At 32.1% G+C, this 54,986-nt stretch carries 57 protein-coding genes, 1 pseudogene and 1 riboswitch; of the genes and pseudogenes, 10 read left to right on the top strand and 48 right to left on the bottom strand.

What is annotated here, in order from left to right:
- Positions 1–289 precede the first annotated feature (289 nt).
- A pseudogene (locus I6U48_RS30455) lies at positions 290–379 on the bottom strand (ATP-binding cassette domain-containing protein); the annotation flags it as partial.
- A gap of 115 nt (positions 380–494) precedes the next feature.
- Positions 495–3,107 (bottom strand): phosphoenolpyruvate synthase, encoded by a 2,613-nt coding sequence (gene ppsA, locus I6U48_RS07585; protein ID WP_218319811.1) that lies wholly within the window; start codon positions 3,105–3,107, stop codon positions 495–497.
- A gap of 182 nt (positions 3,108–3,289) precedes the next feature.
- Between ppsA and I6U48_RS07580 the strand changes: the two genes are divergently transcribed.
- Positions 3,290–4,471, top strand: coding sequence for a GGDEF domain-containing protein (locus tag I6U48_RS07580; RefSeq protein WP_218319810.1), 1,182 nt, complete (start codon positions 3,290–3,292; stop codon positions 4,469–4,471).
- 253 nt (positions 4,472–4,724) lie between these two features.
- Here the strand turns inward: I6U48_RS07580 and I6U48_RS07575 are convergent, their stop codons facing one another.
- From I6U48_RS07575 to I6U48_RS07525, 10 genes are all read right to left on the bottom strand, one after another.
- Positions 4,725–5,087 (bottom strand): alpha/beta fold hydrolase, encoded by a 363-nt coding sequence (locus I6U48_RS07575; RefSeq protein ID WP_246615234.1) that lies wholly within the window; start codon positions 5,085–5,087, stop codon positions 4,725–4,727.
- Complete coding sequence (locus tag I6U48_RS07570; protein WP_218319809.1) at positions 5,062–5,421, bottom strand: DUF4180 domain-containing protein; 360 nt, start codon at positions 5,419–5,421, stop codon at positions 5,062–5,064. The genes I6U48_RS07575 and I6U48_RS07570 overlap by 26 nt, the downstream gene beginning before the upstream one ends.
- A gap of 5 nt (positions 5,422–5,426) precedes the next feature.
- The gene (locus I6U48_RS07565; RefSeq protein WP_218319808.1) at positions 5,427–5,918 is read right to left on the bottom strand and encodes a helix-turn-helix domain-containing protein; all 492 of its coding nucleotides are present in this window, start codon (positions 5,916–5,918) and stop codon (positions 5,427–5,429) included.
- Between the two features lie 739 nt (positions 5,919–6,657).
- The gene (locus I6U48_RS07555) at positions 6,658–7,047 is read right to left on the bottom strand and encodes a DUF3887 domain-containing protein (RefSeq protein ID WP_312890921.1); all 390 of its coding nucleotides are present in this window, start codon (positions 7,045–7,047) and stop codon (positions 6,658–6,660) included.
- Positions 7,031–7,825, bottom strand: a complete 795-nt coding sequence (locus I6U48_RS07550; protein WP_218319807.1) for a YhfC family intramembrane metalloprotease — start codon at positions 7,823–7,825, stop codon at positions 7,031–7,033. The genes I6U48_RS07555 and I6U48_RS07550 overlap by 17 nt, the downstream gene beginning before the upstream one ends.
- Before the next feature lie 28 nt (positions 7,826–7,853).
- Positions 7,854–9,161 (bottom strand): sensor histidine kinase, encoded by a 1,308-nt coding sequence (locus I6U48_RS07545; RefSeq protein ID WP_218319806.1) that lies wholly within the window; start codon positions 9,159–9,161, stop codon positions 7,854–7,856.
- A gap of 12 nt (positions 9,162–9,173) precedes the next feature.
- Complete coding sequence (locus tag I6U48_RS07540; protein ID WP_218319805.1) at positions 9,174–9,884, bottom strand: LytR/AlgR family response regulator transcription factor; 711 nt, start codon at positions 9,882–9,884, stop codon at positions 9,174–9,176.
- A 192-nt stretch (positions 9,885–10,076) separates the two neighbouring features.
- Positions 10,077–10,502, bottom strand: coding sequence for an EamA family transporter (locus I6U48_RS07535; protein ID WP_218319804.1), 426 nt, complete (start codon positions 10,500–10,502; stop codon positions 10,077–10,079).
- Positions 10,503–10,646: 144 nt separating this feature from the next.
- On the bottom strand, positions 10,647–11,396 hold the full coding sequence (locus I6U48_RS07530) for a GNAT family N-acetyltransferase (protein WP_218319803.1): 750 nt from the start codon (positions 11,394–11,396) through the stop codon (positions 10,647–10,649).
- Positions 11,397–11,487: 91 nt separating this feature from the next.
- Positions 11,488–12,915, bottom strand: a complete 1,428-nt coding sequence (locus I6U48_RS07525; protein ID WP_218319802.1) for a sigma-54 interaction domain-containing protein — start codon at positions 12,913–12,915, stop codon at positions 11,488–11,490.
- Positions 12,916–13,185: 270 nt separating this feature from the next.
- Here I6U48_RS07525 and I6U48_RS07520 point away from each other — a divergent pair, with 270 nt between their 5' ends.
- Together I6U48_RS07520 and I6U48_RS07515 are read left to right on the top strand one after the other, a co-directional pair.
- Positions 13,186–14,001: a DAPG hydrolase family protein gene (locus I6U48_RS07520; protein WP_218319801.1), complete on the top strand. Its 816-nt coding sequence runs from the start codon at positions 13,186–13,188 to the stop codon at positions 13,999–14,001.
- A gap of 110 nt (positions 14,002–14,111) precedes the next feature.
- Complete coding sequence (locus I6U48_RS07515; protein ID WP_218319800.1) at positions 14,112–14,420, top strand: hypothetical protein; 309 nt, start codon at positions 14,112–14,114, stop codon at positions 14,418–14,420.
- Between the two features lie 288 nt (positions 14,421–14,708).
- Here I6U48_RS07515 and I6U48_RS07510 read toward each other — a convergent pair whose 3' ends face one another.
- From I6U48_RS07510 to I6U48_RS07470, 9 genes are all read right to left on the bottom strand, one after another.
- Positions 14,709–15,131, bottom strand: a complete 423-nt coding sequence (locus I6U48_RS07510) for a VOC family protein (protein WP_218319799.1) — start codon at positions 15,129–15,131, stop codon at positions 14,709–14,711.
- A gap of 53 nt (positions 15,132–15,184) precedes the next feature.
- Positions 15,185–15,442: a TfoX/Sxy family protein gene (locus tag I6U48_RS07505; RefSeq protein ID WP_218319798.1), complete on the bottom strand. Its 258-nt coding sequence runs from the start codon at positions 15,440–15,442 to the stop codon at positions 15,185–15,187.
- Positions 15,443–15,506: 64 nt separating this feature from the next.
- Complete coding sequence (locus tag I6U48_RS07500) at positions 15,507–15,704, bottom strand: VOC family protein (protein ID WP_246615233.1); 198 nt, start codon at positions 15,702–15,704, stop codon at positions 15,507–15,509.
- A gap of 234 nt (positions 15,705–15,938) precedes the next feature.
- Positions 15,939–16,400: a GNAT family N-acetyltransferase gene (locus I6U48_RS07495; protein ID WP_218319797.1), complete on the bottom strand. Its 462-nt coding sequence runs from the start codon at positions 16,398–16,400 to the stop codon at positions 15,939–15,941.
- 83 nt (positions 16,401–16,483) lie between these two features.
- Positions 16,484–16,747 carry a DUF3781 domain-containing protein gene (locus I6U48_RS07490; RefSeq protein WP_446681750.1) on the bottom strand — a complete coding sequence of 88 codons (264 nt, stop codon included), beginning with the start codon at positions 16,745–16,747 and terminating at the stop codon, positions 16,484–16,486.
- Between the two features lie 15 nt (positions 16,748–16,762).
- Positions 16,763–17,488, bottom strand: a complete 726-nt coding sequence (locus tag I6U48_RS07485; protein WP_218319796.1) for a DUF429 domain-containing protein — start codon at positions 17,486–17,488, stop codon at positions 16,763–16,765.
- Positions 17,485–17,844, bottom strand: a complete 360-nt coding sequence (locus tag I6U48_RS07480; protein WP_218319795.1) for a hypothetical protein — start codon at positions 17,842–17,844, stop codon at positions 17,485–17,487. Before I6U48_RS07480 ends, I6U48_RS07485 begins: the two co-directional genes overlap by 4 nt.
- A gap of 168 nt (positions 17,845–18,012) precedes the next feature.
- Positions 18,013–18,480: a hypothetical protein gene (locus I6U48_RS07475; RefSeq protein ID WP_218319794.1), complete on the bottom strand. Its 468-nt coding sequence runs from the start codon at positions 18,478–18,480 to the stop codon at positions 18,013–18,015.
- A 176-nt stretch (positions 18,481–18,656) separates the two neighbouring features.
- Positions 18,657–19,598: a helix-turn-helix transcriptional regulator gene (locus I6U48_RS07470; protein WP_218319793.1), complete on the bottom strand. Its 942-nt coding sequence runs from the start codon at positions 19,596–19,598 to the stop codon at positions 18,657–18,659.
- A gap of 105 nt (positions 19,599–19,703) precedes the next feature.
- On the opposite strand from I6U48_RS07470, the gene I6U48_RS07465 reads away from it, so the two are divergent.
- Positions 19,704–20,126, top strand: coding sequence for a pyridoxamine 5'-phosphate oxidase family protein (locus tag I6U48_RS07465; RefSeq protein WP_218319792.1), 423 nt, complete (start codon positions 19,704–19,706; stop codon positions 20,124–20,126).
- 388 nt (positions 20,127–20,514) lie between these two features.
- Here the strand turns inward: I6U48_RS07465 and I6U48_RS07460 are convergent, their stop codons facing one another.
- The 16 genes from I6U48_RS07460 to I6U48_RS07380 form a co-directional block, all read right to left on the bottom strand.
- Positions 20,515–21,549, bottom strand: a complete 1,035-nt coding sequence (locus I6U48_RS07460) for a S66 family peptidase (RefSeq protein ID WP_218319791.1) — start codon at positions 21,547–21,549, stop codon at positions 20,515–20,517.
- On the bottom strand, positions 21,515–21,943 hold the full coding sequence (locus tag I6U48_RS07455; RefSeq protein ID WP_218319790.1) for a 2-thiouracil desulfurase family protein: 429 nt from the start codon (positions 21,941–21,943) through the stop codon (positions 21,515–21,517). Before I6U48_RS07455 ends, I6U48_RS07460 begins: the two co-directional genes overlap by 35 nt.
- Positions 21,944–22,095: 152 nt before the next feature.
- Positions 22,096–22,464 carry a hypothetical protein gene (locus I6U48_RS07450; RefSeq protein ID WP_218319789.1) on the bottom strand — a complete coding sequence of 123 codons (369 nt, stop codon included), beginning with the start codon at positions 22,462–22,464 and terminating at the stop codon, positions 22,096–22,098.
- Between the two features lie 144 nt (positions 22,465–22,608).
- On the bottom strand, positions 22,609–22,842 hold the full coding sequence (locus I6U48_RS07445; RefSeq protein WP_218319788.1) for a DUF3781 domain-containing protein: 234 nt from the start codon (positions 22,840–22,842) through the stop codon (positions 22,609–22,611).
- A gap of 564 nt (positions 22,843–23,406) precedes the next feature.
- Positions 23,407–23,820, bottom strand: a complete 414-nt coding sequence (locus I6U48_RS07440; protein ID WP_218319813.1) for a GNAT family N-acetyltransferase — start codon at positions 23,818–23,820, stop codon at positions 23,407–23,409.
- A gap of 480 nt (positions 23,821–24,300) precedes the next feature.
- Positions 24,301–24,486, bottom strand: a complete 186-nt coding sequence (locus I6U48_RS07430; RefSeq protein ID WP_218319787.1) for a DUF4177 domain-containing protein — start codon at positions 24,484–24,486, stop codon at positions 24,301–24,303.
- A 45-nt stretch (positions 24,487–24,531) separates the two neighbouring features.
- Positions 24,532–25,692, bottom strand: a complete 1,161-nt coding sequence (locus I6U48_RS07425) for a nitrogenase component 1 (RefSeq protein WP_218319786.1) — start codon at positions 25,690–25,692, stop codon at positions 24,532–24,534.
- A complete protein-coding gene (locus I6U48_RS07420; RefSeq protein WP_218319785.1) occupies positions 25,689–27,017 on the bottom strand; it encodes a nitrogenase component 1 in 1,329 nt (442 codons plus the stop codon). Before I6U48_RS07420 ends, I6U48_RS07425 begins: the two co-directional genes overlap by 4 nt.
- A complete protein-coding gene (locus I6U48_RS07415; RefSeq protein WP_218319784.1) occupies positions 27,008–27,778 on the bottom strand; it encodes a nucleotide-binding protein in 771 nt (256 codons plus the stop codon). Before I6U48_RS07415 ends, I6U48_RS07420 begins: the two co-directional genes overlap by 10 nt.
- Before the next feature lie 691 nt (positions 27,779–28,469).
- Positions 28,470–29,474, bottom strand: coding sequence for a hydrogenase expression/formation protein HypE (gene hypE / locus I6U48_RS07410; protein ID WP_218319783.1), 1,005 nt, complete (start codon positions 29,472–29,474; stop codon positions 28,470–28,472).
- A complete protein-coding gene (hypD, locus tag I6U48_RS07405; RefSeq protein WP_218319782.1) occupies positions 29,467–30,525 on the bottom strand; it encodes a hydrogenase formation protein HypD in 1,059 nt (352 codons plus the stop codon). The genes hypE and hypD overlap by 8 nt, the downstream gene beginning before the upstream one ends.
- Positions 30,525–30,731 carry a HypC/HybG/HupF family hydrogenase formation chaperone gene (locus I6U48_RS07400; protein WP_218319781.1) on the bottom strand — a complete coding sequence of 69 codons (207 nt, stop codon included), beginning with the start codon at positions 30,729–30,731 and terminating at the stop codon, positions 30,525–30,527. The genes hypD and I6U48_RS07400 overlap by 1 nt, the downstream gene beginning before the upstream one ends.
- A gap of 2 nt (positions 30,732–30,733) precedes the next feature.
- On the bottom strand, positions 30,734–33,088 hold the full coding sequence (gene hypF / locus I6U48_RS07395) for a carbamoyltransferase HypF (RefSeq protein ID WP_218319780.1): 2,355 nt from the start codon (positions 33,086–33,088) through the stop codon (positions 30,734–30,736).
- A gap of 8 nt (positions 33,089–33,096) precedes the next feature.
- On the bottom strand, positions 33,097–34,149 hold the full coding sequence (locus tag I6U48_RS07390) for a nitrogenase component 1 (RefSeq protein WP_218319779.1): 1,053 nt from the start codon (positions 34,147–34,149) through the stop codon (positions 33,097–33,099).
- Complete coding sequence (locus I6U48_RS07385; protein ID WP_218319778.1) at positions 34,150–35,451, bottom strand: nitrogenase component 1; 1,302 nt, start codon at positions 35,449–35,451, stop codon at positions 34,150–34,152.
- Positions 35,448–36,209: a nucleotide-binding protein gene (locus I6U48_RS07380; protein WP_218319777.1), complete on the bottom strand. Its 762-nt coding sequence runs from the start codon at positions 36,207–36,209 to the stop codon at positions 35,448–35,450. The genes I6U48_RS07385 and I6U48_RS07380 overlap by 4 nt, the downstream gene beginning before the upstream one ends.
- 484 nt (positions 36,210–36,693) lie before the next feature.
- Here I6U48_RS07380 and I6U48_RS07375 point away from each other — a divergent pair, with 484 nt between their 5' ends.
- From I6U48_RS07375 to I6U48_RS07365, 3 genes are all read left to right on the top strand, one after another.
- Entirely contained in the window at positions 36,694–36,894 is a 201-nt protein-coding gene (locus I6U48_RS07375) for a hypothetical protein (protein WP_218319776.1), read from the top strand.
- Between the two features lie 94 nt (positions 36,895–36,988).
- Positions 36,989–37,249, top strand: a complete 261-nt coding sequence (locus I6U48_RS07370) for a spore coat protein (protein WP_218319775.1) — start codon at positions 36,989–36,991, stop codon at positions 37,247–37,249.
- A 310-nt stretch (positions 37,250–37,559) separates the two neighbouring features.
- A complete protein-coding gene (locus I6U48_RS07365; RefSeq protein ID WP_218319774.1) occupies positions 37,560–38,021 on the top strand; it encodes a hypothetical protein in 462 nt (153 codons plus the stop codon).
- Between the two features lie 133 nt (positions 38,022–38,154).
- Here the strand turns inward: I6U48_RS07365 and I6U48_RS07360 are convergent, their stop codons facing one another.
- The gene (locus I6U48_RS07360) at positions 38,155–40,197 is read right to left on the bottom strand and encodes a leucine-rich repeat domain-containing protein (RefSeq protein WP_218319773.1); all 2,043 of its coding nucleotides are present in this window, start codon (positions 40,195–40,197) and stop codon (positions 38,155–38,157) included.
- Between the two features lie 154 nt (positions 40,198–40,351).
- Entirely contained in the window at positions 40,352–41,434 is a 1,083-nt protein-coding gene (locus tag I6U48_RS07355) for a serine hydrolase domain-containing protein (RefSeq protein ID WP_218319772.1), read from the bottom strand.
- Positions 41,435–41,730: 296 nt separating this feature from the next.
- Between I6U48_RS07355 and I6U48_RS07350 the strand changes: the two genes are divergently transcribed.
- Together I6U48_RS07350 and I6U48_RS07345 are read left to right on the top strand one after the other, a co-directional pair.
- Positions 41,731–42,429, top strand: coding sequence for an ABC transporter ATP-binding protein (locus I6U48_RS07350; protein ID WP_218319771.1), 699 nt, complete (start codon positions 41,731–41,733; stop codon positions 42,427–42,429).
- Positions 42,429–44,672: an ABC transporter permease gene (locus tag I6U48_RS07345; protein WP_218319770.1), complete on the top strand. Its 2,244-nt coding sequence runs from the start codon at positions 42,429–42,431 to the stop codon at positions 44,670–44,672. Before I6U48_RS07350 ends, I6U48_RS07345 begins: the two co-directional genes overlap by 1 nt.
- A 200-nt stretch (positions 44,673–44,872) precedes the next feature.
- Here I6U48_RS07345 and I6U48_RS07340 read toward each other — a convergent pair whose 3' ends face one another.
- From I6U48_RS07340 to I6U48_RS07325, 4 genes are all read right to left on the bottom strand, one after another.
- Positions 44,873–45,358, bottom strand: coding sequence for a QueT transporter family protein (locus tag I6U48_RS07340; protein ID WP_218319769.1), 486 nt, complete (start codon positions 45,356–45,358; stop codon positions 44,873–44,875).
- 297 nt (positions 45,359–45,655) lie between these two features.
- Positions 45,656–46,018 (bottom strand): P-II family nitrogen regulator, encoded by a 363-nt coding sequence (locus I6U48_RS07335; RefSeq protein ID WP_218319768.1) that lies wholly within the window; start codon positions 46,016–46,018, stop codon positions 45,656–45,658.
- 126 nt (positions 46,019–46,144) lie between these two features.
- Positions 46,145–47,851: a methyl-accepting chemotaxis protein gene (locus tag I6U48_RS07330; protein WP_218319767.1), complete on the bottom strand. Its 1,707-nt coding sequence runs from the start codon at positions 47,849–47,851 to the stop codon at positions 46,145–46,147.
- Positions 47,852–47,872: 21 nt separating this feature from the next.
- On the bottom strand, positions 47,873–48,892 hold the full coding sequence (locus I6U48_RS07325; RefSeq protein ID WP_218319766.1) for a galactose ABC transporter substrate-binding protein: 1,020 nt from the start codon (positions 48,890–48,892) through the stop codon (positions 47,873–47,875).
- A 112-nt stretch (positions 48,893–49,004) separates the two neighbouring features.
- Positions 49,005–49,088: riboswitch (cyclic di-GMP riboswitch) on the bottom strand.
- Between the two features lie 279 nt (positions 49,089–49,367).
- On the opposite strand from I6U48_RS07325, the gene I6U48_RS07320 reads away from it, so the two are divergent.
- Positions 49,368–50,255, top strand: coding sequence for a ParA family protein (locus I6U48_RS07320; protein ID WP_218319765.1), 888 nt, complete (start codon positions 49,368–49,370; stop codon positions 50,253–50,255).
- Between the two features lie 87 nt (positions 50,256–50,342).
- On the opposite strand, the gene I6U48_RS07315 is transcribed toward I6U48_RS07320, so the two are convergent.
- The 5 genes from I6U48_RS07315 to I6U48_RS07295 all read right to left on the bottom strand — a co-directional run bounded on the left by I6U48_RS07315 (position 50,343) and on the right by I6U48_RS07295 (position 54,590).
- Positions 50,343–51,191 carry a GNAT family N-acetyltransferase gene (locus I6U48_RS07315; RefSeq protein WP_218319764.1) on the bottom strand — a complete coding sequence of 283 codons (849 nt, stop codon included), beginning with the start codon at positions 51,189–51,191 and terminating at the stop codon, positions 50,343–50,345.
- 12 nt (positions 51,192–51,203) lie between these two features.
- Positions 51,204–51,806 (bottom strand): TetR/AcrR family transcriptional regulator, encoded by a 603-nt coding sequence (locus tag I6U48_RS07310; RefSeq protein ID WP_218319763.1) that lies wholly within the window; start codon positions 51,804–51,806, stop codon positions 51,204–51,206.
- 109 nt (positions 51,807–51,915) lie between these two features.
- Positions 51,916–52,734 carry a TIM barrel protein gene (locus I6U48_RS07305; RefSeq protein WP_218319762.1) on the bottom strand — a complete coding sequence of 273 codons (819 nt, stop codon included), beginning with the start codon at positions 52,732–52,734 and terminating at the stop codon, positions 51,916–51,918.
- A 28-nt stretch (positions 52,735–52,762) separates the two neighbouring features.
- On the bottom strand, positions 52,763–53,977 hold the full coding sequence (locus I6U48_RS07300; RefSeq protein ID WP_218319761.1) for an LL-diaminopimelate aminotransferase: 1,215 nt from the start codon (positions 53,975–53,977) through the stop codon (positions 52,763–52,765).
- A gap of 151 nt (positions 53,978–54,128) precedes the next feature.
- The gene (locus I6U48_RS07295) at positions 54,129–54,590 is read right to left on the bottom strand and encodes a peptidylprolyl isomerase (protein WP_246615235.1); all 462 of its coding nucleotides are present in this window, start codon (positions 54,588–54,590) and stop codon (positions 54,129–54,131) included.
- Between the last annotated feature and the right edge of the window lie 396 nt (positions 54,591–54,986).

The following is a 54,986-nucleotide window of genomic DNA, read 5'->3' as shown; positions in this document are numbered from 1 at the left end:
TAGATAACCACCCCAGACACTTAACTTATACTCAGGGATATATTTACATTCTGGAAGACACATTTAAATACTTTTGCTACAAGTCTTAGCTTTTTTAAAAATATGGGCTTTAGACTTGTCAAAAGTATTTATCGTGTTGGAAGAATGTAAATATATCCGGTCGCATAAGTTAAGTGTCGGACGTGGATGTCTATATTAATTCAATTATAATAATTAGTGTACTACTAGTTAAAAAATTCGAACCAAAAATACCAAAGAACAAGTACAAAACGCCTAAAGCCACTAATTCAATAACCTTTTGCTGATTACCTCCAGATAAATTTTTGACAAGTTGGTTATGCGTTGGAGTTTTGATCTTTAACTCCTTAATATATTTTTGTGTATCCTTAACACATTTGTTATCCATCACATATGAAAAGGCACCCCTTATTGGGAAGCCTTTCTAGCTTTCATCTTTTATTTAATTCCCCAGGAGAAAGACAACATCTTCCCCATTATAGGATTTCTACATACCCTTCTGTTCCATTCACGCGAATACGCTGCCCATCTTTTATCAGTCTGGTAGCATTTTCTACTCCAACAACTGCTGGTAAGCCATATTCACGTGCGATAACTACTCCATGGGTCATCAGTCCACCAACTTCGGTGACTAGGCCCTTTATAGATACAAACAACGGTGTCCAGCTAGGGTCAGTAAAAGAGGTGACTAATATATCTCCATTTTCTAGATCAGCATCTTCCATGTTTAAGATGACACGCGCACGCCCCTCTATAACTCCAGAAGAAACAGGAAAACCTGCAATAGCGCCCGCTGGAAAATTTTCTCGTTTGTACTCACCGGAGAGTGTTTCACCATCAGAAGTGATAACCCGTGGGAGAGTTAGTTTTTCATATAATTTATGCTCATCTTTTCGTTTATTGATGATGTGGTAATCCAGTTTTTTTGTGTGCACAACTTCCCGAAGTTCTTCAAAAGTTAGATAGTAAATATCTTCTTTTTCATGAATAACACCTTCTTGCACCAGTCGTTCGGCTTCCTTCATCAAAGCCTGCTTATAAACAAAGTAGCGATTAACCATTCCGTATTTTGGATATTCACGATAACCTATAAAATTCCGGATCAGGTCAATCATTCGTTTTGTCTCTTTGGCCTTTTGTTCTCCATCCGGCAATTGCTTCAGCCTTTCTAATAACTCTTGTTCTTTTTTCAAAGCTTCCTGTTTCCCTTGCTCAAATTTCCTATTTCCAGCATTAGGCTCAAAGTTTTTTATATTATTGAGAATCATGGGAACAAGTGTAATTGGTTTTTCGCTTAAGCGGGTTCTAGTTATATCGATTTCTCCGCTGCATCTCATTCCGTATTTGCTCAAATAAGACAAGATTGCATTCCTAGTCTCCTGTCCACCATCAATTTTAACTATTTTCTCCAAAAAGTTATCATCTTTTACATGTTGTAAATAATCAATTATTTCTGGATAAGGACGAATCACATCTGCAACATCCAATAGCTCTAGACCCATTTTCGAAGTAATATTGTTTGGTACAGATTGAGAAAGCGTGTCTGCTACGTTTTTTTCACCTAACCACTCCATCATTTTTTCATTGATCCAATGTGAAGCATTTATAGCAGCCATAAATACAGCTGTACTTTGTGGGTCAAATAAAATCTTCTTTAACTCATTTATATCTTTTAGAATAAAATCAATTAAATCTAATCCTGATTTGGTTTGTATTTTTTGTTTTAACTCTTCTATCGATGTTTGGCTCTTCTTAATTAAATCAGAAACGATTGATGGATTACTTTCGATTTGTGCTTGAGTATCCGTAGGTGGTACACTTTTATTAACATTACCAAAACTCTTCTCTTTCTTATCATTTGGTAAACACTTTATGAAATCTCGCTCTATTATGGTCATAAGTGCATCTTTCATGAGAGGATCGTGTTGCCCCATGTTATTTAATAACATTTTTCTGCTATCAGGTGAAGCCAGCATTTGTGCCACATCAACAAACAATCTTCCCCCAGCTTTAAACCTGTGTCCAAAAGATATTAACTCCATTAAAGACATTCCTAGTGGTTTCAAGGGGTCTGTCATCATTTGTTGATGACCCACGGATAAATAGACGTGATTTTCTTCATCCTTCGCTTCTGGGATTGGGTATAAAGTAGTGATTGGACGACTCTGGACAATATAAAATGTATCTTGAGCCAAACACCATTCTATGTCCTGAGGACAGCCGAAATGCTCTTCGACCTTTCTGCCCATGAGCGTAAGGCTCAAAATCTGCTCATCTGTCAGTGCTTGCCTATTCTGCATCTCAGGCTCAATCTCCTGTTGTTTCGTACCACCTTTCTTTAAGGCATAAATAGCTAGCTTCTTGGTGGATATCTTCTTGCCTATCGCCTTGCCGCTCTGCACTTTATAGATATCAGCATTCACAAAGCCAGAGACCAGGGCCTCACCAAGGCCGAAGCTGGCATCAATGGATAACACCTTTCTATTAGAAGTTACAGGATCGGCAGTAAACAAAACCCCTGCCACCTCTGGGAACACCATCTTCTGAACAACCACAGACAGGTGTACTTTACGGTGATCGAAGCCATTTTGAAGGCGGTAAGTTACTGCCCTTTCGGTAAATAGCGATGCCCAGCACTTGCTGATATGCTTTAGGATTGCCTCCCTTCCGATAACGTTCAAATACGTATCCTGCTGGCCTGCAAAGGAGGCTGTTGGTAAATCCTCTGCAGTCGCGCTGGAACGCACGGCATAGCCATCTTTTTCACCAAACTTTGTGAGAAAAGTGGCTATCTCTTCTGCTATATCCTTAGAAATAGCTATTCTTTCAATGACTATGCGAACTTTCTTGCTAACTTCACCAATTTTTTCTCTATCTTCTACTCTAAGATGCGATAACTCATCTAATAAACCATTAAGCTCCTCATTATTTTCAGTTATCTTTTTATAGGCTTCTGTGGTAACACAAAAGCCTTCTGGTACTAGGATTTTTTCGATCTTGGATAATTCGCCTAGGTTGGCGCCTTTACCTCCAACCATGGAAAGCTTTGTTTTGTCAATTTCCTGAAAGCTAAGCACATATGAGTTCATACATATTCTCCTTCCTCCTTTTAGTCGGAACCGGTTGTAGTTTAACCTCTTTTTTAGATATGGGTGAAACACATTCTCTATGAAGTGACATCTGTTCCTATAATACACATAATAAGCGCAAATTATAAGCCTGTTATTTAAAAATTTCATATGATATAATAAAAGTGGGAGGAGTAGATACGATGTTTACTTATAGAATATCCTCGTTTTTCACAATCCTTTTTTTCGTTTTAACAGCTCACAGCCTGCTTACAAGAAAAAAAACAATAAGATTCTGTATAGTTGCTTTTATATTAAATACATTATTTATTTTTTTAAATGGTATTTATTTGACAGGATATACAGATAACGAGGGAATCGTAAAGGTTATTCTGTATTTTATCTCCTTTTTTTACATAGTATATCTAAACTTAGTTTTTGAAGAGTCCCTGTCAAAAAAAGTATTTACTTTCTTTAGTATTTGGCTGTTCTCTACAATTGCACTTTTTATTGCTACACCATTCGCAGAATTAGTTTCAGGTATTGATGATATTAATTATACTCAAAACCTTATATATATTTTCAGAAATTTTATTAATATTTTATTCTTATTAGCTGCTTATTTTGGGATAGGTAAACATTACAAAGCAATTCTTAACTTAGTGTCTGATAAAACCATAAGGTATATGTCTTTATACCCAGTTATTGCCTTTTTATTGTTAATTACTAACTTTACGACACCCACACACATTGCACATTTAAGAAATTTTAATTCTATATATGATATGATATTGTTTTTATCATTCATAATCGTGGGATATGTACTTGTATTTGTAGGAATATTTTCAGCATCTCAAATAGTTTCCATGCAATGCAACATGGAGAGGTTAGAGTTGATTTCAAAAACGGATTCATTAACTGGGCTATACAACCGGAGATATATTATGGAAAAACTTGAAAATGAGCTTATAAATTATAAAAAAACTAAAAACAAATTTTCAATTATCATTGCAGATATAGATTATTTTAAAAAGATAAATGATAACTTCGGACATGACTGCGGAGATCAAGTGCTGAAAGTAGTATCCCAAAACTTACGAGATGCGGTTCAAGAACGAGGTTTTGTATCCAGGTGGGGAGGAGAGGAATTTCTTATCTTGCTTCCAGAAACAGAAATCGTGAATGCCAGCATACTGGCGGATAAAATCAGGAAAATTATTGAAGAAGAAATTATTGAGTATAATGGAATTCAAGTATCACTTACATTGTCCTTTGGGGTAACCGCTAATGAAGATTATGAAATGATTGATGATACAATAAAAAAAGCAGACGATGCATTATATAAAGGAAAAGGTCAAGGAAGGAACTGTGTTGTTTCATCATAATTTTTCAATTTACAAACTGTGGTGATTTTACAGGATCTCTTACAACTTATCATTAAGGATATAGTCATTAACCTAGACAGAGCAATCAACAATGTTAATCTCAAGTTCGATGAAGAAATACAAGAACACTTCTTTAGAAGCGAAAATGAAGAATCCTCACCTGTTGAAGGCTCTTCATTCACTTAAAAGAAAAACAAAAGAGATTCTCCGTAACGGGTATAACGTAAACTTTTGTTTTTATAATTCAATATCACTAACTATTAAAATTTAACCACGCTATTATTTTATTTACATCACTAACATTAGAATGACCAGCTTCAGCTATAATATTTATTTCTGCATGTGGAAGTAACCCTCCTAAACGTCTTGCAGTCTTATCTGAATAGAGCATTATATCTTTTGCTCCTACAAATAGTACAGTTGGCATGGTTAATAATTTTAATTCATTATCAGAAAATATAGGAATTGTCTCTCGCCTATAATTAAAGCTCTTTCCTATAAGCTTCTGATATTTTAACATTTCTTCTGGTATAGGCTGATTCCCATTAACTTTGTAATATAACTTATCTATACCTTTCTCCTTAGTGTCATCAATTTGAAATCCAAGCTTCAGCATCCTGAATATTCTTAAATGTTCTGAAATGATTTCCTTTGTTAGCTTCCATAATCATTTCTTTAAATCTATCATTAAGCTTTTCGACCTCTTCAATAATAACAGCAACTTTTACGTGGTAGTTTATAAATTTTTGCAATGCAATACCTGCGAGTCCAGTTTTAAGATTAAAAAAATCTTCAGATAATACATTAGAACGCAGTATTATTTTATAAACGTCATTTTCCATACATATAGATATGCAATCCACCACATCTTGCTCTGAAGAAAGTTTCTTAAAATCAGAAGCAAATTCAATATATTTATTGTTATTTTTATCTACTACTCTGTAATTCAAAGTATTCACTCTCCTTTAGTTTGTTCCACAAGCATAGAAATTGAACTTAGCATCTCTTCAATAAAGCTTATATTTCCCCATAATAAAACTCTTAATCTATTTACCTTTTCATCATATTTCATATTAATTGTGGATTTTCCTATTTTAGAATCTTTACAATTCATTAGTGCTATAAGAGTATTTGATATTCTAAAATATTCTTCCTTATCTACATCATTAATATCCACAACAGTAGACACATTTACCTTTTGCTTTATATTATCTTTTACTTCTCCATTAGTAACAAAATCAATATTTGACTCTTCACTAATCTTTTCATCACTTATATTAACATTGTTTTTTTCCATAAAAATACTTAAATCATGACCTGAAATTCTCCATTGCTTTCCGACTTTACTTGCTGCAAGCTTACCTTCTGTTATAAACTTTCTAATAGTTTTGTGATGCAGACCTAATATTTCTGCAATTTTATCTATTGTATAAAATTGATTCTCCATAAAAAATCTATCCCTTCAAAATTAATCTATGATCAAATTATAATAACATTTTTTGCAATCGTCAAGCATTTTATTGTATTTTATTTAACTTTATTGTACTTTATTATACTTTAGTGTGGTTATCTTTTTATATATTCTGAAGTATATTACCATTTGCAAAACATATTTATATCCTTATTATAAACAAAAATGGGGCTGTCGCAATAAGATATCCAAACCAGGCACTTAACTCATACGCAGGGAGATATTTATATTCTGCAAGTCACATTAAATACTTTTGCTATAAGTCTTAGCACAGTATTTTAGAAAATCTTAGAATTATTTATATGTTTGAGGTACGAGTTTATAAATGATTCTTAGATTTTCTAAACACTGTGCTTTAGACTTATCAAAAGTATTTATTGTGATGGAAGAATGTAAATATCTCCCGGAGTATGAGTTAAGTGCCTGCCTTAGATGTTATTGCGACAGCCCCTTTCAATATTACAATATATATTTATTCAATAACATGTTCAAAGCATGGATTACCATACCGTCCTGTTCTCAAACACGACAATAATAATGGTAATCATTAATTTTATAATGGTATATCCTTAAATGTAGTTTCTTTAATAGAATGCTTTATCCACGGTCCTTGATTTAATTGTCCAGCTATCCTTAATTCCTCTTCTGCTACTTCTTTATTTGGAAACATTTCATATTCCTCCAACATCTCAAATATATCAAAGCATTTATAGGTCTATTTCATATAAATGCCAACTAACTCCATGTTTTTGTTAAAGGATAATGTAAATTGAACCTTACCCTTTTCATATTTAGCTATTGATATGACTACCACATAATCTTTTTCCTCTTGAAAAACTATCTTGGATATAGAGTCGTACTTTCCTAAGTTTTTGAAATTAGAGCATACTTCCTTTAATTTACTTGCAGGTAAGTCCTTCTTTAAGTCTTTATTTAGTTTGGCTACAACATCATCATATTTTTCATTGTTTAAATCATTTATAATCTCCTCTGAAGCAGCCTTTAACTTATCCTCGCTATAAGCACTGCTTAATTTTTTAGCACCACAGCCTCCAAGCATGGTAATACATAAAATTATTAATAAAACTTTATATAATCTCTTCACCTTTATCTACCTCTCCTTTAAATTGTCTTTTTATTTTTATTGAGAAAATTAATAGCACTGCAGCATAGATTCCACACAAAAGCTCAACTAAATATACACTAAAACCTAAATTCATAAAAATAGCAAGACTAGAATCTATAGCTCCATGAATTAGTATGGCTAAACCTAGATAACGCTTCTTTCCCTTGTTAATTCCATATAGAATCAATAAGGTTAGTCCAATATGAAGAAGGATGGCAAATATTCTTTCAATACCCCCAAATAATACATTCATGCTGTTTGTTGTTTCAAATAATGCTCTAACACGTTCCTCGCTGAGGCCATATTTACTACTATCATAACTTCCTTTATTAAGAGAAATTAATATAAGTAAATTTTGTACACTAGAAGCACCTGATATAATCATAGCTTCTATGCCGCCATGTCCCATTCCAAAAGAAAGTCCATCAAACCAACTTCTATTTTTCTTAAGAGCTAATTTAAAACCTAAGAATCTTCCCACTTCTTCAAATAAACCAGCGGTAGCACCTAAAAATATACAGTAGCTTATGGGGTGTAATACTGTCATGATGCTGTACCATTCCATCTTAGGTAATATATATTGAATAATTGGCAGCCTCAAAAATACTTGAGATATTAAAAATACCAAAACACCTATAAAAAATGATTTTATTCCTCTTTTTTTAGCTGCTATAAGGTAAATAAGATACCCTATTGGTATTCCAAAACATATAATGATATTTATAATAAAACATATTGTTAATGACGAGAATCTCATAATATCATCTCCTCGTAAAAAATTTCAGCTAATTACTCGGAATAACTATATTAACTTTAAAGTTTTTTTCATCATAGTCTATTCTCATGGTTCCTTCATATTTCTCTAATGCCATTCTTACATTTTGTAAACCTAAACCTTTATGATTTTTTTTCGTTGATTTAAAAGTATAATCACCTTTTACAGGTGGTTTATTAATAGAATTAGTTATATTTATTACAATAAAATCATTAAAGCTATCAACTTTTAACAGCGTATTTTTCTCTTCAGCTGCAGCTTTTGCCCCTTCTATGGCATTATCTAGAAGATTTGAAAATATAGTAGTTAAATCTATATCCTTAATAAAGTCCAGATCTACATCTCCTATTTTGCAATTTAGTTCTACCTCAAAACTCTCAGCTCTCTGCACTTTGTCATTAATTATTATGTTTAATACTTTATTGCTTGTATAACATTTATGAATAAATTTATCAAACATTTTATACATATCCTCTGTGTATCTTTGAGCTTTTTCATTTTCTTGAAGCTGATATAAATGCTCTATAGTTTGCAAATGATTTTTCATATCGTGGATAATTTTTCTTGAATTCTTATATTTACTTTCTAAAGAAGTATAATATTCATACTGAATTTTAGCTTGCTGTTCATAAAGCTGCAGCTCACTTTTCAGTTCATTATTTTTAGATATTGACCCAAAAATATTGGTAATGAATATATTTAAAACAATAATTGAAACAACATTTGCTAACAATAAGATTATGTCTTCCATAGATAAATACACCTGAATATACATCATTAATGTAGTAATATAAAAAATACTAAATACAGGCAGTACTAAAAAATTCAAATATTGCATGGGAGTTATTCTCTCAATTTTTTTCTTTTTATAGAATATTATAAATAATCTTGAAGCACTAAGATTTGCAAATTGCATTACTGTTGAAACTGTTAAAATCAATATATCAGTGTTATAAAAATTAATATTAAACTTCAAACAAATAAATTGAAATAAGGAAGCCACTATTATCTGAAAAACAGCTAAAAATACAATGTACATACTATAATAAAAAATGTAAATTTTCTTATTGTTATAAAGAAAATATCCAACTGCAGAGGTTGCAGCTAAAGTTATAAATAAATTTAAAAGTTCACCGCAGAACATCTTGGATAAAAAAATTATGAAAGTAAACCCTATATATCCTATTACATAAAAATATTTTTTATAATATAGGGTTCTTCCAAGCCTACTCATAAAATCAAAAATTATATAAGTAGAAAATAGCCCTAATAGAAAGGTTATTATCTGCACTAAAATTGCAATTGAATTGTTAACCATAAAAGCCCCACCTTACATATTTTTTATATGATTTTCTAAAAACATATTAAATTTATCTCTAAATTCTGCTGACTTCTTTTGAGAAAGAGGTATAACAGCGCCATCCATCATAAAAATGTCATATCCCTTTATGGATTTTACATAAAACAGGTTTATAGTAAAACTCTTATGGGGCATTAGAAAATCATATTTATTCATATTATTTGCAATGGTGGTTATGTTTTCCTTTAAGGTATAAACCTTATCTAATGTTTTAAGCTTAACTCTACGATTTGCATACTCAAAATAATATATATCCTTAGGAGCTAATCGGACAACTCCCTCTGCTGTTATAAATTCTATTAATTCCTTTTCTTCTTCCTCTTTAGAATAGATTATAGCCTCATTTAGTTGGGTATAAATTTGCTCTTTTTTAATAGGCTTGTTCAAATATCCAAAAGCATGAACCTCAAAAGCCAAATTTACATAATCGTTAAAGCTTGTAATATAAATTATTTTTACAGTCTTATCATAGCTTCTTATTCTTTTTGCAGTTTCAATTCCATCTATTCCTGTCATATCAATATCTAAAAATATTACATGAAAATTCTTTCTTTCGCTTAGTAATTCTTCCCCACAGCTATAGGTACTTATTGCACACCTGCCTCCTTCATAATCATCTATATACTTTTCAATTTGATTTATAATATTTTTATCATCATCACATATTGCAATATTAATCATATATTCTCTCCACTAGCGATTTATTTTCCTTTTCCTAGGTTAATTTCATTATATAAGCTGGTAAATTTTATTACAATATATCTTGCATAATGTACAGTTTTTAGTGCTTGAAAGACTGTTTTTATGATCCTACTATTAAAATTCTAGAAGAGAGGCAAAGAAAAACTTATGTAGTTGATTATGATTTTTCAACTACTTAGTTACTAATAATAGACCAACGGCACATAAAACCATTCCCAAAATCTGATGGAAAGAAATATTCTCCTTATATATAAAGACACCAACAATCAACAAAACGCAGGCCAAGCTTATATTTGCTACAAGTGAACCTGTGCTAACATTCCAACCAACTCTGTAAATGTAAATATACCCAAATTCAAGTGCAACGATTGATAAACCCAAAACTACAGCAGTCCAATTTGATTTTTGAATTTCAGTAATTACATTTTTGTTCTCACTTGTAATAAAAAATAATAGTATAGACAATAAAGCAGCAGTAAAATAGGTTATAGAAAGTGATGCTAAAGGATGTACTTCACTAGGCGTTAATTTTGCACTGATATTATATATAGTGTTTGCTGCTACGACAATAATAATAGGCCAAAATAAATTAATCATAATATACCTCCTAAAATAAAAAAAAACCACAAACAAAAACCTTTGTCTGCGGTAGGTGTTCACCCAAACTACTTAATATTTTTTAGTTTAACATATCATGTTTTTTTAAATTTGCCAAATTAATCAAATTGTAATTTATCATAATCATATTTTCTTCCTAGAGTATAACTCCACCCACACTGGTATAAATCCTGATTTAATGGCAACACCTTGAGAATATATATTAGATTCAATAGTACTATAAAATGGAACTTTTCCTCTCTCAATAATTTCATTCTTTAATAAAGAAACTAAATTTGTGGCTATCCCTTTTCCACGGTAACCTTCCATAACGTTAATACCAATCTGCCACATATCTTTACCATCACAGCTTGCCCCTGCCATACCAATAATCTCATCTCCATTTAAAGCAGCAATAGCTAAAACATCTGGATAATTATCATTAAAAGCAAAAGCTTCATCAAATCTATCATCGTCTTTAAATTGAATAATATCATCCTGCTCATACCATCTAACATCTGTGATAGGCTCTACCTCTTCTAAAGTTGCTAATGGTAAATAAAAATGATGAATATCAGCTACCTCATGTCCAAAATCTTGAAGTATTTTGTCTATATTCCTAAGTACAGGAAATAGAAATAACCAATTAGCATCATAATCCTTTAATTTTTCTTCAAACCAAGGCATAATTTCTGGTGTAGTAGAAACCACAGCTCTTCTTCCAAAACAGAGAATCTTAAGTAAACAACCATCATTATTGTATAGTCTTCTTCCTATTTTATATTGTTTCTCAACCACAGTGCTTTCATTTTTCTCTAGATCTTCAATCTCACAGCTAAAATCTAAAGATAGTTGTTTTTTTGCAATATTTAATATCTCATTTTTAGTAAACATAAATTCTCCCCCCTATTTGTATCGTGTTTTCCAAACAATATATACTCACTAAATTAATTTAATCTGTTCAATATTTTATTATTACTTTGATCTAATTTTCTCTTACTTTCACAGCTTTATCTAGGGTTATACCATATCTTTTTATCTTATTATAAAGTGTAGATCTGCAAATCTTAAGTTCTTTAGCAGCACTAGAAATATTATAGCTGCAGTTTTCCAATGTATTTATGATTAGTTGCTTTTCATGAGCTTCAAATGAACTTCCTATTGCCATTTGATTCAATTTATTCTGCGGAAATGTACTGTCAGAATTATGATGATAAAGATTCAGATCTGGCTCAATGATTCTCAATATGTTATCTGGACTTACTTGCTTATTATTATAATTTACACTAAGACGATTAACTACATTTCGTAACTCACGTACATTTCCTGGCCAGTTATATTGATATAATGTTTCTAAGGACTCATCTGAAAAACTTATGTTTAGCTGACCTTTGTCAATAAAATGCTTAACCAGAATAGGTATGTCTTCTTTTCGAGCACGTAAAGGTGGTACTTTAATTTCTATTGTGTTTAGCCTATAATACAAATCTTGTCGAAATTTACCTTGACCGCAGAGTTCCTTAAGATTTCGATTAGTTGAAGCAATTATTCTAGCGTTTAATGGTAGCAGCTTATTACCTCCAATTCTCTCATATTCCTTCTCTTCTAATACTCTAAGCAATTTGCTCTGTAATCGCAAATTCATATCACCAATTTCATCTAAAAGCACAGTTCCGCCTGCAGCTAGTTCAAATTTTCCTTTCTTGGCAGCTACCGCACCAGTAAAAGCTCCTTTTTCATATCCGAACAACTCAGACTCCAGTAAATCATCTGGAATAGCTGTGCAGTTTATTTTTACAAAAGGGGTAACAGCTTTCATATTTTCTGAATGAAAGCCACTAGCTAAAATCTCTTTTCCTGTGCCTGTTTCACCAATTATTAAAACTGGATAAAGTGTTTTAGAAGCCATTCTGCATTCCTCCAACATATTTTTAACAACAGAGCTTTTGCCAATATAGTCATTAAAAGTATAGTTAGAATCTACTCTAGCTAGCACATCATATATATCTTTAAATTGGGATTCAGTAGATTTTGTCATATTAGCTAATATATTTTTTAAATTATTAAGATTTCTAAAAAGAACTACTCCAATTACTCCTATAACTTTACCATCTGAAATAATAGGAAATAGATTCGTCATACACTTCCTTCCATTAATAACAACCATAACTCCTGTTTGATGTTTACCAGTGTTTAAGACACTTTCAAATGGTGATTTAGCATCAATACAGCTATAATGCTGCCCTATAACTTCTTCCCTTTTTAAATTAGTGAGTTCTAAGGACCCTCTACTGCAATGAATAAAATGTCCGTTCTCATCAATAATAACGGCAGCATCAAAGGCAGTATCTAACAATTTATCTAATATGCCGTTGCGAGTATTAATCTCCTCTAAAGTAAAGTCAAAATACATTGCATATCCCTCCTTATTCTATAAGTTTATGTTTTAAATCTTTTAACGTCAATAAAAATGTATAAGCTTTTACACATTAGATTATACACTTGTATAAAATATAGACATCATTAGGCTTATTATGTTTAAAAAGCAACAAGATATAACCAAGCTTTGACAACGTTTTCTTAATTGGCATAGTTTTTGCTATTCTAAATATTTATATAAATGCCTCGTAATATATTAAATTTGAGGTCATTTACATAAATAAAATAACGGGAGGAAAGAAAAATGATAAAAAAAGTTCCAGTAAGAAACATTGATCGGGAGAAAAGCTACTTTAAGTATTATCTGCAGGACTGTGCTTTAGGTTCAAAAGAAAAGTATGACCTAATCACTACGAATCCTTACGATAATGCTGCAGCACTACGTATTCATGACAGAAATGATTTATTCAACCCTGGTGATTTGCCTGGAGAGTTTGGATGGTGGTTACTAGAAGATGGTACAGCATTAATAGCCAATCGCACATTTTTTCCTAATGTAGATGGGGAAATGTTTGATTGGTGGTTTGCTTGGCACCCACTTGATCGTCTTCGTTATGCAATCTGGGATAACGAAGATCATTACGATGTATATTTAGAAGATCCAACTCATTCAAGAGATATGAGCTTATCTATGCAGCAACGCCACTGGGATAGTGTGCATAATATCTGGGAAGATATTGGTACCGGTAATATTGATTTGCTTAGTATCAACTTTAAAAAACCCTCTGATCTTGGCTACGATATGAGTAAGATTGGTACAAAAGCATGTAATTCACTTATCTGTGCAAATGTACAAGTTATTGGAAGTGGAGATATGCCCGATGTACCTGTAGTTATGACACACTTTTTACGCCCTGTAGAAGGAGGCTCTGAACTACGTTCACGTTTTTGGTTTGGGTGGCAAATTATTGATGGCAAGCCAGTTAAGTGTATTCCAGATGGATTTAAGATTCCTGCCCTTGGACCAGTTTGTCTATTAAACCACAATGTTAAGGAATTTTCAAATCTAGCTAGCATTCTTCCTAATGTATATAAGGAAGAAAAGGATAACTGGTTCTAATAGTATTGTTTTTCTCCTTAGGAGGAAACTGCAAGATACTGCCAGCTATGTTTTTAAGTTTCCTATGCGGTGCTTTATGGGGATTAGTATTCTTTTATTTCGCAGGATTGATGTCTAGTTACCCTATTGCAATGGTTTTTGGTATATTAACTACAGTTATAATCTTCGCAATATTAGCTATCCATCCAATTTTTTTAGACAAAACTCCTTTCGGAATAGTACCTTGTGTATTATTAGGATTCATAGAATCACTTTTCACTTTCTTAATAAAACCTTCTAACGTTTCACCAATTGGCCCAATTCATTTGGTTGCATTTTTTGGATATGGTATGGTTCTTTCCTTTATACTTGCAAAGACAAATGAATTATTTTGTAAGCTAATTTTAGGTCAAGATTCTGCTAAACCTGTGACTAAATAAAATTCACTTCACTATAGTAACGCTAAGCAATATTAATAACAAGTTTGCATCTTAAAATTGCTTAAATTTGTAAGTATCGAAATAGCAGATAACTTTAAAAAAATGTTATCTGCTATTTTTATAACTTTACCAATTGCAACTGTGATTCATAATTTTATTATTATAAACCTGTTTTTTTCCTAGAGTATAGCTCTGCTCATACCATCTAATATCTGCCATAGGTGTTACATCTTCTAAAGTTGCTAATGGTAAATAAAATTAATTTAATCTGTTCTGCAAATTGAAAACCTATTTAACTCTTTTAGACATTGGATGATTATCATTAAACTCGACTAAGTCCCACAGATTCCCATACAAATCTTTAAATACTGCAACTGTTCCATAATCTTGTTCTTTAGGTTCCCTAACAAATTCTATACCTATTTTTTTCATTTCATTATAATCACGCCAAAAATCATCAGTTCCTAAGAAAAGAAAAACTCTTCCACCTGCTTGATTTCCTACAAAAGACTCTTGTTCAGGCTTAGATGCTCTTGCAAGTAATATTGTTGTTCCATTTGAACCTGGTGGAGATACTACTACCCATCTTTTATCTTGCTCGGGTTGGTAGGTATCTTCTACTAGTGTAAAATGAAGTTTTTTTGTGTAAAACTCTATTGCTTCATCATAATCTTTTACAACTAAAGCAATATGTACAACTGATTGAACCATAATTTACTCTCCTTATTCCATGTAAATTTATTTTAATAGAACCAAATTACTATTTACCTTTTATGCCAATTATAAAAATCTTTTAGTTCTGCTTTACGTTCCTGTGGTAACGTAATTTTCTTAACACCATGTATTGCACCTTCCAATGCTAACAATCTATGAATACACGCAGAAGCATCAATTTCCTGTATTTTCAACCATGCCTTTTCTGTACCAGTATCTTTTAATTCATCATAAGTAAATATACCTACTTCATTCAACTGCCTTTCAATTTCCTTTCCGATATTAGGCAGTTTTGATAATTCTCCCATAATAAAGCTTCCTTTCAAATTTACTATTAATATTACTTAACCTTAAATTAGATTTTGTTGCTTATTAATCTGTAAACCTCAATAAATATCCATCTGAATGAATTTCTTCAAACATAAACTGACTTTCACCATAAGATAAAAATATGAACTTTTCGTTTATTCTTTCATATTCTGTTTTAAAACCTAAAATAGATATATAAAATTGCTTTGTACATTCAATATTAGTTACTGATAATTCCGGTATTAGAACATTAAATTTCACAATTCTTCTCCTAAAAACATTATATTAGTACTCTTTGCTTTAACTTTAATACAGTAGCTATTTATTCTAAAGTAACAACTACTCCACAGTTGAGTAGACTCACACCTCTCAATGTAATCACCTCACAGATCCATCTACTATTTCAGCAGAAGCTCTGGGAATACTCATCCTCACTAAAATCTCTGGACAAACTTCAATTACTTTAATTTTCTCCAAGGTTATACTAATATTTTTTTATCTACCCAAAGCATTCTCCGGCACATTATCACCAATTAGCTGCTTTGAAAATTTGAAATGAAAGTTATGCATACCTTCTCTCATATAAAAACGATGCGTATCTTTGCGCAATTGATTGCAGTCCACTTCGATTTGTAAACATCCCTTATCTTTTGCAATCTGACAACTTTGAGAAAACATTTCTTTTCCAATGCCCATGTTTCTACATGCAGTGGCAACTGCAAATTCAAGAATTTCGGCTATCCCCTCTGCGTGATGCAGTTGCTCTTCAAATCGCATATTCAAAGCGCCAATTACCATACCATCCTGTTCGCAGACAAGGCAATAATAATAGCAGTCACTAATTTGTTTATAGTAGATTTTTTCAAACTTGTCATATGGAAGTTTCTTATTTTCCATGCCGCATATTAGAGAATAGATGGCTCTGCAGTCATCTAAAGTACTTTTTCTATACACCATAAAATCACCTCTACAGATTACTATTTATATTACTCAACCTTAAATTTAAATCTTATTTGTTTAATCTCTATAAGAATTCCAGTCTATTTTTTTATCTTATGAGCGGTAATAATTGTATAACTATATGCATTAACCGTTATTTTACAATCATCTATGTCTATATACCAATTTTTACCCTTTCTAACTATTATAGCATAGGGGCTTAGTATTTTGTCACTGCACCATTTTACTACATCATCCACCTCCAAAAAAAGATTCTTTTTAATTCTTTCAGCTCCCAACTTGGTTGTGTGCAACTTATCTAAGTCTTGCAATAATTCAGATTTATTATCATCCACTTTTATCACCTATTCTCAATAAAACTATTCTTTACTATATGCAAATAATATCTGCATACCTATATTCTTGTTGTCTATTTCTCTACATTCAGGAAGCACTACAAATCCATTTTCCAATCCGTATAGCCCACTAATGGATAAGCAAAGGGCATCAATAATATCATCTAATGCCACTTCTTTTCTTTTGTAATTATTTAAAGCATACTTTATTATCTCATCAGTATTTCTATACAATTTTCGAAGTACATTAATTCTTTCATCTGCGCCTTCTTTACATTTCTTGCTGTATTTCATTGGTTGTCCACTCAAAGCATAAAAACAAACCTCTGGATGAGACTCCTTCAACTTACCTACCACAAACTCATTGTTTACTACAAATTCATCAACCTCTCTAATTTTAGAAACAATGCCCCAAGTCTGTTTGGATAGACCCCTTTCCAATATTTCCTTATTTGTCTTATGTGCTTCTTCATAAGTCTTACAGTAAACTGCTTGTCGGCATGGTACTGGAAATACGCTTGATCCTCGACCATGACCCAATAACTTTCTTGCTTTTAAATCACATAATCGCTCTTCTTTTCCAGAGTCTTTAAGCCCAATAGGTATATCTATAAGAATAATATCTGAATCAGCGTAAATCTTATGTAAATCCCGAGCACTTTTAAAGATTTGTAATTCCCATTTCCCATTGTCATATATGGATACTGCAAACCAACCTGATTTACAGCCATCTACTCCTACACTCTTCATTTACTAATCTCCTCTGTTATTAAGCTTTTTGAAATGTACATAGCATTTATAATTTTATTAAAGCGAGTGTGATGAGAAGTACCTTTCTCAAATTTCGCCTGTCCTTTTTCACATTTATTGATAATTGAAACTACAGGCTGCATGGAATCTATCAGTTCCTCTTTTGTATATTGCTTCATAACATCTTCATCTAATATTAATGCTTTTGAAATATATAAAGCTTTTATCCTATTCTTAAGCAATGTATGCTGAGATGTACCCTCTTCAAATTTGGGCTTCATTTTTTCACAATTAGCGATAATTGAAGATATAACTTGTAACGCTTCCGCCAACTCTTCTTCTGTGTATTTATCCATAATATTTCACCTCAATTTCGTATATGTCAATATTATATTATAATACAATCTATACTTACCTGAAAATAACCTGCTAACAAATTTACTATTTATAATAGTTTGTTAAACTTTTAGCTTTTGCAAAATGACTCATATCTTGTATTTAATATAACTTCAAACTTTTAATAATTATCTCATTCTGTTCATCATTAATATTTTTAGTATCTTCTTTGGATTCAGTGCAGTTCTTAATTTCCCAGATACTTTTCCACTAATTATAAAGTCCATACTACTAATGGCATTACACAACACTTTCATACTAACGAAATTATAAAAGTTAAAACCACCTTCTTCGCAAATCCACTGTTTTTTGTGATAATTCATCAACTGTCTGTTTGTCAAAGAAATCCCGACAGGTGTCCTTTTAATTTTGTAAAAAACAAGTATTCCTTCTTCCACATATAATTCATTTATTGAAAGAAATCCCTCTTTGTTTTCTATCAGTTTGTTTTTCTGCAAATTCTCATTATTTGAAATTATAGAATAGAGAATTTTAACTTCTAATGGAAGTTTAATATTTAATTCACTTTCTACCTTTTCATAATCTATACTGTTGTTTATGTTACTGTTAACGGATATCTGACTTATAAGTTTCAAACATTCCTCAAACCAAATAAGTTCTGGCTCTGTTGCTACATGATTATCTCTTAAAATTAATTTACTATTATTTCACTTGCTAACTTTTATTAAATGGGATCTTTAAAGCATTTAACTACCCATTATTATCCTAATTGGAATTTATATACTCCACATTTATGTTTATTTGTACATCCCTATCTTGATAATAGGTGTTGTTTCAAAATATCCATTTTTTTCATCATGAGCTCTTTTAATTTAATTGGTTGTATGAATAATATATTCTTACTATAACCAATTAAATAAGTCGCAATAAATTCTTCTTCTCCTTTATTATAGAAACCTCGAATAAAATTTCTTTCCTTCTCAACATAAAGTTTCATTGAAGGATAGTGTTCTTTATAAAATAAGTCCACTCCCTGTTTTGATATTTCAATTTCAAAATCAGTTGCATCAGGAGCTTTATATAGCGTATCAGCAGTCTTTACAAATTCCACAAACGGTTTTGCTTCATACTTTGTGCTTTCCTTAACATCTAACACTTTATCACATCGAAATACTTGTGTACTATCCGTCTCAAAATTATACCCAGTAGCATACCATTGACCATATACCGATGAAATATCAAAAATTTGTAGTATATATCTATTCTCAATACCTTTTTTACTATATTTAATTTCGCAAACTCTTTCTTCCATAGCAAATTGTAAAATGTCTTTTAAAAAATAACTATGATTATTATGTTGAATAGCACCTAAACTAAATATTTTTTCCATTCTATGTAGCATTTTCACCTTTTCAGTTGATAAACAATTTTCAAATTTATTCTTCAATTTCTCTATACTTAAATGAAAAGGAGTTGTTTCATATGCTCCTAAAGTCAGCATTGAAAAATACATAGCAAATACTTCATCAACTGTAAATATTATAGGCGAAAGCAATCGATTTTGAAGAATGCCATAATATCCATTTCTACCTGATTGTGAGTATATTGGCATACCTATTGTTTCTAATGCCTTTACATCCCTTATAGCTGTACTCTTTGATATAGAATACTTATCCATTAAATCATTTAAGTTAAATGAATTTTTATCATTTAAAAATAGCATCATATCATTTAATCTTTCTGATTTATTCATAACCATTTCCTTTACTAATAAAATTTAATTTTAAATTAAAAGGTATCAACATTTGACATCTTTTCAAAGTATACTATGATTATAGAAAAAAGAGGAGAAATATTTATGATAACTAAAAAAGATTTTATACGAATAATGGATGCACAGAATGAAATTGCATTGGCAACAAGTCTAGATAACTGTCCAAATGTCAGAATAGTGAATTTTTATTTTGACAGCAATACAAACATTTTGTTCTTTACTACTTTTGAAGATAATAATAAGGTAAAAGAGTTTGAAAATACTCCTAATATTGCTTTTACTACAATTCCTCACCATGGTAATGAACATGTTAAAGCAAAAGGAATTGTTAAAAAAAGCTCTCGCACAATTTTTGATGTTGCTGATGAGTTTATAAGAAAAATTCCTGAATATAAGTATACTGTAGCGGAAGTTGGACAATACTTAGTACTTTTTGAAATTGAATTTCATACTGCTGTGGTAACATTAGATTTTAAAAATATTGATACTATTATACTAAATAAATAAGAGTTCCAAGAAAATATCTGATCATCTTATCCTTAATTAAAGACGGGTAGATATTTCAATAAATAAAAATATGCATTTATATGTGGAATTAGAAAAATCTTCACTAGGTATGGCAAATATTAATGATAATTACTCTTATAGAAAGTTAATGATTTTATTTGAACTTTCTATAAGAGTACATTTTGTAAAAATATTGAAGGTTAGCTTTATGATATTGTGCTCCGAGGATACTTATGAGTGCATCGAATTTGCTATTATTTCTAAAACCAATGAATTTATAAGACCGTTTGTTTTATTTTTTTATAAATATTATTGTATTTCATTTACCAAATTATGTTATATATTTGCAAATTTCAGGTAGTCCCTAGCACCATTCTGAGGCAATGACTTATACTGTTGGACTTTCCAAAAAAGTTATTGTTTTTTGTTTACAATCTAACTCTGTTATAATACCATATGGAATTATACCTATTGGTTTAGCATGTCCAAAATTTACGTTATAAAAAATCGGTAAATTTAATAGTTTTTCTTCCTTTACTACAACTTGATTAATAGCTGTCTTGTATTCTTCATAATATTTTTCACCCTGCGGTTTACCAACTATAATACCGTTTATTTCTCTTAATATTCCTTGTGCAGCAAGATTTCTAAAAGTCCATTTGATAAAATTAGGAGATGGTTTATCCTCACTTGTTTCAATAAAAAGTATTGAATTTTTCCATTCCTCTAAGGTTGGCCAAATTTTTGTGCCATTTGTCATCATAAATACATCAATACATCCACCTAAAAGTTGCCCTTTTATGATTCCGTTACCATTAATAATTTCATAACCATGTGTATCTTTTTTCATTGTATGTGGAGTATTGATGTTGCTTTCTTGCCAATAAATGCAGTCATCTGTCCATTCTGGACTTGGACAAAGCCTGTATTTACTCCAATCACCAAACAATATATCATTTACAGCATTTTTAGTATAATCAAATATTTGAACATACTCTCCAAATTCGCACATTATTGACGGTCCGTAGAATGAAACAAGACCTGCCTTAAACATCATAAAATGATTAACTGTACTATCTGAATATCCCATGAATATTTTCGGATTGGTTTTTATTATTTCTAAATTAATATATGGTAGAGTTCGAATTGTATCATCCCCACCTATAGCACAAAAAATAGCTGAAACTGACTTATCTTCAAAGGCATCCATTAAATCTTTTGCTCTTAGTTCAGGGTGTTGTGCTACAAACTCACTGCCTTTTAATGCATGAGGCATACAAACTACTTCTAATCCGAAATCTTTTTCAAGCCTTTCCTTTGCAATTTTGAATTTATGAATGAAATTGTCATCTCCTAATCCTCCCCATGAAAGACTAACAATAGCAATTTTATCGCCTTTTTTCAATCTTTTTGGTTTTATCATTTAAAGCACCTCTCTTTTGCATAATATAAAAAATTTTCAGTATAAATTTAATCAGCTTTCCTGTAAAGCTACCATCATAAATTCTGTTAACTCCACAAGTGGGACTACGTGACTGAAGAATTACTAAATCAATATCTTCTTGCTTTATTTTTTCTAAAGCCATTTCAACACCTTTTCGATATTCCTTATCAACATCTTTACCATTAGATTCAGTAACACATCCATCTACTATTTCAGCAGAAGCTCTTGGAATACTCATGCCAACTAACATCTCTGGACAAACTTCAATTACTTCTTCATCTTTTAAAAAATCTACTACTCTTGAATTTAAGTTGTTGCCGCCATTATATTTGCAGTTACATCCTATAATACAAGAACTAACCAATACTTTCATAAATTAAATTCATTCCTTTCACTTCCCTGCACATGGTTATAATTTTCTTCCACTCCCAAAACCTTATAGAACTTATTTACTTCCCTGTTCAACTTATTAGGTTTTATAATTCCACAGTAAAATTCATTCAAATAATATGATATTTTATAAACTTATTTAATTTTTTTGGCATATAAATAATACCAATCATTATCTATATTATATGTATCTTTTGTAATTTCTAAATTTATATCTTTCATCATATTAATAAGACTTTCATGAGTAAAAGGTGTAAATGTTAATTCACTATTATATAAAGAAACACTTCCATTTTTATTTATCTCTTGCAATAGTATCTCAACCTTAGCTTTCTGTTCCATTCCATTTAACATCCAATGATATAATGGAATATAATCAATGCCCTTGTATGAAATTTTATCATAAACAGTAAATCTCTTATTTTCTTTAATTACCTTATCCCAATTACGATTTTCAATTACAAGTGTTCCATTACAATTAAGTATTTCTGAAAGTGCTTTCAAATTAGCTTTTCTTGATTTATTTTCTGGAGAATGTACTAGTGAGTTTCCTGTGCAAAATACAATATCAAATTCTTTATTATATACTTTGGGTAACTCAATCCATTCTTTTCTCTTTTAATCTTTTATGAGAATTCCAATCTATTTTTATATCTTATGCGCGGTTATAATGGTATAACTATATTCATTAACTGCTATTTCACAATCATCTATGTCTATATACCAATTTTTTCCCCTTCTAACTATTATGGCATCGGAGTTTAGTATTTTTTCCCTACACCATTTTACTACATCGTTCACATCCAAAAAAAGATTCTTTTTGATTCGTCCAACTCCCAACTCGGTTGTGTGCAACTTATCTAAGCTTTGTAGCAATGGCATTGCACAATACTTTAATAATAACAAAATTATAAAAGTTAGAACCACCTTCTTCGGAAATCCACTCTTTTTTGTAATAATTCGTCAACTGTCTATTTGTTAAAGAAATTCCGATAGGTGTCCTTTTAATTTTGTAAAAAACAAGTATTCCTTTTTCCACATATAATTCGTTTATCGAAAGAAATTCCCCTTTGCTTCCTACCAGTTTGTTTTTCTGCAAATTCTCATTATTTGAAATTATAGAATAGAGAATTTTAACCTCTAATGGAAGAAGTATTCCTCAAGCCAAAGAAGTTCTGGCTCTGTTGCTGCATGATTGTCTCTTAAAAGATATGCTTTATCATTTTCTGGAAGGAATCTAAAGCTTTCATCAATAATAATTGACTTTGACGTTGAAATCTTTTTAAATCCTGATACCTGCTTGATAAAAATATCTCCATAGTAAATTGTATTTTTTAAAATATAGTGCTTTTTTGAATATCCATAATTCTCCCTATATCCTCTTAATAACTTTTACTAAATTCAGTTTAATAATAAACCTATAAACTGAAAATTTTGTCTTTGTATTTAAAGAGTTTTGGTAAAATAATAGCGTTTTCCTGTTATGGGATACTCCTCCAATACGAACACTTCCTTGTATCCATATTTTTCATAAAACATAGGTGCCTGAAAACTGAAGGTATCCAAAAACGCATACTTACACCCTCTCTCTTTTGCTGTTTCTTCTGCTTGTTTTAAAATTTGGCTGCCAATACTTTGTCCTCGTAGACCTTCACTTACCCACAAAAATTTCACAAACAGCCAATTTCCATGTGTGTTTCCAATCAATCCTGCAACTTTTTTTCCTATTTCGTCTTGTAAATAAATTCCTAAATCCTTTTGATTTTTATCTTCAATTCTCGCTAAATTATATTCCAATAAGCCCTTAAAAATAATTTCTTTATCTTGTTCTTTAATTTCATCAGTTATCTCAAAATTCATTTTAATTTCACTCTCCTTACCTGTCTTATAATCACCTATAAATTTAGGGCTATAAAGCATACCTTTTCTCACCTAATAACTCAAGATTCATTCTGTCACTACTCAGCAATAAAATTATTATCAATATTCACGTAATATAATTTATCAAACCCCTCATCATAAGTTGGTATTACAATCCCTATTGTATAAATCTTACAAAACGTTACTCTAAAGTTTCTTCTATATCTTTTATTTTACCATAAAACTCAACTTGTCTATTGATTTCGTGTAATCGTATTTTATGAAGAGTATGAGAAGATTCAAAGAAAAGAATATTCTTATACTTTATATTTATAACTTTATTCAGAATATATATTTAATAAACTTCATAACTTTATTCTATATAAAAGCAACCTGTATTTCATTAATTAAAGTAATGAAATACAGGTTATTTTTATTGAAATGTTAAACTTATTCAACTCAAGTTCATAATGTATAATTTTATTTTTCAATTTCTCGCTCAAATATAATTTCATATTCAGTAGGCTTACCATTAGAATTATAATACATGGGCAATACTTGTGTTAATTTCCAACCCTCTTTAGCATGTTTATCTATTATTTCATGGTGATTTGCTTCAGTAAAGAAACCTCCTAAAGTTGCTTTAACATACTTATACTCATACATTTAAATACCACTACACCTTTCTTAAACCCTATCCATTACTCTAAGCTATAAAACATCAATACCTTTCTTCTCCTTAAACAGCATCTCCACATTATCAACCAAATCCACAATATCTTTTCTATAAAGCCTTCCCGAGAAAGCTTCATGTGGAAGTGCCACAAATTTAGTGCCAGTCTGAACAATAGTACGATAAATAGGGTCTGCAATCACAGTTTTTGCACTTTTCAAAGATGCCATAATGCTATCTTCATCCTCTGCCAAAACATCCCCTTCTAATAGCAAATCAGCTTCCGTTTCCAAAGGACATAAAACCTTAACTTTCATATCCTTTGTAAGTTCAAGTGCTGCTGCTAATGATTCAGAATAAATGCTTTCCCCAATAATAACTATGTCACTATCACAGGCAGTCCGCTCACTATATGCAATTTGCGATTCTCCTGTGTCAATTGCCTTATCAAGTGCTTTCATTACCACCTCTGCAAACTTCTCTCCCATTGGAACTCCTACAACATATGGTGTTCCAAACTTCTTCTGTAATTCTTTTGCTGCAGGCAGTCCAGTATTTGAAACAACTAAGTTAACTTCTGCTGCTCCTGCTTGTTTCAATTCCTCCAAGCTGCTTCCCATTGCCCATACAGATAGAACTTCAAAGTCTGCTTCAGTTAATCTCCTTCTAATGCTGTCTACACTTCCATTTACAGAATAATCTAAAGGAGTAGCTCCAAGCACATTTACACTTTTTCTTCTTTTAGCTATACCTTCTATGGTAAATCTTTTTACTATTTCAACATAAGCTTGTCCTGCTCCACATAGATAAGAATGCATTCCATTCGTTTCAATGCCAAAGGTTGGAATTCCAGTTTGTCTCTCAATCACTTCTGCAATAGCATGCAAATCTGTACCTATCATCATAGGAATTGGTGTACCTGCAATAGCTATAAATTTAGGCTGCAGCTCCTTTGCTGCCACCACAATATCATTTATTAATTTTTCATCATCACCCATGATGGCTTCCATTTCAGAAAGCCCTGTGATGTATACCATACTATCCATGCCATACCAGCGGGGTTCGTCATGAGTGTTGTACGTTGAATTACATCCTGATGCATCATGCATTATAACCATTCCGCCTAATTCATACAATGCAGAACAGACCCCTGACACATCTGCAGTATATATTGAAATAAATGCTGAAGCCTGTTTCATAATAAGCAGTCACACCCCAATCCTTTCATTTTTATATGATCCTGTATATTTTTAGGACATATAAAAGCTTCTTTCATAAGTCCAGTGAGTCTTACAATTCCATCAAAACCGTACATTCCACCGCCTTCTACTATATTTACAAAGTACTCACTTTCTGTAAAATAAGCAGCCTTTTGTCCTATTGCCAAACTCTTCTCACAGCATTTTCTGTCTAGTACGCGCATCTTTGCATGTGCTGTAGCATATACTTTCATTTCAGGCTTATTTTTTACAAGCCAGTCAAAATCTTTTCTATCCCATTCTGTAAAAGAATCTACATAAAGTCTGTCTACATTAAATCCATTTTCCACAAGTAATCGTGCGAGTCCAGCTGGCCTTGGAATAGCTGTATAATCTATGGAGATCTTTGCATCGCCAATCACTTCTTTTGCTTCTTTCAAAGCCTTCAACGCTGCTGATTTCTCCTCTGTATATTCTTTTTTGGGCAGTCCCAAATATTCATTTAATATATTTAAATTTCCTGATATTTCATCAAACCCATAACATAAAGGCAGATGTAAATGTTTTTGGCCTAATTTTTCTTGCAAATACTCTCCGCCTGGTATTGCAATAGGCAGGTATGATATATTGACATGACTTTCAGCCATTTTAAGATATTCATCGTAGGTATTGCAAAAAGTAATGTCTTTTAATTCATATCCACTCTCACGAATAGTCCTTACTAATTCACTGCTTTCATCAGTAGAAATATTGTTACCAATGATATTAATGCTTTTTTTATTAATCTCAAGTGGTTCAAGAAGGCTGTACATCTGGCGTTTCATTATCTGATCTGGCGTTAAACCACTTTTTCTCATAATGGGATTCATATAGCAGTCTGCAAAATCCACTCCTGGATATCTTTTTCGCAATTCATTGTAAACTAGCTCCAAATCGCACCCCATAAAATGATGTATGCAGGCAGTAAATACCAAAACTGCTGGTGGTTTCTGTGGAAGTTTCTCAAGTATATCCGATACACCTTCTATGATAAGTTCTTCCATATCCCCTTCTAGCACATTGTTTTCCTGTACAGTTATAGTTGAGAATCTATCTAAAGTACCCATTTCTGCTGCTGTAAGAACAACACCTCTTAAACAATTCGCCGCACATATGTATATTTGATGTGATTTTGGAATAAGCATTCCCACATGAACTATATTCCATGTTCCTCTAGCAGGAGAATTATACTCTAGTCCTGATACAAAGGGGGCAGGAAATGCAGCATCTTTTATTGCAGTACAGGCCCCTGTCTCATCAATAGGTTTAGATAAATTTACAAGCATGATATCTCCTTTCCACATATCCTTGTGATGCTTTCTGCCAGCTTCCTATACTGACTCGCCATATCACTATCAGGAAATGCTTCTATTACTGTCCTGTTCAAAGTTTCTGCCTCTTGAACCACTTCGCTCCTGTCAAGGGTACCAACTATTTCTGAATGAATATCCTCTGCTAATTCACTTACTTTTTCATATTCATTTTTTACATTTCTTCTGTTAAGAATAATACCTCCAAGACCTGCATAGCCTCTGTCTTTAAAGTTATCTATAGCCATTGCAATATTAGCTGCTGCATGAATAGCCATGTTTTCCCCTGAGGTTAAAATAAACACTTTATCTGCGTAGCCCTTACGCATTGGCATTGAAAAGCCTCCGCATACCACATCACCCAATACATCATATATCACTACTTCTGGTTTATACACCTCATAAGCGCCTTTTTCCTTTAATTTTTCTAAAGCTGCTATAATTCCCCTGCCTGCGCATCCTAAGCCCGGAGTAGGACCACCTGCCTCTACACATATTATGCCATTGTATCCAACAGTAACCATATCTTCCAGAGTAAAGTTGTCCTTATTCTTCCTTACAAGCTCAAGCACTGTATTCACCTTTGTTTTCCCATGAAGCGAAAACGTAGAATCAGCCTTAGGATCACAACCAATCTGCATAACCCTTATTCCCTTATCAGCTAATGCAGCTGATATATTAGAAACTGTTGTAGACTTTCCAATACCACCTTTTCCATAAACTGCAATATTTATCATAGTATGTTTCCCCCTAATTTACTCATGTTCATCTGTTCTTGTTTTATAAGCATCTACGTCCGACACTTAGCTTATTCTCCGGGATATATTGGCATTCTTCCGGCACAATAAATACTTTTGATAAGTCTAAAGCTCAGTATTTTGAAAGTCTAAGAACCATTGATAAACTCGTACCTCAAACAAATCAATAGTCCTAAGACTTTCTAAAATACTTCGCTAAGACTTATAACAAAGGTATTTAAATGTGCCTTCCAGAATGTCAATATATTCCTGCGCACAAGTTAAGTGTCTGGTGTAGTTGCTTGTAAATCGTTAACTCTACAACTAAATTTATCCAACTTTCTATATGTATTACAAATAGTAGTATTTTTAATATATGAAAAACATAAAAATGTAAATTGCTACTCAAATGTTTAAAGTTAACGATCTATATAGAGTGCAAGATCAGAAAATCAACTTATATGCAGGGATATGTTTCCAAAGCTGAAGGCACATATAAAACCTTTTTAATCAATCTTAGCGAAGTATTTTAGAAAACCTTAGAAACTTTTATATGTTTGAGGCACGAGTTTATAAAAGCTTCTTAGATTTTCAAAATACTGAGCTTTAGATTGATAAAAAGGTTTTATAGTGCTGAAGCTTGGAAACATGTCCCGGAGTGTAAGTTGATTTTCGGCCGTGCCAGCCTATATTAGCATATTCTAGGAAGCAATTCTCCTCCTGGAGGAGGCAGCAAGGTTTCTGCACCAATTTCTGTTTTTACGATAACACGTCCTGCCATATCTTCTATTACCTCACCAATGATAGCCGCATCTTTCGAATATTTACCCATGCGTAATGTATCAACAAGTTTTAGAGCAGCTTCTTTTGGAGCAAAGATCACAAGCCTGCCTTCACATGCAAGATATAGTGGTTCTAGACCCAGCATACCGCATACACCTTTTACTCCATCTGCTACTGGTATACTCTCTGAATCCAATCTAATTCCAACTTTGCTCTGTTCTGCGATTTCATATAATACTGTACCAACACCTCCACGGGTAGCATCTCTGATTACATGAATATCCTTTGTGGTATTAAGCATAGCCTCTACTGTTCCCCATAATGGTGCACAATCACTGGTTACATCTGCCTCAATTCCAAACTCATTTCGTGCCAGCAAAACAGTGCATCCATGTCGCCCTACATCACCGGTTACAATAATTGCATCACCAGGTTTTGCATTAAAGCCGGAAGTATTAACATCTTCTATAATCTGACCTATGCCTGTTGTTGTTATAAATACCCCATCAACCTGTCCTTTTCCGGCCACCTTCGTATCTCCGGCCACTATTTTAACTCCTGCTTCATCTGCAGTCTTTTCCATGGCTGCTGCAATTTCCTCTAGCTTATCCATCGGAAAACCTTCTTCAATGACAAAAGCACAGGATAAATATAAGGGCCTTGCTCCCATACAGGATAAGTCGTTTACTGTTCCGCAAATACTCAGCTTGCCAATGTTTCCACCTGGGAATTCAGCTGGTGAAACAATAAATCCATCTGTTGTAAAGGCTAGTTTTTTTCCATTTATATTTAAGACTGCAGCATCATCTGCTGTTAGGTCAGGATTCGAAAAATGAGTTTTAAAAACCTGATCTATTAATTCTGATGTTTGTTTTCCTCCAGCTCCATGAGCTAGTGTAACTATTTTATCCATTTATATTTCCTCCATACTGATAATATGCTGAACATGCCCCTTCATTAGATACCATACAGGCTCCAACGGGGTGCAGTGGTGTACATCCTTTGCCAAACACTTTACAATCTGATGGTTTACATTTTCCCTGCAAAACATCACCGCAGCGGCATGCAGGATTACTTTTTCCCTTTACTTCTGGTAAATGAAATTTGATCCTTGCATCAAACTCTTTATATTCTTCTTTTAATTTAAGACCTGAATTTTCGATAACTCCAAGACCTCTCCATTCAGAATCACAGTCTTCCATAATTTCAGCAACAATAGCCTTGGCTACTTTACTGCCTTCAGGAGTTACGACTCTAGGATAACAGTTTTTAAAGAAGCTGCCACCCTCCTGTAATTTTGTGATTACTACCGCAAGTGCTGTCATGATTTCCTTTGCAGTAAAACCTGTTATTACTCCACTAACTCCTTCGCAAGCTAAACTTTCACAAAGCTTAGTTCCTACAATGGCATATACATGACCTGGATATAAAAAGGCATCTGCACTTCCTTTCAAAGCTTTGTATGCACTTGGCATAGTTTTATTTGCCGTAAGCAATGAAAAATTTTTAAGTCCTACAGCTTTAGCCTTTTTTACTGACAAGCAGCTGGCAGGTGTGGTTGTCTCAAAGCCTACTGATAAGAATACTACCTGCTCATCAAGATGTTCACTCGCATACTCATAGGCATCGATAGGTGAATATACAATTTGAACCTTGGCTCCTTTTGACCTGGCTCCCGCAAGGCTCATTTCTGAACCAGGCACTCTTACTAAATCTCCAAAGGTACATATTGTTACATTATGGTCAAGAGCAAGCATAGTAGCTTCGTCAATAAAACCAACAGGAGTAACGCAGACCGGACATCCCGGACCTGATATCAGTTCAATATCCTCTGGTATTATATTCCTAATTCCAAGTTTAAATATTTCATGAGTATGAGTTCCGCAAACTTCCATAATACGAAGCTTAGGTCCGTTGTAAGCTTCAATAATCTCCTTTGCAGTTTTTCTTTTGTTCTCAACCATTACAATGCCTCCATGATTTCATCTGTTTCACTCTGATCATCTTTTGTAATTTTAGCAATGGCAATTCCTGCATGAACCATAACATAATCTCCTGGTTCCAATTCATCTATTAATTCTGCAGATACCTCTCTTCTCGCTCCTGAAGCATCAATAATTGCCATACCTTCTCTAACCTTTACAACTTTTGCTGGCAAACCTACACACATATCTATTCTCCTTCCTTAAACTTATTTATATATTTCATTGCTGCTACTGCCTGCCCTAGTGCGATTCCACCATCATTTGGCGGCAATAAACTATGGGTTAAAACCTTAAAGCCCATTTTTCTCAAACGTTCTATGCTCATTTTTAATAATAACTGGTTCTGATATACTCCACCGCTTAAGGCTATGGTATTGATTCCACTTTTTTCTGAAGCACGCTTACACATAGCTGTAATCATTTCTGCCAATTTTTCATGAAAAAAGTAAGCAAGCATCCCTGCATCTCTTCCAGCTAATGTTTCCTCTACAATTTTCTTTACTAAGACATCTGTTGCTAAAATTAACTGTCCATCTGAATTTTCATAAGCAAGCTCTTGCAATTCAATACTATCTAACTCAGAACTCTTACCCTCACCATTAGAAACTCTATATTCTTCTTCATAAGCTTCTGCTGCAAACTCAAGAGTCATAGAAGCTTCACCTTCAAAAGATGATTGTTTTCTAATATTTAAGATAGCACTTACAGCATCAAACAAACGTCCAGCACTTGTAGATGTTATGCTGTTTATTTTGTTGTCAGCCATCATAAACTGAACATTACAGCTCTTCTCATCACATAACTTAAGCATTTTTATAATTTCTGCTGCCTTTGTTTTGTCTTTGTATATGTCATAGATCATGGATACTGCAATTCTCCAGCCCTCTTTAGCTGACAAGTCGCCGCCAATTTGGAGAAATGGTTTTATGCTGCCCAATCTTTCAAAACCATCATAATCAGCTTTTAATAACTCACCGCCCCAAATGGTTCCGTCCGTTCCATATCCTGTTCCGTCAAAGGAAACTCCTATAACCGGCTTTGAATAATCATTCTCAGCCATACAGGATAGAATATGAGCATAATGATGTTGAATTTGTAGAACAGGAATTCCTATTTCCTGTGCAACATACGTGGTATTATACTTTGGATGCATATCACAAGCTACAATGGTTGGCGTGGTCTCAAGAAGAGTTTCAAGTCTAGTAATGGACTCCTTCAAAGCCTTTACTGTTCTTAAATCTTCCATGTCACCAATATATGGTGACTGATAAAACAAATCATTTTTACCTAAACAAAAAGTGTTTTTAAGTTCACCGCCAACGGCCAGCACTTCTCCTTTAAATCCACTTGAAATCATAAAAGGCAGCGGTGCATATCCTCTGGAGCGCCTTATCATATAAGGTTTTTCTTCAAAGAAATCCATAACTGAATCATCTGCTCGAATACGAATCATTCGATTATGTGATAATATAACATCACACAGCTTTGATAACTCTGTTATCGCATCATTGTCATCTCTGCATATTGGTGCCCCAGATGTATTACCGCTTGTCATAACCAAACAATCTGGCATTACTATATCATCATCATAGGTAAATATGAGCAGTTGAAGAGGCGCATAGGGAAGCATTACTCCCACCTTTGGATTATCCGGTGCCACGGCACCACACACCCTTCCACTTAACTTTCTCTTCAGAAGTATGATTGGTTTCTGATGTCCATTAAGTACTTCTTCCTGAACTTCTGTAATTTCACATTCACGTTCTATAGTTTCCATATCCTTCATCATAACTGCAAAGGGTTTTGCCGGCCTGGTCTTTAAGGTTCTAAGTCGCTGCACAGCTTCCTTACTTGTGGCGTCACAACAAAGATGGAAACCTCCAATTCCCTTTATAGCTACAATTCCTCCATCATGGATTACTTGTCTTGTGTAAGTAATTGCGTCCCTGCCTCGTTCATCTCTTCCAATTATATAAACCTCTGGTCCACACTCATTACAGCATACCGGCTGCGCATCATATCTTCGTGTTTCTGCATGAGTGTATTCATATTCACACTCTGGGCACATTGGAAATTCTCCCATGCTGGTACGTACACGGTCGTAAGGCATAGAATCTAAAATAGTAAGTCTTGGCCCACAGCACGTACAGTTTATAAAGGGATGAAGATATCGTCTGTCCTTCTTATCAAAAAGTTCTTTTGTACATTCTGGACAAATGCCAATGTCTGGAGATACAAAAATCTCACCTTGTTCATGTTCACTTTCAATAATTTCAAAGCCCTGAAATTTTTCTGACTCTTCCACTTCATGCACATCAATCTTTAGTATAGATGAACGCTTTGGAGGATTATGCTCTAAATCATACAGAAAGCCTTCTAATTCACTTTTACTGCCTTGCGCCCATATTTCTACGTAAGGTCCCTTGTTACACACACTTCCAAGTATACAGTTTTTATCTGCATGCCGGCTTACTGTGGGCCTGAAACCAACTCCTTGAACGATACCATAAACTCTAATTATCAAAGCTTTATACTCTTTCATTGCATATATCACATCTTTCCTGAAACTGCGAAATGTGGTGAATCCACATATTTTCCCTTAAAGTTAGGTATTGCACGTTTCAATATATTATCACCTACAATTACATCATAATTTCCTTGCTCGATAAGTTGCACAAACTGATCCTCTTCTCTAAGAGAAACATCCTGATCTTCTTTTAACTCGTCCTTTAGCATAAACCAAGAAGCAACTGTTACATCTGAATTAACCTTTCCATTTATTTCATCTCTGATAGAATTGGCTATGACCTGCTGATGTATTATTAAAACTTTTTTGCCTTCAAAAATTTTAAATCCTTCTTTTATTTCATCCTGTAATATATCGTAAGCCAGAGGATATTTAACCTCATAAGGTGTCCCGAATCTTTCTTTTAAATACTGCGCTGCCTTCACTCCTGCAGGCGACACTACTATATTTTTTGAAGCACTTCCGGCAGCTTCTACCTTTGATAAATCTACTCCCATTCCGTAGCAGTAAACATTTTTGAAGCCTTCTTTCTTTAGTGCTGCTTCTATTTTATCTGCTGCCTTTAAATCACTCATATCAAGTGGAATTGCTCCAATTACACCAATAGTTTCTTTCTCTACTGCAAGACTCTCCTTTGCAAAGGTCTTAAACATTTTAAGATAAGCTTCCTCAGCTCCCACATCGTATAAATCCATACCTGTAGTTTCTATTGTAAGAACAGGTATCTGGAGCTTTTTTTCTGTCATTTTCTTTATTGCATTATAATCAGTAGCAATAACTGCCGGTACCGGAGTTCCTATAACTGCTGCAAATTTGGCTTCCACTTTTTTAGCGGCATCTGCAAGTTTTGCCACAAGCCTGTCGTCACGGCCCAGTATAGCATCCATATCACGAAGACCAGCACTGAAAATGGTACTTTTTTCTGTAGCCCATCTAGGCTCATCAAAGCCACATACGTTACCAGCACATCCTCCTGCATCACAGATAACTATAATTCCACCCAATTTATAAAGAACGGATGCCGCACCAGACATGTCTGGCGCAAAAGGTGATATATATTTTCTTAACCCTTTCATCTATGCCTCCTTATCTGAACAATCCAATGAATGTTTCAATTCCTTAAATAATTTTTTTACACCAGCATACCCAAAGGGCTGAATATCCTCGTTCCAAGGTACATTAGTGCTGTCAGGATGGTAATACTCTGCATCCTTGCCAATGGTTATATCAATCTTTTCTTCACTGCAGTCATAATAAAGCATTGTAGGTTCAAGATTAGAATAAATCTTAGTCTCAGGACTCAATTCAGCAATTTTTCTGATATAAACAAAATCCTCATAAGTAGGATCTTTATATATTTCAGCTACCTTGAAGCCATATCTTAAAAGTGCCAGGGACAGTTCAAAAGAATTAGCATTCATTGTCTCCCCTACTGAAAAGGTTATATTTGGATAAACAGCTTTCAATTCATCTACCGACTTTTTCGCTTCCTCATAATATTCTTGGTCCTCAAAGCTTGCACCAAGAGCACTAGTAAAAATTCGATATTGATTCTGTATTTTATCTATCTGATATAGTCTTGTAAGCTCTGCAGATGGAATATTCAAACGTTTCATAATATCCTCTGCTGCAAATCTTGCTTCTGGATTTAAAACAAGATTAAAATTTGCCTCCGCCATGTGCATATATTCATCAAAATCTCTACATCGGGAGATTTCATTTATTTTCTTAATGCCAATGTGGTGTAATAGATCATACAATTCAGAGTCTTCTATAAGCGGAGCAAAATACCCCAGTATGTTAACTGTATCCTGATTTTTTTCCATAGGTTCAAGAAGCGAATAAATAGACTGCCTTACATGTACCATAGGAGGCTTACGCCCTTCTCTTGTTAATGCATACATATAGCATGGAAGAACAGGAATATCTATCTTCTCCATAGCCTTTCTGCAAACCCTCTCCATGTCTGTTCCAAGTAGTGCGTCAACACATGTAAGACAAATCATAACCACCGATGGCTTACTCTGCGTGCACTGACAAATCTCTTCCACTGCCTGTGGAATATTTTTCAAATGAGCTCCAGTAACGATATCTGTCTCATCCATCATCAAGTAAAAAATTCTATCATCATATTCACTTACACTTAAGGCTGCTGTATTCCTGCCACAGCATCCCGGAGCCACTAAAAGCATAATTGATCCTGGTATTGCAAGAGCTGCACGCTTAACCCCAAAGCCTTTAGCTCCAGGTGAATTAAAGGCAAGAGTTGCTGGTGAACTGTAAATCAAATGTGTATTGGAAACAAGCTCTGCAGGTATGTTATCTTTACCTGCTGCAACTAAATTTTCTACCGTAATATAATATGCCTCTTTTTTCATTTCATTCCCCCATCTTTAATCAATAATTTAGCTAAATTTAAAAAACTCTGGCTTATAGGAAGGTCTGGATCTCCTTCGATAACTGTTTTCCCCATTTCTTCAAAATGATTAATGTCTTGATTTCTTGGAATATCACCTACAATCGGAAGACCAACCTTATCTGCAAATTCTTTTACTTTTTCTTCTTCATTTTCAATGTTTCTATGATTGAATACTATGCCAAACACCTTTGCATAACTTCTATCTTCAAAATTCTTAACCGCGCTATTTATATTATTGGCTGCGTAAAGAGCCATTTTTTCGCCTGAAGTGACAATTAGTACTTTTTCAGCATATCCTTCACGGATAGGTGCTGCAAATCCACCACAAACCACATCTCCTAATACATCATAAAGCACAATATCAGGTTTATAGATTTCAAAAAGATTTAAATCTTCTAATAGATTAAAAGTAGTAATAATACCTCTTCCCGCACACCCAAGACCAGGTGTAGGACCACCTGCCTCTATGCAAAGAACTCCCCCAAAGCCTACTTTTGAAATATCCTCAATTTTTTCTGGATCCGCATCAAATTCCCTCATATAATTCATTACAGGCATTAATGATTGCCCTCCTAGCAAATTTATGCTTGAGTCTGCTTTAGGATCACATCCTATCTGAATAACTTTTTTCCCAAGTGTAGCAAAGGCTGCCGACAAATTACTAGTAATTGTAGACTTCCCAATTCCACCTTTGCCGTATATGGCTATCTTTAGCACTTTTAAAACCCCCCATAAAATTTCATTTGTAATAGTCCCATATTAATAGATAAGTTAAATAGCTGTCGTGTTCGACTATACATCTGGTACTTTTTCCCTATGTAAAAAAGCTCCTCCCAAGTTTGGGAGGAGCTTAAATGCGGTCATAATATTTAAATAATGCAAAAACTGCAGAATATTACTTTTTACTGCCCGCTCTTTATCTCAGGACACCTTCGCTTCAGAGTGACAAAAATATTAAATTTTTAGTTAAAATATCAAATAACCGTTAAACCGTTTTCTGAAATTTTTATATATTCAGTTTATCACTAAAAATTGGCACTGTCAACAAGTTACACCATATTGTGTAAAATACTATTGTTATATGTCTCTTAATGAATACATATTCAATTTAATTTCCATTATTTTACAATCATAGTCCATACTACTTTTGCTAATAATAGTTCTGTATAAAACTCAAAGAAAACAAGGAGGCAAAAAACTTATGCAAAGTAAACAAATTGAAGCCAACAATCTAAAAGTAATTGAAGACCAATTAAATCATGAATCATTAATGAACAAAAAAATTAACGAGTATTCTGGAATGTGTACTGATTCTAATTTAAAGAATTTATGTACTCAAGCAGCTTCGATTCACAAACAAAACTTTAATTCACTTAAGTCATACTTAGATTCTCATCAATAAGCATAATCTTTAAAAAATTAATTAGATTTATAGCTTAAATTAATCTTATTACATTAAAATACAGTAATTATAAAATTAATTGGAGGTACTTATAATGAAAGAAAAAGACCTAATGCAAGATTTACTTACAAGCGAAAAACAAGTTGTATCATCCTACAGCACAGGAATAACTGAAACTTCTTGCCAAAATCTTAGAAATACATTAGTTACTAACTTTAATAATGTTCAAGATGTTCAATTTAAGATATTTGACGCTATGAAACAAAAAGGCTGGTATAATACAAAAGATGCTCCTGATAATGATGTTACTACACTTAAAAATGAAGCTAATCAAATGATGGGTGAGCTAAAATAAATATTTTTTAATGGGGCTGTCGCAATAACATCTAAGGCAGACACTTAACTCATACTCCAGGAGATATTTACATTCTTCCATCACAATAAATACTTTTGATAAGTCTAACGTATTTAATGTGACTTTCAGAATGTAAATACCTCTCTGCGTATGAGTTAAGTGCTTGGTTTGGATATCTTATTGCGACAGCCCCTATTTAATTTTAAAAATAAAAAATAATTATAACCATTTTTTAGTAACCTTTTTGTCCAAATAATAATAATATGGAATTATAGTAATTAAAATAATAAAATGGAGGGGTATCACGAAAATGAGTCATGATTCCGTATTTACACTTCTAGCTTTAGGTGGCATTTTTGCACTCATAACACTTATTCTATCCATAGCACTATATGTGCTTTCTTCTATAGGTCTTTATAAGTTAGCAATAAACCAGCATATCAGTAATCCTTGGATCGCCTGGATACCGATAGCCAATCTGTATATTTTAGGTAGTATAATAAAAATTATTAAAATTGATTCTTACGAAATTCTAAAGCTTGAGTTGGTATTGCCCATAGGATGCCTTTTATCAATATTACTTAATCCTATTCCTTTAATTGGATGGATCTTTAGCATTGTTTACTTTGTATTGTTCTTAATTTCAGTTTTTAAACTATTTAAACTCTATAGACCTAGTCAAGCAGCTATATGGTTGGCAATAAGTATTATACTTCCATTTATGGGACCTATCTTTATATTTATTATGAGAAATGACACCCCTGTTTCCTAGTTGGATAAAGTTTGATTAACTACTTATTACTAATTATAAAAAGCCGGTTGGTATCCTTAAGAATCTCCTAACCGGCTTATTTGAGTTTGGCTTTGTTTAAACAAAAGTGCTGCAATAAACAGCTAAAATACGTTTATTTGCCAATACCGCCCCATTCTATAACAGTAAATCCATTACGTTCAAACTCTTTTATTTCGGGTTTTTTAATTTGCAGGTTCTCGTTATCCTTAAGAGGTACAAAGTAAAAGTAAACTCTTAAAATTGAGGTTGGTTCTTTGGATAAATTCAGCTTAATTGCCTCGTTTATTTCTTTAGGATCAATGTAATAGGCTGCATATCTATCAGTTTTCCAGTTCAACTCTTTTGACCAGTATTCAATAAAATCTGCCTTCTCCTTTGAATTTAAACCTATAGAAGTCAATATGCTGTTCATTTCTTCATTAAAACTACCTTTGTTTACAATCCAACCTTTATCTAAAGTAAATTGATGATTAATTGAAGCTTCATAAAATAAAAAATCATAGGTATTATCAATTTTTCCACTTGGGTCGACTGTTACTTTCCACCCTCCATTATATTCTGGAATTGATTTAGTTATCTTACCTTTAGGTGTAACCTGTACTAATAATTCTTCTGTTTTCTCTGGATATAAATATATATTGGGTTTCTTAACTAACATCTCATCAATTTCGCATCTAGGTAAAGCTGTTTTTAAAGCTTGTATATCCGCATCACTTACTGGATTCTGAAATAAAGTAAGCCATTGCAAGTTAGTCAAATTTTCCAATACACTTACATCACTTATTTGATTGTTACTTAAATCAAGGCTTTGTAAATTAGTTAAATCCTTTAAGTCACTAATATTACTAATTTGATTATCATTTAAATTAAGTGTTTGTAAATTAGTTAGTTTATTCAATTCACCTATATTGATAATTCCGTTATTATTAAAATTAATACTTTTCAAATTAGGTAAATCCTTTAATGCATTTATTATATCACTTATATTATTAATTTGGTTGTTACTTAAATCAAGAGTTTGCAAATTGCTTAGTTTATTTAAAACTCCTATATCCTTTACTTTAGTGTAACCTAAATTAAGCTTTTGTAAATTGATTAAATTTCCTATCGAACTTATATTACTAATTTCGTTATAATTTTCTTTTGAAACAGGTGCTGGAATACCTTCCCATGGAACATAACCTAAATTAAGTTCTTGTAAATTAGTTAAGTTATTTAATGCACTTATGTCAATTATTTTATTGTTAGCTAAATTAAGTACTTTTAAATTAGTTAAGCTTTTCAACGCACTTATATCACTTATTTCATTGTAGCTTAAATCAATAGATTGTAAATTAATCAAGTTTTTTAACGCACTTATATCTTTAAGTTGATTGCCACTTAAATTAAGTTCCTGTAAATTAGTTAAACTTTTTAATACATCTATATTACTAATTTGATTACAACTGTCATAATATTCACCTAAATCAAGTGTTTGTAAATTAACTAAATTTTTCAAAACGCTTATGTTACTAATTTTATTGTTACCTAAAGTAAGCTGCTTTAAATTAGTTAAGTTTTTTAATGAATCTATACTACTAATTTGATTTTCAAGTAAATTAAGCTTCTGTAAATTAGTTAATTTTTCTATTCCACTAATATCTTGAATTTCGTGATATTTTGCATCTAATTCAGTTATGTCTTCAATATCACTTTTATAAACATCTCCACTTGGCTTATTTATATCATCTCTTATTGCTTCTTCTAAGTTCTTATCCTTGAAAGTTACTATACCGCCACTATTAGGTTTTCTTTTAATATTAAAATGTATATTGCATTCATCCTTTAATCCATTTCCACTGCTAGAATGTACTCTGTTTCCAACAGTCACCGTGTATTCTTCTCCTACTTTATATCCGCCTTCTGGAGCCGTTATTATAATGGATTTTCTGTCTTGTCCCAATTTTACATCAACGTTTATTGTATCACCTTTTCTACTAATTACACTTATCCCCTGCTTAGTTAAATCATCCAATTCAATTTCATAATTAAACTTAATTGTCCATGTTTTATTGGCATCCACCGTCTGATTATCTGTGAAACTTGCTGCTTTTACATTAGATGCACACAGTAGAAAAACACTAAAAAGTATTCCAATTAAAAATTTTCTTTTCATCTTTATCCCCCATTCATATCCACATAATGTAATTATAACTTTTTTTACCATGTTAATCCATGATCATAATGCAGAAACTCTGATTCTAAAGGGATGATTTTTAAAAAATTGACACTTTTTCAGTTGCTGTGTTTATCTAATTTCTTATTACAGCCTATATTTCTTTAAAAATTGCAGTTTCAGCAATATTGTTTATATTCTTCCTAAGTTCTATAAGTTTCATATTGTCTCTAGAAGGGTGAACCCTGTTTGTAAGCAATATAAAAGCAAACTGATTTTCAAAATCTATAAACATGGATGTCCCTGTGAATCCAGTATGATAAATAGTACTTTTTGATGCCAAATCTCCTATACTGCTAGTGTGGTCAAATTTATCTTTAATATGCCATCCTAATCCCCTTTTCTCATTAAGCCCTTCAGTGTTATATTCCAATATCATCTTTATAGAACTTTCACTGAGGATTCTTTTACCATGAAAGCTGCCCTTATTAAGCATCATTTTACAAAACCTACCTAAATCTTTTATAGTAGAAAATAGTCCTGCATTACCACTTACCCCTCCAAGAATATATGATTTTTCATCATGAACAGTTCCCTTAATACATCCTCTTAAATCCGTACATTCGGTAGGTGCGCACCTGCTAATTAAGTTTTCCTTAGGATTATAGCAAGTATCCCGCATATCTAATGGCTTAGCTATATTGTCATTAAAATATACATCCATAGGACCTGCCACCTTCTCTATAATAAGTCCTAATAAAATAAATCCTATATCTGAGTACTCTACTTTTTTACCAATTTCATGTTCAAGCTCAGTAGAAAATATTTTTTTTAGCATATCCTGCTTGCTTCCACACAATTCTTCATAATCATATATATCAGCAGGCAGTCCAGAGGTATGTGTTAACAAATTATATATTGTAATGTCTTTATACTTAAAATCAGGAAGAATATCACAAACATTTGTAAACAAAGTAATTTGTCCATCTTCTATTAATTTTAAAATAATAGTAGTAGTAGAAATAACTTTACTTAAGGAAGCTAAATCATAAATTACTTCCGCATTGGTTAATTTTTTTGTTGGAATCAACTCTGAATGTCCTTCTGCATAAATCTCGCTTTCTTGTCTTGTTATTATTCCAAAACAAGCTCCTGGAAGCACCTTTTCATCTATGCACTTTTTAATATATTTTCTTAAATATTCAGCTCTATTTATATCAATCATACTAATTGACATTAATATTACCTTCTTTCCTTTATGTATTTTATAAATAGCCGGACTGTTACGCTTATAGAGAAATGCTGCCTGCATTTAACTTGTACAACTAGATATAGTATGACGACAACCCTTCCTAAAATATTATAGCTCGTAAATTCCTGGAAATGCAACGTAAAAAACACCATAGAATTTATTTGAACAATGTGGTGTTATAAATAAATTATTAATTTTATGTCTATGAAATTTCATTGTAGAATAAAACTTCATCCTATGATTAAACTAATAAAAATGAAATAATGAAAGGAATTAAAGAGATGTTCTTAAAAATAGATAATTTAAAGAAAAGTTATAAAACAGAAGAAGTAACTACAGAAGTTCTAAAAGGTATATGGATGAATTTAGATAAAGGTGAAATTGGAATTATACTTGGCCCTTCTGGCTCCGGCAAGTCCACACTTCTTAATATTATAGGTGGAATTGACAAAAGTGATTCCGGTATTGTTTTAGTAGATAACATTGATATTACTAAATTAAACGATACTGAACTAACAGACTATAGAAGAGAAAATATAGGCTTCATATTCCAATTTTACAACTTAATACCTAATTTAACTGCAGGCGAAAACATAGAAGTTGTCTCGAACATAAGCAGTTCTCCGCTTAATACTGATGAAGTTTTAAAAGCTGTAAACATGTTTGATAAAAAATATAGGTTCCCTAGAGAATTAAGCGGCGGAGAGCAGCAAAGAATTTCTATTGCAAGAGCAGTAGTTAAAAATCCAAAGCTTTTATTATGTGATGAGCCCACTGGTGCACTTGATTTTTCCACCTCCAGAGAGATATTAAAACTTCTTCAAAAAATCAATAAAGATTTTGGATCAACTATACTTATGATAACCCATAACAATGCAATAAGTGCTATGGCAAACAGAATTTATAGGGTAAGAAGTGGAGAAATCATAGAAAGTTTAATTAATAAGGAGATCACACTTGCAGAAAGGATTGAGTGGTAATGATTATAAATAGAAAAATTAAAAGAACCATTCTAGAGAGTAAATCTCAATACCTTGGTTCTCTATTGCTTATTATCTTTAGCTGTCTTCTTTTTACAATGTTTAATTTAGTTTCTGTCAATTTATCAAGATTGCTCACTTCTTTTGAAAGAGACTATAAGCAAGAAGATGCAGTCTTTATGACTGATAGAATATTAGATAATATCCCAGCTTTAGAATTAAAGTTTAATATGGGCCTAGAAGAGACGAAATCCTTTGATTATTCCATATCAGAAAATAAGACTCTGAGAATTTTTAGAGAAAATACTAAGGTTAACCTACCTGCAATAATTAAAGGTAAGGATCTAAGTGGCGGCGGTATTCTTATTGATCCCTCCTATGCAAAAGCTAATAAATTAAATATTGGTGACAGAATAAAAATATATAATAAAAACTTTATCATTTCTGGACTTATGTCTCTGCCAAACTATATATATCCGTTAAAATCAGAATCAGATATTTTAAATGACCCAAATAGTTTTGGTATTGCAGTAATAGAAAAAAATGACTTTAACAGTTTAAATAGAGGAAATATCTCTTACTCTATAAGATTTAACGGCGATAGAAATAGTTTAGACAAAAAAATATCTGAGCTTAAGGATTCCTTAAAAAGCAAGAATGTTATTATTCTCAGCTGGATGAATGTAACTGATAACCCCAGAGTAAGCTATATGACTGCAAAGCTTTCAGGAATCGATACGATGAGTTCATCTATGCCCGTAAGCATACTTATTCTTACCTGTATTCTAACAGGTATAGTAATGCTAAGAATGTTAAAAAAAGAGGCCTCTATTATAGGAACTCTTTACGCACTGGGTTATAGAAAAAGAGAAATTATAAAACATTATCTTTTATATCCTTTAGTCATCTCATTAATAGGTGGCGTATTTGGAACTATACTTGGAATCTTAACCTTAAAACCTATGATTGCATATTATGTGTCCTATTTTAATATACCTGTAGGTTCTTTAAGTTTTAACATAAATTATTTGATAATGAGCATTTTGCTTCCTATTGCATTTTTGATTATCTGCAGTTATTTTATCGTAAATAAATCACTTAAAGCCTCACCTGTTGCGCTTATGAGAGGCACAAACGAAAGAGACACGGTTGGTTTTATAGAAAGAAATATAAAGCTTGATAAGTTGAGCTTCAATACTAAGTTTAAAATAAGAGAATTGCTTAGGAGTATACCAAGAAGTGCATTTCTTTTACTTGGTGTTATTATGGCAACTATGCTGCTTTTAATGGGCTTTATGGCAAAGAGTTCCTTGGATTCTCTAATGAAGGATTCCTTTAGTGAAGCCTTTAAATATAATTATCAATATGTATTTAACTCCGTTCAAAAGGGTAAACCTGAAAAAGGTGAAGCTTTCTCTGAAATACCCTTTGCACTAGAATTGAATAGCAAGCTCACTTTTACGGTATACGGTGTAAGTCCTGATTCTAAGTATATTTCCTTTAAAGACAAAGCTTACAATGTGATAAAGTCAGATAAAGTTATTATAACAAGACCTTTAGCTGATAAACTTAATATAAACCCAAAAGATACTATTCATGCTGTTAACAGGCTTGACTCAAAAGTATACAGCATAACAGTTGATAACATAGCAGAAACTTATGTAGGCGAATATATTTATATACCTCTTGATAAACTTAATGACATGCTGAACTTCCCTAAAAATAGTTATATGGGACTGTGGAGTACAGAAAGATTAGACATTCCAGAAAACAAATTACTAGCTACTGTAACAGTTGATGATATGAGAACTGCCTTTAACACAATGACAAAACCACTACAGGCTGTTATAGGAGGCGTAGCATTTATGTCCTTTGTAATTGGACTCATAGTAATATATGTTGTTACCTCTCTAACAATAGAAGAGAATAAGGATAACATATCCCTTATGAAGGTCTTAGGCTACAGAAACAAGGAGGTTTATTCCCTAATTCTAAATAGTTCCGCATATATAGTTATAATAGGCTATATTCTTGGGATACCACTACTTCTTGCATCTATGCATGTACTATTTAATTCAATAACTAAAGACATGAGTGTATCCTTTCCAGTGACTGTAAATTACATTTATGTTTTAATTGGTTTTATTATAATATATTTGACCTATGAGCTATCAAAGCTATTAAGTAGAAGAAAAATAAATAGAATTTCTATGGCTGATACTTTAAAATCTAGAATAGAGTAAACAGATTTTAGAGTTAAAAAATAAAGAGTCTGTTGCATTTAGGCAAGTACCACTGAAAATAGAATTATGCTCCGAGAAAGTTTTCCAATCTTCGGCACTATAAAAATTTTTTATATGTGACTTCAGCTTTGGTAATCTCTCTCTACATATAATTCTATTTTTTTATATAGTTTTTTATAAATGCAACAGCACCTTAGTTTTTAATTCATCTTTAAGATATTAGTTAATGCTTTGTTTTTTAATATAAATTTAAACATAGGGTATCCGATGCAAGTAACTACAACAAATTCCCCTAAAGCAACTTCTCCAAAGTTTATTAAAAAAGGAGTATGTACCATATAATATAGTTCTAAACCAACGATTATTCCATTAGTTATTGTTGGCCATATAGTTGCCAGCAGTAGATTTTTAGTTTTGCTTATTAAAATCACAGCTATAAAAGTTGCCAGACTTCCAAAGACGATATCTACAATACCAAAAGGACTAAAAAGATTTGCTATCACACATCCAAGAACTAATCCTGGTATATAAGCATAATCAATAAAAGCTAATAAAACCATAACTTCTGTTACTCTGAACTGAATTGGACCATAGCTTACGAAGGAAAGTGCCCAAGTAACTACTCCATAAACAGCTGAAATCATAGCCGTTTTAGCTAAGTTTTTTGTCGTAAAAAGTCTATTCATAATATACCTCCATTGAATTTAAAAATTAAATTCTCTGAGCACACCCTGAGTATAAGAAGTAAAGTCATACTGAATATATAGGCATACAAAAAAGCAGACGCCACCTTTGACAGTCTGCTTATTATTGAAAAAATTCTTTAAAAATTTAGATGCCATAGTTTTGTTTATAGACAGGAGGCTCACGAACTGTCTTGTATATAATACCAAATTCCTATGAAAATTTCAATATGTCTATCTTTAATGCAGTATAATTAAAACAAATAATAAAAACTTTTTACCAGAAGCCTTAGTTTAAGTTTATTTTTTATACTGCAGAGCCTCTCTTCCTTCTGCTCCATTACTTATTCGAATAACATTAGCAACATCATAAATAAATATCTTTCCATCACCGCTTTTACCTGTATGCAATATCTTTTTTGCAGTTTCCACCACCGTTTCTACAGGTACTTCACAAACTACAATTTCTATCTTTATCTTTTGTAGTAAATTAATATCTACAGCTGTTCCACGATAATATTCCTTATGGCCCATTTGCATTCCACAGCCTAATACATTGGAAACAGTCATTCCTGCAATTCCAATTTCCCCTAATGCATCCTTTAGTTCTTCAAATTTACTTGGAGATGTAATGATATCAATTTTAGTTAACTTTTCACCCATACAGATACCTCCTTGTTATTCTATTATTGATAACAATAAATTTTATTTTCTAAATTAACATTATCAGATATTTTGTTCAATGAAAAGGTATTCAAGCAAAATATATATAAAAGGTATAGCAAAATGCTATACCTTAAATTTTAAAACTATTTTTTTTAAATTCTCTGCACTCTCACTTACATACCCTGCTTCAAGTTTTACTACATTTGTCCTATCTTTTATTTTTAAAACCCTATCAGCAATATCATTAGTTCCCTGTGCACCTTCAGCATTAGCCTTAGAAATTTCCTCTATTGCCTCAGCTACAGTACTTATAGAGGCTAAAAGCTCTTCTGATGTAGAGCTCAAATCTGCTACTAAGCCATTAACATAATCTGCATCCTTATTATAATTTTCTCCTACTAATACCGATTCCTTATAACTCTTAACTACTTTTGTTTCAATGTAATCTAATGTGATTTTTGAAGCATTCGAAAGATTTTCCACAGCTACAAATACCTCATTGATAGTTTCTTGTATTTCTTTAACTGTATCACTTGAATTTTCAGCAAGCTTTCTTATCTCCTCTGCTACCACTGCAAATCCTTTTCCCTGCTCTCCAGCTCTAGCTGATTCTATTGAAGCATTAAGAGCAATCAAATTAGTTTGCGAGGATATTTCTTCAATAGAATTTGCTAATATTTTTATTTTCTCTACTTCTTTTACTTTTTCTAATGCTTCATCCATGACTTTTTTAATATCCATTTGAGTTTTATTTGCATCTGTCTCAAGTGTTATAGAACTATTTTTCAAGTTCATAGCTTTTTTACTGATTTCTTCAGCTGATACTGCTCCTTCTTGAGCCTTGTTTGCAATGGAATTTACTACCTTTTTTAAATCAATAGAAGAAGAATTTATTTCTTCTGTTAGTGCAGAGGTTTCCTGCATTCCAGCAGACAATTGTTCTGCAGTAGCAGAAATATCTTCTAACTTAATTGTAAGATCCAATATATTTTCATTGGATATATTTAAAGCATCATTAACACTATTAGTTTCACTGGTTATAGTAGTAATTATTTCTTTTAAAGAATTTTGCATATGGTTAATTGCATCACCTAATTGTCCAAATTCATCTTTTGAATCTACTTTTATAGGTTCAATGACTAAATTGCCTATAGCAATTTCTTCTAAAGACTCAATGCTCTTTTTCAACTGACCAGCCATCATATATGAGTAAAACATAGCAATGAATATACCAATTATAGTGCTGATTATAAAAGTACTAGTTAGCACAGCTTTAGATTGAAAATTAGCTCTCTGACTGCTTTTCACTGCTTCATCAAGAAGTTTGCTAACTTCATTATTAACCTTATCTTGAACATGCTTAAAGGCATCCATATTGCCTTTACCAACACTCAATCTATCCCTAGCTGTTTCAATTTTGCCTGATTTTATAAGTTCAATTTGTGAGGCAAAATATTTATTAATAACCCCTATATTAGGAATCTCCTCATTATCTATAATGATTTTTAATTCTTGAGAAGCACCATAGTATTTTTGTAGCTCTTTGATCTTTTTATCTATATTGTTTTTGCTTGCACTATAAGAATCTAAATATTTCTCATCACCATTACTGGCAATATATCCACGTACCCCAGTCTCCTCATTAATTACTTCAATGTTAATTTCTTTAATTATATTATTTATTGGAACTAAATCATCTATTATTATATTTTCAGCAGTTTCTATATGATTGAGATTATAGTAAGAACTAATTGTGGTAACAAACATTAGAAACAATATAATACCAAATCCTATTAAAATTTTAGTTCTTATTTTAGCATTTTTAAACAAATTAACTCCCCCTTCAGTCCTTTAATTTACGTCATTAACATTTTCTTTAAGGATTACTTTATAGTCAATCCATATATATTTATTATCCGTAATTGCATATCCAACACTTTCTTTATTTGGCGATTTACTGTTTGCAAGAACATTGGCAAGATTGAATATAGCTTTTCCTTGACTTGAAGCATCATTAAACACAGTACCTAGAAGGGTTCCTGTTTTAATACATCCAAGCGCAGCACTTGTAGCATCAACACCTACAACAGGAATATACTTACCATTCATAAAATACCCTTTATCTTTTAGTGCATCTATAGCGCCTAAGGCCATATCATCATTATTAGCAATAACACAATCAATCTTATCCCCTTGAGTTTCAAGGATATTTTTCATTTTTCCATCCGCTTTTTCACGATTCCATTCAGCTATCTCCTCTGAAAGCTTTTCTACCTTAAATCCAGAAGCTTTGATTGCTTCAATAGAATATTTTGAACGTGATATGGCATCTTGATGACTATCTGGACCTTTCAACATTACATAATGAATAATTCCATCTTTCGTAGGATGACTTTTAAAATAATTAGAAAGTATTTCTCCTTGCATTTCTCCCGATTGTTCACCTTTAGCACCTACATAGTAGACTTTATCCCATAATTTTAAATCTTCTGCTGAAGGCTCAATGTTAAAAAATATAATTGGTATATTGGCTTTTTGTGCTTTTTTTATAATTGCTGCTGCTGATGATTTTTCAACTAGGTTAATAGCTAGCACATCAACTTTACGGCTAATTAAAAGGTCAATTTTTTGATTTTGTGTCTGCTCGGAGTTATCAGCACTCCATATGTCAACATTCACTTTATCGTTAGCCATACTATAAAGTTGATTACGTACGGAAGTTATCCAGGTATCATCGAAAGAAGCTACAACTACACCTATATTGGCTTTTTTACCTAAATTGACTGTTGAAGCTTTCATACTTAGGCATCCTGTAAAAAAAAAGCTTAAAATTAAAATACTAACAATATACAGTCTAATACGAAATTTCATTATATATCCCCCTATCTCTTTTATAAGTTAAAATTTATATTGATAATGCCATTACAGCTAAAGCTTACCCCACTCATCAGGTATAAAAAAACCAACAGTTAGTTTTACAATACTAACTGTTGGTCGGTTGCACCACTGACTCAAAATTCTTAAGGTGCCCAAATTACAAGAATTCTTCATTGTCTCCAACTTATTCCAAATAGACTTTAATATAAATGTTTTCGATATATATGCAAGTTATAGCATATATTGTCATAATATCAGTTTATGACAATATAATCAACCTTATATGTGTAAAAAACATGTAAATTTTTTAGTATTTTAGCTCTTTAATTATATTTCCAAGCTTCTATCTATTAAATCTCCTATATATAATTACTGAATACTGCAAGTTTCATTACTTACCTTTTTTAACAAGAATAATTTATTTTCTAAAGGAATATAAATATTTTAATATTAATTTAATGGAGATATTATGGGAAAAGTTATAAGCTTTATTAACTCAAAAATTGGTGTAGGTAAAACTACAACTACAGTTGCATTAGCTGAGTTTCTAACCTATGAGTTTAATAAGAAGGTTTTAGTTATAGATTTAGATCCCCAGACTAATGCTACTATTCTGCTTATTAAGCAAGCCACTTGGAAAAGAGCAAATGAGAACAACAAAACTATTCATCAAATGTTTTTGGATGAATTAAATAACACTAAAGCTTTTAATATTGAAGATTCTATATTGAAAAGAACATCTAATATTGACAGTGATACTAATAATCTACATTTGCTGCCTTCCAGCCTTAATCTAATTAATATAGGCGACAAGCTATCAGAGCTTGAAAAGAATCATGAGCTCAATAAATACTCAATTCCTATACTGTCAAAGCATTTGAATAAAGGTATAATTGCTAGGTACGATTATGTTTTAATAGATTGTCCACCAAATCTAGATCTTATCACTTTAAACGGTCTTTATATTAGTAATTATTATGTAATTCCAGTGCTTCCTGATATCTTATCCACCTATGCTATTCCTGAGATGCTTAATAAAATAGAGTTATCAAAGAAAAAAATTAAGCTGTTAAATCCTGTTTACACCCTATACGAGCTTGGTCTAATTGTTAATAAAATGATAAAAAACAATGGTATGCATAAACGCACACTTAATAATTTACAAAATAGACAAACTAAACCTAGAGAAGATCTTAACTATGTGCCTAAACTTTTTGAATCAATAATCTATCAAGAGGATAGTTTCCCTAATATGTCCGATTTCGACCAATCCTTTAGCACAATTGAAAAGAAATATGGCACCAATTATAATGATTATAGAAATCTTGCTATAGAATTTATTAGCAGGACTAATTAATAAAAAATTAGTTGTTTAGAATTTTAAAAAAACTCGAATAAGGCAAGGAAATACTGTATTTTCCTTGCCTTATATACTTCTTTTGTTTTACAGAGGCCTATACATCTCAAACTGTTCTATTTTGTCTTTAAAAAAATGAGATTTTATTAAAAAGCACTCTAATATTGAGTTATTTGGTAGACAAATACTAACACTTTCAGTTTTTACTTTATCAGCAGCAGCCGCAACGAGATTCGTTGCTATACCTCTGCATCTGTACTCATGCTCCACATAAAGTTGTTCAATTTTCCCTTTTTTACTCATTACAATATATCCAGCATTTTTACCGCTATCCATTGCTGTTAAATAAGCATGAGTTGTACTATTTTCAAAGCACTGGATATCACTTTGCCAATTAATGTGAGTGTCTTTTAAATAGCTCCTATAATCTGCAATCTTGTCAAAGCTCACTTCGTAAAACTTTATATATTCTTTTGGCTTAATTGATAAATTTTCTACTTTTATTGAGAAGTATTTTAAATCATTCATGGAGTTATATCCTATATTTTTGTAAAATCTTAACGCCCTCTCATTTGTTTTAATCACTTCAAGAAATATACGATGACATTTTTTCTGTTTTGCCTCTTCAATGTGAAGTTTCATTAACTTATTTGCAATTCCTTTTCCTCTATGATCTGGTTCAATGCAAAGAGTTCCACATCTCATAGTCTTTAAACCATCAAACATCCTAATCCCGCCAAGGACAATACCTATGGGAAGTTCATCATCGAAGGCTATAAATGAATGTTCTAATGAATTTCCTTCCGGTCCAAAAAAACGAGAAATAAAATCTTCTATCTCTAAATTCATTGGCACTACATAATCTGAAAACCCTAGTTTAAATGCTTTATAAATACTTTCATAGCTTGCTTCCAAGCATCTTTTATAATTTATCATCATATCTCCCCCTCAAACTTTCAAATAATTTATAAATACATCGACAACCATTTCAATCTTTCTTTCATCCAATTCTTGTTCCATTACTGAAGAAATTAATCCCATTCCATCTATCATTGATATAAGTAGATAAACTACTGACTCCTTATCAATAGATGCCTTAAACTCACCACTTTGTATTCCATCTTCTATAATTGATTTTATGCCCTTTGTATACCCCTCGAATCTTTTACTGTTCTTATTATCGATTTCTCTATCTCTTTTAACAGTAGTCCAAAATTCAATTGCAAATTTAACCCATTTTCTATTTTCTTCACACATAAAATTATTTAATCTACATGTTATGTATATTTTTAACTTTTCAGCAGCACTTTTACAGTTAGTAGTTTGGGATTCCAAATACATTTTTTCATTGTCTGATAAATTTAATATCTCAATGAATATATCTTGTTTTCCCTTAAAATAGGTGTAAAATCCCCCTTTACTAATATCAGCCTTCTTAACAATATCATTTACTGATACTTGGGAATATCCATAAGTCGAGAATAATTCAAAAGCTGTATCTATAATCTTCTTTTTATTTAAATTCCATTTCTTATCCGAAATTTTTGGCAATTAATCTCCTCCTATTCATAAACTTGACTATAATGTCAAAATAAAAACGACCATCGGTCGTTTTTATTGTATTACTATTCATCTATTTTGTCAATTATTTGTAAGTCATTTATAATTTTTTGTAAGTATTCTTTAACAATAATGCATCTTTTTCTACAAGAGGTCCTTCTAAAATTACGCATCCTTTAATATTAAAATCTTTTATTGCTTTTAAGCATTCTATATAATTGAAATCACTTTCTAATAGGGGAAGATGATGTTTTTCTCCTTTTTCGTTATAATTTATTCCGCCCATATGGATATGCATATCATCTAGAGCAGACCTGCCAAGTCCATTAAGCACATATTGAAGTATTTTAGCAAAATCTTTATAATCTTTTAAGCAACCATTTCCTCTTGCATGTATATGCGAAAAGTCAATACATAGTTTACAGGATTTCACTTCCTTACAAAGAGAAACCAATTCCTCAAGTGTACCAAACTGAGTACCTTTTCCCGTAGTCTCAAGTCTAAAATCTACTTCTCCATGTGGAAGCTTTAACAAATTCTCTTTTATAGTGTTGTATGCTTGCTCCTTTGAATCTTTTAAATAAAATCCAGGATGAAATATTAAACTCTTTCCCTTAACTTTTGATAGTCCTTCCACTGCTTTTATTAATCTTTTTATTGACTGTTCTTGCTTTTCAGCTTCATCTGCATTTAAATTTATATAATGTGAACCATGAGCTGATAGATAAAAATCATTATCTAATTTAGTTTTCAATATTATATCTTTATTCTTATCTGTAACATTAACATTCCTCACAAAAAGAAGTTCCATTGCATCCAACCCTATTGATTTTACATAATCAATTCCAGAAGCATAATTGATTTTTTTTATTCCACTACCTATTGGCAAGCCTGATATTCCAAATAATAATTTATCCATTAAAGTTATCTCCATTGTACTTTCAATTCTATAATTTCTTAATTCTCTCAATAGCATCTACTGTATTTTCATAGGTTCCAAAGGCCGTAAGCCGAAAATATCCTTCTCCCATTGGTCCAAAGCCACTTCCCGGTGTACCTACAACATTTGCTTTTTCTAATAAATAGTAAAAAAACTCCCACGAGTTCATGTTATTTGGTGTCTTTAACCATATATATGGCGCATTTACACCACCATACACGGAATAACCTGCTTCTCTCAAGCCTTTGAGAATTATTTTTGCATTGTTCTTATAATAATCAATTTGCTTTTTTATTTGATCTCTTCCAACCTTGGAATAAATAGTTTCTCCTGCTCTTTGAACTATATAGGGTGCACCGTTGTATTTGGTTCCATGACGCCTAGCCCAAAGTGCATTTAAGGAAACATTAAAGCATTTCAGATCCTTTGGAACGACCATATATCCAAGTCTTAGCCCTGTAAATCCAGCACTCTTTGAAAAACTTTTCAGTTCAATGGCACAGCTTTTTGCGCCTTCACATTCATAAATTGTATGAGGTACATTATCTTCTGAGATATATGCCTCATAGGCTGCATCATATATAATAACTGCTTTTATCTTATTCGCATAGTCAACCCAAACTTGAAGCTGATCTTTTGTAATTGTCGTCCCTGTTGGATTATTAGGGAAACATAGATAGATAATATCTGGAGTCTCCTTTGGAAGCTCCGGCACAAAATTATTATCTGGAGTACACGGCATATATACGACGCCGTTCCACCTTTGCATAGTCTTATCATATGTTCCCGTTCTTCCAGCCATTACATTTGTGTCAATATATACAGGGTATACAGGATCACAAATAGCAATTTTATTATCTACACTAAATATTTCCTGGATATTACCTACATCACAATTTATCCCATCACTTACGAATACCTCATCTATTGAAATATCAACACCACGAGATCTATAGTCACCTATTGCAATAGCATTTCTCAGAAATTCATAGCCTAAATCTGGTGCATATCCTTTGAAAGTATCTATATGTCCCATCTCATCAACTGCATTATGCAATGTATCTATAATAGCAGGTGCTAATGGTTGAGTTACATCACCAATACCCAAAAGAATAACCTTCTTATCAGGATTATTCTCCTTAAAATTAGCGACTTTCTTTCCTATAGTTGAAAACAAATAATTTCCTTGCAGCTTCAAGTAGTTACTATTAACTTTATACATAATATCCTCCCTATTGTCTTGTTTCTTACTCAAAAGAAATGACTTAAAGGTGTATGCACTATAGGATTATTATATTCAACCGATTCTTACTTTGGAACTTTGTTTCTTCAAGGTGTCTATTCTTGTACAAAACTAAGTATTATATCTATAATTATTTTATTTCTACAGTAACTTTTTTCATTTTCTGAGGTGTTAACGGCTTATCATTTGCATCTCTTTTTGCATTAACTATTTTATCAACTTCCTCCATACCTTGAGTAACTTTTCCAAAGGCCGCATAGTCTCCATCAAGGCTTGGAGAATCTTTTACCATAATAAAAAACTGAGAACTTGCTGAATTTGGTTCTTTAGTCCTTGCCATTGAAAGAACTCCTCTAGTGTGTTTTAGATCATTCTTAAAGCCATTGCTTGCGAACTCTCCAGGAATAGTATTTTTTGATCCACCAACACCAGTTCCTTCCGGATCTCCTCCCTGTATCATAAACCCAGGAATTACCCTGTGGAATATTAAACCATTATAAAAATTGTTTTGTACTAAATCCACAAAGTTATCTACGGTTTGGGGAGCAATATCAGGATATAACTCTGCCTTGATTACTCCTCCATCTTCCATTTCAATTGTTAAAACAGGCTTCTTGCCAGTATATTTGCTCTTATAATTAGAGTTAGCCGTATTTTTTTGATTACTTGAATCTGTGCCAGGAGCTTTTGAACATCCAAACACTGATAATGATAATACAAGCACCGCAAGAAGCATTAAATTTTTCTTTAGATTACTGATTTTCATATGTTTTTCCTCCTTAAAATTATAAAGCGTTTTAATTGAGTCTATAAGTATGTTAGCAAAACATTTATTTAATTTCAATCTCCATCTCTTATTGTTTCTAATCTACTATTACTTATCCTGGTTTTATTCATATAAAAAGGGGCTGTCGCACTTAGGTAAGTATGGCAGAAAGTAGACTTATTCTGCGAGATATGTTACCAGACTTCGGCACTATAAAAAATT

Origin of the sequence: Clostridium thailandense, assembly GCF_019207025.1 — a bacterium.
Classification (GTDB): Bacteria; Bacillota; Clostridia; order Clostridiales; family Clostridiaceae; genus Clostridium_AM; species Clostridium_AM thailandense.
This window is presented reverse-complemented; position numbering and strand designations above follow the sequence as displayed.

Excerpts from the sequence above, each read along its gene's own strand:
- ppsA (WP_218319811.1), bottom strand. The coding sequence starts at position 3,107 with ATGAACTCATATGTGCTTAGCTTTCAGGAAATTGACAAAACAAAGCTT.
- I6U48_RS07580 (WP_218319810.1), top strand. The coding sequence starts at position 3,290 with ATGTTTACTTATAGAATATCCTCGTTTTTCACAATCCTTTTTTTCGTT.
- I6U48_RS07575 (WP_246615234.1), bottom strand. The coding sequence starts at position 5,087 with ATGCTGAAGCTTGGATTTCAAATTGATGACACTAAGGAGAAAGGTATA.
- I6U48_RS07565 (WP_218319808.1), bottom strand. The coding sequence starts at position 5,918 with ATGGAGAATCAATTTTATACAATAGATAAAATTGCAGAAATATTAGGT.
- I6U48_RS07550 (WP_218319807.1), bottom strand. The coding sequence starts at position 7,825 with ATGAGATTCTCGTCATTAACAATATGTTTTATTATAAATATCATTATA.
- I6U48_RS07545 (WP_218319806.1), bottom strand. The coding sequence starts at position 9,161 with ATGGTTAACAATTCAATTGCAATTTTAGTGCAGATAATAACCTTTCTA.
- I6U48_RS07540 (WP_218319805.1), bottom strand. The coding sequence starts at position 9,884 with ATGATTAATATTGCAATATGTGATGATGATAAAAATATTATAAATCAA.
- I6U48_RS07535 (WP_218319804.1), bottom strand. The coding sequence starts at position 10,502 with ATGATTAATTTATTTTGGCCTATTATTATTGTCGTAGCAGCAAACACT.
- I6U48_RS07530 (WP_218319803.1), bottom strand. The coding sequence starts at position 11,396 with ATGTTTACTAAAAATGAGATATTAAATATTGCAAAAAAACAACTATCT.
- I6U48_RS07525 (WP_218319802.1), bottom strand. The coding sequence starts at position 12,915 with ATGTATTTTGACTTTACTTTAGAGGAGATTAATACTCGCAACGGCATA.
- I6U48_RS07520 (WP_218319801.1), top strand. The coding sequence starts at position 13,186 with ATGATAAAAAAAGTTCCAGTAAGAAACATTGATCGGGAGAAAAGCTAC.
- I6U48_RS07515 (WP_218319800.1), top strand. The coding sequence starts at position 14,112 with ATGTCTAGTTACCCTATTGCAATGGTTTTTGGTATATTAACTACAGTT.
- I6U48_RS07510 (WP_218319799.1), bottom strand. The coding sequence starts at position 15,131 with ATGGTTCAATCAGTTGTACATATTGCTTTAGTTGTAAAAGATTATGAT.
- I6U48_RS07505 (WP_218319798.1), bottom strand. The coding sequence starts at position 15,442 with ATGGGAGAATTATCAAAACTGCCTAATATCGGAAAGGAAATTGAAAGG.
- I6U48_RS07495 (WP_218319797.1), bottom strand. The coding sequence starts at position 16,400 with ATGGTGTATAGAAAAAGTACTTTAGATGACTGCAGAGCCATCTATTCT.
- I6U48_RS07485 (WP_218319796.1), bottom strand. The coding sequence starts at position 17,488 with ATGAAGAGTGTAGGAGTAGATGGCTGTAAATCAGGTTGGTTTGCAGTA.
- I6U48_RS07480 (WP_218319795.1), bottom strand. The coding sequence starts at position 17,844 with ATGGATAAATACACAGAAGAAGAGTTGGCGGAAGCGTTACAAGTTATA.
- I6U48_RS07470 (WP_218319793.1), bottom strand. The coding sequence starts at position 19,598 with ATGAATAAATCAGAAAGATTAAATGATATGATGCTATTTTTAAATGAT.
- I6U48_RS07465 (WP_218319792.1), top strand. The coding sequence starts at position 19,704 with ATGATAACTAAAAAAGATTTTATACGAATAATGGATGCACAGAATGAA.
- I6U48_RS07460 (WP_218319791.1), bottom strand. The coding sequence starts at position 21,549 with ATGATAAAACCAAAAAGATTGAAAAAAGGCGATAAAATTGCTATTGTT.
- I6U48_RS07455 (WP_218319790.1), bottom strand. The coding sequence starts at position 21,943 with ATGAAAGTATTGGTTAGTTCTTGTATTATAGGATGTAACTGCAAATAT.
- I6U48_RS07445 (WP_218319788.1), bottom strand. The coding sequence starts at position 22,842 with ATGCCATTGCTACAAAGCTTAGATAAGTTGCACACAACCGAGTTGGGA.
- I6U48_RS07440 (WP_218319813.1), bottom strand. The coding sequence starts at position 23,820 with ATGAATTTTGAGATAACTGATGAAATTAAAGAACAAGATAAAGAAATT.
- I6U48_RS07430 (WP_218319787.1), bottom strand. The coding sequence starts at position 24,486 with ATGTATGAGTATAAGTATGTTAAAGCAACTTTAGGAGGTTTCTTTACT.
- I6U48_RS07425 (WP_218319786.1), bottom strand. The coding sequence starts at position 25,692 with ATGAAACAGGCTTCAGCATTTATTTCAATATATACTGCAGATGTGTCA.
- I6U48_RS07420 (WP_218319785.1), bottom strand. The coding sequence starts at position 27,017 with ATGCTTGTAAATTTATCTAAACCTATTGATGAGACAGGGGCCTGTACT.
- I6U48_RS07415 (WP_218319784.1), bottom strand. The coding sequence starts at position 27,778 with ATGATAAATATTGCAGTTTATGGAAAAGGTGGTATTGGAAAGTCTACA.
- hypE (WP_218319783.1), bottom strand. The coding sequence starts at position 29,474 with ATGGATAAAATAGTTACACTAGCTCATGGAGCTGGAGGAAAACAAACA.
- hypD (WP_218319782.1), bottom strand. The coding sequence starts at position 30,525 with ATGGTTGAGAACAAAAGAAAAACTGCAAAGGAGATTATTGAAGCTTAC.
- I6U48_RS07400 (WP_218319781.1), bottom strand. The coding sequence starts at position 30,731 with ATGTGTGTAGGTTTGCCAGCAAAAGTTGTAAAGGTTAGAGAAGGTATG.
- hypF (WP_218319780.1), bottom strand. The coding sequence starts at position 33,088 with ATGAAAGAGTATAAAGCTTTGATAATTAGAGTTTATGGTATCGTTCAA.
- I6U48_RS07390 (WP_218319779.1), bottom strand. The coding sequence starts at position 34,149 with ATGAAAGGGTTAAGAAAATATATATCACCTTTTGCGCCAGACATGTCT.
- I6U48_RS07385 (WP_218319778.1), bottom strand. The coding sequence starts at position 35,451 with ATGAAAAAAGAGGCATATTATATTACGGTAGAAAATTTAGTTGCAGCA.
- I6U48_RS07375 (WP_218319776.1), top strand. The coding sequence starts at position 36,694 with ATGCAAAGTAAACAAATTGAAGCCAACAATCTAAAAGTAATTGAAGAC.
- I6U48_RS07370 (WP_218319775.1), top strand. The coding sequence starts at position 36,989 with ATGAAAGAAAAAGACCTAATGCAAGATTTACTTACAAGCGAAAAACAA.
- I6U48_RS07365 (WP_218319774.1), top strand. The coding sequence starts at position 37,560 with ATGAGTCATGATTCCGTATTTACACTTCTAGCTTTAGGTGGCATTTTT.
- I6U48_RS07360 (WP_218319773.1), bottom strand. The coding sequence starts at position 40,197 with ATGAAAAGAAAATTTTTAATTGGAATACTTTTTAGTGTTTTTCTACTG.
- I6U48_RS07355 (WP_218319772.1), bottom strand. The coding sequence starts at position 41,434 with ATGTCAATTAGTATGATTGATATAAATAGAGCTGAATATTTAAGAAAA.
- I6U48_RS07350 (WP_218319771.1), top strand. The coding sequence starts at position 41,731 with ATGTTCTTAAAAATAGATAATTTAAAGAAAAGTTATAAAACAGAAGAA.
- I6U48_RS07345 (WP_218319770.1), top strand. The coding sequence starts at position 42,429 with ATGATTATAAATAGAAAAATTAAAAGAACCATTCTAGAGAGTAAATCT.
- I6U48_RS07340 (WP_218319769.1), bottom strand. The coding sequence starts at position 45,358 with ATGAATAGACTTTTTACGACAAAAAACTTAGCTAAAACGGCTATGATT.
- I6U48_RS07335 (WP_218319768.1), bottom strand. The coding sequence starts at position 46,018 with ATGGGTGAAAAGTTAACTAAAATTGATATCATTACATCTCCAAGTAAA.
- I6U48_RS07325 (WP_218319766.1), bottom strand. The coding sequence starts at position 48,892 with ATGAAATTTCGTATTAGACTGTATATTGTTAGTATTTTAATTTTAAGC.
- I6U48_RS07320 (WP_218319765.1), top strand. The coding sequence starts at position 49,368 with ATGGGAAAAGTTATAAGCTTTATTAACTCAAAAATTGGTGTAGGTAAA.
- I6U48_RS07315 (WP_218319764.1), bottom strand. The coding sequence starts at position 51,191 with ATGATAAATTATAAAAGATGCTTGGAAGCAAGCTATGAAAGTATTTAT.
- I6U48_RS07305 (WP_218319762.1), bottom strand. The coding sequence starts at position 52,734 with ATGGATAAATTATTATTTGGAATATCAGGCTTGCCAATAGGTAGTGGA.
- I6U48_RS07300 (WP_218319761.1), bottom strand. The coding sequence starts at position 53,977 with ATGTATAAAGTTAATAGTAACTACTTGAAGCTGCAAGGAAATTATTTG.
- I6U48_RS07295 (WP_246615235.1), bottom strand. The coding sequence starts at position 54,590 with ATGGAAGATGGAGGAGTAATCAAGGCAGAGTTATATCCTGATATTGCT.